Annotated in this window: 54 protein-coding genes (1 of these 54 cut by a window edge); 29 read left to right on the top strand and 25 right to left on the bottom strand. The window is 47.5% G+C overall.

Translation table 11 applies throughout. The features are described from left to right. From ACQ4M5_RS16855 to murI, 3 genes are all read left to right on the top strand, one after another. On the top strand, positions 1-361 hold the 3' end of the coding sequence (locus tag ACQ4M5_RS16855) for a cation:proton antiporter (RefSeq protein ID WP_430676806.1). The gene continues 1,019 nt to the left of window position 1, outside the view; only the last 361 of its 1,380 coding nucleotides appear in the window; its start codon lies beyond the left edge, outside the window; the stop codon is at positions 359-361. 529 nt (positions 362-890) lie between these two features. Beyond that, positions 891-2,783, top strand: a complete 1,893-nt coding sequence (locus ACQ4M5_RS16850; RefSeq protein WP_430676805.1) for an N-acetylmuramoyl-L-alanine amidase — start codon at positions 891-893, stop codon at positions 2,781-2,783. A 142-nt stretch (positions 2,784-2,925) separates the two neighbouring features. Then, positions 2,926-3,768 carry a glutamate racemase gene (gene murI / locus ACQ4M5_RS16845; RefSeq protein WP_430676804.1) on the top strand — a complete coding sequence of 281 codons (843 nt, stop codon included), beginning with the start codon at positions 2,926-2,928 and terminating at the stop codon, positions 3,766-3,768. A gap of 2 nt (positions 3,769-3,770) precedes the next feature. Here the strand turns inward: murI and ACQ4M5_RS16840 are convergent, their stop codons facing one another. Further along, positions 3,771-4,679, bottom strand: a complete 909-nt coding sequence (locus ACQ4M5_RS16840; RefSeq protein ID WP_430676803.1) for a DUF4351 domain-containing protein — start codon at positions 4,677-4,679, stop codon at positions 3,771-3,773. Between the two features lie 181 nt (positions 4,680-4,860). On the opposite strand from ACQ4M5_RS16840, the gene sds reads away from it, so the two are divergent. Together sds and ACQ4M5_RS16830 are read left to right on the top strand one after the other, a co-directional pair. Continuing rightward, the gene (sds, locus tag ACQ4M5_RS16835) at positions 4,861-5,832 is read left to right on the top strand and encodes a solanesyl diphosphate synthase (protein ID WP_430676802.1); all 972 of its coding nucleotides are present in this window, start codon (positions 4,861-4,863) and stop codon (positions 5,830-5,832) included. Between the two features lie 247 nt (positions 5,833-6,079). Beyond that, positions 6,080-7,342 carry a glycosyltransferase family 4 protein gene (locus ACQ4M5_RS16830; RefSeq protein WP_430676801.1) on the top strand — a complete coding sequence of 421 codons (1,263 nt, stop codon included), beginning with the start codon at positions 6,080-6,082 and terminating at the stop codon, positions 7,340-7,342. Positions 7,343-7,402: 60 nt separating this feature from the next. Here ACQ4M5_RS16830 and ACQ4M5_RS16825 read toward each other — a convergent pair whose 3' ends face one another. From ACQ4M5_RS16825 to hpxZ, 3 genes are read right to left on the bottom strand one after another with little or no spacing between them, the layout of a single operon-like run. Beyond that, positions 7,403-7,759 (bottom strand): HepT-like ribonuclease domain-containing protein, encoded by a 357-nt coding sequence (locus ACQ4M5_RS16825; RefSeq protein WP_430676800.1) that lies wholly within the window; start codon positions 7,757-7,759, stop codon positions 7,403-7,405. After that, positions 7,740-8,072: a nucleotidyltransferase family protein gene (locus ACQ4M5_RS16820; RefSeq protein WP_430676799.1), complete on the bottom strand. Its 333-nt coding sequence runs from the start codon at positions 8,070-8,072 to the stop codon at positions 7,740-7,742. Before ACQ4M5_RS16820 ends, ACQ4M5_RS16825 begins: the two co-directional genes overlap by 20 nt. A gap of 25 nt (positions 8,073-8,097) precedes the next feature. Beyond that, complete coding sequence (gene hpxZ, locus ACQ4M5_RS16815; RefSeq protein ID WP_430676798.1) at positions 8,098-8,463, bottom strand: oxalurate catabolism protein HpxZ; 366 nt, start codon at positions 8,461-8,463, stop codon at positions 8,098-8,100. Positions 8,464-8,559: 96 nt separating this feature from the next. On the opposite strand from hpxZ, the gene ACQ4M5_RS16810 reads away from it, so the two are divergent. The 4 genes from ACQ4M5_RS16810 (at position 8,560) to ACQ4M5_RS16795 (ending at position 13,028) form a co-directional block, all read left to right on the top strand. After that, the gene (locus tag ACQ4M5_RS16810; protein ID WP_430676797.1) at positions 8,560-9,645 is read left to right on the top strand and encodes a DNA topoisomerase IB; all 1,086 of its coding nucleotides are present in this window, start codon (positions 8,560-8,562) and stop codon (positions 9,643-9,645) included. A 73-nt stretch (positions 9,646-9,718) separates the two neighbouring features. After that, positions 9,719-10,912: a bifunctional sterol desaturase/short chain dehydrogenase gene (locus ACQ4M5_RS16805; protein WP_430676796.1), complete on the top strand. Its 1,194-nt coding sequence runs from the start codon at positions 9,719-9,721 to the stop codon at positions 10,910-10,912. Between the two features lie 573 nt (positions 10,913-11,485). Further along, positions 11,486-12,010, top strand: a complete 525-nt coding sequence (locus tag ACQ4M5_RS16800) for an outer membrane beta-barrel protein (protein WP_430676795.1) — start codon at positions 11,486-11,488, stop codon at positions 12,008-12,010. Between the two features lie 163 nt (positions 12,011-12,173). Continuing rightward, positions 12,174-13,028: a histidine kinase gene (locus tag ACQ4M5_RS16795; RefSeq protein WP_430676794.1), complete on the top strand. Its 855-nt coding sequence runs from the start codon at positions 12,174-12,176 to the stop codon at positions 13,026-13,028. Between the two features lie 437 nt (positions 13,029-13,465). On the opposite strand, the gene ACQ4M5_RS16790 is transcribed toward ACQ4M5_RS16795, so the two are convergent. From ACQ4M5_RS16790 to ACQ4M5_RS16770, 5 genes are all read right to left on the bottom strand, one after another. Next, positions 13,466-13,921, bottom strand: a complete 456-nt coding sequence (locus ACQ4M5_RS16790; protein WP_430676793.1) for an NUDIX domain-containing protein — start codon at positions 13,919-13,921, stop codon at positions 13,466-13,468. 74 nt (positions 13,922-13,995) lie between these two features. Beyond that, a complete protein-coding gene (gene bcp, locus ACQ4M5_RS16785; protein ID WP_430676792.1) occupies positions 13,996-14,454 on the bottom strand; it encodes a thioredoxin-dependent thiol peroxidase in 459 nt (152 codons plus the stop codon). A 3-nt stretch (positions 14,455-14,457) separates the two neighbouring features. Then, a complete protein-coding gene (argH, locus tag ACQ4M5_RS16780; protein WP_430676791.1) occupies positions 14,458-15,867 on the bottom strand; it encodes an argininosuccinate lyase in 1,410 nt (469 codons plus the stop codon). Between the two features lie 102 nt (positions 15,868-15,969). Beyond that, a complete protein-coding gene (locus tag ACQ4M5_RS16775; RefSeq protein ID WP_430676790.1) occupies positions 15,970-16,200 on the bottom strand; it encodes a hypothetical protein in 231 nt (76 codons plus the stop codon). Positions 16,201-16,276: 76 nt separating this feature from the next. Continuing rightward, on the bottom strand, positions 16,277-16,993 hold the full coding sequence (locus tag ACQ4M5_RS16770) for a response regulator (RefSeq protein ID WP_430676789.1): 717 nt from the start codon (positions 16,991-16,993) through the stop codon (positions 16,277-16,279). A 244-nt stretch (positions 16,994-17,237) separates the two neighbouring features. Between ACQ4M5_RS16770 and ACQ4M5_RS16765 the strand changes: the two genes are divergently transcribed. Then, on the top strand, positions 17,238-18,719 hold the full coding sequence (locus ACQ4M5_RS16765; protein ID WP_430676788.1) for a dolichyl-phosphate-mannose--protein mannosyltransferase: 1,482 nt from the start codon (positions 17,238-17,240) through the stop codon (positions 18,717-18,719). 195 nt (positions 18,720-18,914) lie between these two features. On the opposite strand, the gene ACQ4M5_RS16760 is transcribed toward ACQ4M5_RS16765, so the two are convergent. Next, on the bottom strand, positions 18,915-19,700 hold the full coding sequence (locus ACQ4M5_RS16760; protein WP_430676787.1) for a pantothenate kinase: 786 nt from the start codon (positions 19,698-19,700) through the stop codon (positions 18,915-18,917). Positions 19,701-19,809: 109 nt separating this feature from the next. Between ACQ4M5_RS16760 and ACQ4M5_RS16755 the strand changes: the two genes are divergently transcribed. After that, the gene (locus tag ACQ4M5_RS16755) at positions 19,810-21,546 is read left to right on the top strand and encodes a diflavin flavoprotein (RefSeq protein WP_430676786.1); all 1,737 of its coding nucleotides are present in this window, start codon (positions 19,810-19,812) and stop codon (positions 21,544-21,546) included. 273 nt (positions 21,547-21,819) lie between these two features. Beyond that, positions 21,820-23,541 carry a diflavin flavoprotein gene (locus ACQ4M5_RS16750; protein ID WP_430676785.1) on the top strand — a complete coding sequence of 574 codons (1,722 nt, stop codon included), beginning with the start codon at positions 21,820-21,822 and terminating at the stop codon, positions 23,539-23,541. Positions 23,542-23,810: 269 nt separating this feature from the next. On the opposite strand, the gene ACQ4M5_RS16745 is transcribed toward ACQ4M5_RS16750, so the two are convergent. The 3 genes from ACQ4M5_RS16745 to ACQ4M5_RS16735 are packed head-to-tail and all read right to left on the bottom strand — an operon-like array spanning position 23,811 to position 26,773. Beyond that, on the bottom strand, positions 23,811-24,857 hold the full coding sequence (locus ACQ4M5_RS16745; protein ID WP_430676784.1) for a DUF1611 domain-containing protein: 1,047 nt from the start codon (positions 24,855-24,857) through the stop codon (positions 23,811-23,813). Between the two features lie 3 nt (positions 24,858-24,860). After that, complete coding sequence (locus ACQ4M5_RS16740) at positions 24,861-25,928, bottom strand: dipeptide epimerase (RefSeq protein WP_430676783.1); 1,068 nt, start codon at positions 25,926-25,928, stop codon at positions 24,861-24,863. A gap of 8 nt (positions 25,929-25,936) precedes the next feature. After that, the gene (locus ACQ4M5_RS16735; RefSeq protein ID WP_430676782.1) at positions 25,937-26,773 is read right to left on the bottom strand and encodes a metal-dependent hydrolase; all 837 of its coding nucleotides are present in this window, start codon (positions 26,771-26,773) and stop codon (positions 25,937-25,939) included. 214 nt (positions 26,774-26,987) lie between these two features. Between ACQ4M5_RS16735 and ACQ4M5_RS16730 the strand changes: the two genes are divergently transcribed. The 7 genes from ACQ4M5_RS16730 to crtC all read left to right on the top strand — a co-directional run bounded on the left by ACQ4M5_RS16730 (position 26,988) and on the right by crtC (position 34,007). Then, complete coding sequence (locus ACQ4M5_RS16730; RefSeq protein ID WP_430676781.1) at positions 26,988-27,284, top strand: hypothetical protein; 297 nt, start codon at positions 26,988-26,990, stop codon at positions 27,282-27,284. Positions 27,285-27,328: 44 nt separating this feature from the next. Beyond that, entirely contained in the window at positions 27,329-27,775 is a 447-nt protein-coding gene (locus ACQ4M5_RS16725; protein ID WP_430676780.1) for an Rrf2 family transcriptional regulator, read from the top strand. Beyond that, positions 27,765-28,721: an adenosylcobinamide-phosphate synthase CbiB gene (cbiB, locus tag ACQ4M5_RS16720; protein ID WP_430676779.1), complete on the top strand. Its 957-nt coding sequence runs from the start codon at positions 27,765-27,767 to the stop codon at positions 28,719-28,721. The genes ACQ4M5_RS16725 and cbiB overlap by 11 nt, the downstream gene beginning before the upstream one ends. Further along, positions 28,711-29,250, top strand: a complete 540-nt coding sequence (locus tag ACQ4M5_RS16715) for a DciA family protein (protein ID WP_430676778.1) — start codon at positions 28,711-28,713, stop codon at positions 29,248-29,250. The genes cbiB and ACQ4M5_RS16715 overlap by 11 nt, the downstream gene beginning before the upstream one ends. Positions 29,251-29,351: 101 nt before the next feature. Then, positions 29,352-32,234 carry a UPF0182 family protein gene (locus tag ACQ4M5_RS16710; RefSeq protein WP_430676777.1) on the top strand — a complete coding sequence of 961 codons (2,883 nt, stop codon included), beginning with the start codon at positions 29,352-29,354 and terminating at the stop codon, positions 32,232-32,234. A 292-nt stretch (positions 32,235-32,526) separates the two neighbouring features. Then, positions 32,527-33,132 carry an HpsJ-like protein, cyanoexosortase C-associated gene (hpsJ-C, locus tag ACQ4M5_RS16705; protein ID WP_430676776.1) on the top strand — a complete coding sequence of 202 codons (606 nt, stop codon included), beginning with the start codon at positions 32,527-32,529 and terminating at the stop codon, positions 33,130-33,132. Next, positions 33,132-34,007 carry a cyanoexosortase C gene (crtC, locus tag ACQ4M5_RS16700; protein ID WP_430676775.1) on the top strand — a complete coding sequence of 292 codons (876 nt, stop codon included), beginning with the start codon at positions 33,132-33,134 and terminating at the stop codon, positions 34,005-34,007. Before hpsJ-C ends, crtC begins: the two co-directional genes overlap by 1 nt. Positions 34,008-34,051: 44 nt before the next feature. Here crtC and ACQ4M5_RS16695 read toward each other — a convergent pair whose 3' ends face one another. The 3 genes from ACQ4M5_RS16695 to ACQ4M5_RS16685 all read right to left on the bottom strand — a co-directional run bounded on the left by ACQ4M5_RS16695 (position 34,052) and on the right by ACQ4M5_RS16685 (position 36,582). Continuing rightward, a complete protein-coding gene (locus ACQ4M5_RS16695) occupies positions 34,052-34,861 on the bottom strand; it encodes a helix-turn-helix domain-containing protein (RefSeq protein WP_430676774.1) in 810 nt (269 codons plus the stop codon). A 143-nt stretch (positions 34,862-35,004) separates the two neighbouring features. Beyond that, positions 35,005-35,283: a 4a-hydroxytetrahydrobiopterin dehydratase gene (locus ACQ4M5_RS16690; RefSeq protein ID WP_430676773.1), complete on the bottom strand. Its 279-nt coding sequence runs from the start codon at positions 35,281-35,283 to the stop codon at positions 35,005-35,007. Positions 35,284-35,307: 24 nt separating this feature from the next. Continuing rightward, on the bottom strand, positions 35,308-36,582 hold the full coding sequence (locus ACQ4M5_RS16685) for a glycosyltransferase (RefSeq protein WP_430676772.1): 1,275 nt from the start codon (positions 36,580-36,582) through the stop codon (positions 35,308-35,310). A gap of 435 nt (positions 36,583-37,017) precedes the next feature. On the opposite strand from ACQ4M5_RS16685, the gene ACQ4M5_RS16680 reads away from it, so the two are divergent. Together ACQ4M5_RS16680 and ACQ4M5_RS16675 are read left to right on the top strand one after the other, a co-directional pair. Beyond that, the gene (locus tag ACQ4M5_RS16680) at positions 37,018-39,399 is read left to right on the top strand and encodes a glycoside hydrolase family 9 protein (RefSeq protein ID WP_430676771.1); all 2,382 of its coding nucleotides are present in this window, start codon (positions 37,018-37,020) and stop codon (positions 39,397-39,399) included. 5 nt (positions 39,400-39,404) lie between these two features. Beyond that, positions 39,405-40,787: an oligosaccharide flippase family protein gene (locus ACQ4M5_RS16675; RefSeq protein ID WP_430676770.1), complete on the top strand. Its 1,383-nt coding sequence runs from the start codon at positions 39,405-39,407 to the stop codon at positions 40,785-40,787. Positions 40,788-40,790: 3 nt separating this feature from the next. On the opposite strand, the gene ACQ4M5_RS16670 is transcribed toward ACQ4M5_RS16675, so the two are convergent. Beyond that, complete coding sequence (locus ACQ4M5_RS16670; protein WP_430676769.1) at positions 40,791-41,978, bottom strand: glycosyltransferase family 4 protein; 1,188 nt, start codon at positions 41,976-41,978, stop codon at positions 40,791-40,793. A 348-nt stretch (positions 41,979-42,326) separates the two neighbouring features. Between ACQ4M5_RS16670 and ACQ4M5_RS16665 the strand changes: the two genes are divergently transcribed. Further along, positions 42,327-42,872 (top strand): late competence development ComFB family protein, encoded by a 546-nt coding sequence (locus ACQ4M5_RS16665; RefSeq protein WP_068378871.1) that lies wholly within the window; start codon positions 42,327-42,329, stop codon positions 42,870-42,872. 50 nt (positions 42,873-42,922) lie between these two features. Here ACQ4M5_RS16665 and ACQ4M5_RS16660 read toward each other — a convergent pair whose 3' ends face one another. Next, complete coding sequence (locus tag ACQ4M5_RS16660) at positions 42,923-43,765, bottom strand: DUF72 domain-containing protein (protein ID WP_430676768.1); 843 nt, start codon at positions 43,763-43,765, stop codon at positions 42,923-42,925. A gap of 106 nt (positions 43,766-43,871) precedes the next feature. Between ACQ4M5_RS16660 and ACQ4M5_RS16655 the strand changes: the two genes are divergently transcribed. From ACQ4M5_RS16655 to ilvD, 3 genes are all read left to right on the top strand, one after another. Next, positions 43,872-44,753 carry a zinc metalloprotease HtpX gene (locus tag ACQ4M5_RS16655; protein WP_430676767.1) on the top strand — a complete coding sequence of 294 codons (882 nt, stop codon included), beginning with the start codon at positions 43,872-43,874 and terminating at the stop codon, positions 44,751-44,753. Between the two features lie 50 nt (positions 44,754-44,803). Then, positions 44,804-45,388 (top strand): rhomboid family intramembrane serine protease, encoded by a 585-nt coding sequence (locus tag ACQ4M5_RS16650; RefSeq protein ID WP_430676766.1) that lies wholly within the window; start codon positions 44,804-44,806, stop codon positions 45,386-45,388. Positions 45,389-45,456: 68 nt separating this feature from the next. After that, positions 45,457-47,142 (top strand): dihydroxy-acid dehydratase, encoded by a 1,686-nt coding sequence (ilvD, locus tag ACQ4M5_RS16645; RefSeq protein ID WP_430676765.1) that lies wholly within the window; start codon positions 45,457-45,459, stop codon positions 47,140-47,142. A gap of 294 nt (positions 47,143-47,436) precedes the next feature. Here ilvD and ACQ4M5_RS16640 read toward each other — a convergent pair whose 3' ends face one another. Then, complete coding sequence (locus ACQ4M5_RS16640) at positions 47,437-47,757, bottom strand: DUF3082 domain-containing protein (protein WP_430676764.1); 321 nt, start codon at positions 47,755-47,757, stop codon at positions 47,437-47,439. Positions 47,758-47,766: 9 nt separating this feature from the next. Continuing rightward, positions 47,767-48,708: a 4-(cytidine 5'-diphospho)-2-C-methyl-D-erythritol kinase gene (gene ispE / locus ACQ4M5_RS16635; RefSeq protein ID WP_430676763.1), complete on the bottom strand. Its 942-nt coding sequence runs from the start codon at positions 48,706-48,708 to the stop codon at positions 47,767-47,769. Between the two features lie 155 nt (positions 48,709-48,863). Here ispE and ACQ4M5_RS16630 point away from each other — a divergent pair, with 155 nt between their 5' ends. Beyond that, complete coding sequence (locus tag ACQ4M5_RS16630; protein WP_430676762.1) at positions 48,864-49,460, top strand: hypothetical protein; 597 nt, start codon at positions 48,864-48,866, stop codon at positions 49,458-49,460. On the opposite strand, the gene rsmA is transcribed toward ACQ4M5_RS16630, so the two are convergent. Together rsmA and purM are read right to left on the bottom strand one after the other, a co-directional pair. Continuing rightward, positions 49,429-50,265 carry a 16S rRNA (adenine(1518)-N(6)/adenine(1519)-N(6))-dimethyltransferase RsmA gene (gene rsmA / locus ACQ4M5_RS16625; RefSeq protein WP_430676761.1) on the bottom strand — a complete coding sequence of 279 codons (837 nt, stop codon included), beginning with the start codon at positions 50,263-50,265 and terminating at the stop codon, positions 49,429-49,431. The two genes, ACQ4M5_RS16630 and rsmA, sit on opposite strands and share 32 nt — an antisense overlap. Further along, positions 50,266-51,294, bottom strand: a complete 1,029-nt coding sequence (gene purM, locus ACQ4M5_RS16620) for a phosphoribosylformylglycinamidine cyclo-ligase (protein WP_430676760.1) — start codon at positions 51,292-51,294, stop codon at positions 50,266-50,268. It lies immediately after the preceding gene. Between the two features lie 342 nt (positions 51,295-51,636). On the opposite strand from purM, the gene ACQ4M5_RS16615 reads away from it, so the two are divergent. Then, positions 51,637-52,695, top strand: coding sequence for a septal ring lytic transglycosylase RlpA family protein (locus ACQ4M5_RS16615; protein WP_430676759.1), 1,059 nt, complete (start codon positions 51,637-51,639; stop codon positions 52,693-52,695). A 115-nt stretch (positions 52,696-52,810) separates the two neighbouring features. Here ACQ4M5_RS16615 and ACQ4M5_RS16610 read toward each other — a convergent pair whose 3' ends face one another. Together ACQ4M5_RS16610 and ACQ4M5_RS16605 are read right to left on the bottom strand one after the other, a co-directional pair. Continuing rightward, complete coding sequence (locus ACQ4M5_RS16610) at positions 52,811-53,995, bottom strand: class I SAM-dependent methyltransferase (RefSeq protein ID WP_430676758.1); 1,185 nt, start codon at positions 53,993-53,995, stop codon at positions 52,811-52,813. Between the two features lie 210 nt (positions 53,996-54,205). Continuing rightward, on the bottom strand, positions 54,206-54,418 hold the full coding sequence (locus tag ACQ4M5_RS16605; RefSeq protein ID WP_430676757.1) for a hypothetical protein: 213 nt from the start codon (positions 54,416-54,418) through the stop codon (positions 54,206-54,208). A gap of 317 nt (positions 54,419-54,735) precedes the next feature. Between ACQ4M5_RS16605 and ACQ4M5_RS16600 the strand changes: the two genes are divergently transcribed. Further along, positions 54,736-54,864, top strand: a complete 129-nt coding sequence (locus ACQ4M5_RS16600; RefSeq protein WP_430676756.1) for a hypothetical protein — start codon at positions 54,736-54,738, stop codon at positions 54,862-54,864. Between the two features lie 262 nt (positions 54,865-55,126). On the opposite strand, the gene ACQ4M5_RS16595 is transcribed toward ACQ4M5_RS16600, so the two are convergent. Then, positions 55,127-56,311 carry a photosynthetic/respiratory NAD(P)H-quinone oxidoreductase subunit H gene (locus ACQ4M5_RS16595; protein WP_430676755.1) on the bottom strand — a complete coding sequence of 395 codons (1,185 nt, stop codon included), beginning with the start codon at positions 56,309-56,311 and terminating at the stop codon, positions 55,127-55,129. A gap of 210 nt (positions 56,312-56,521) precedes the next feature. Here ACQ4M5_RS16595 and rsmH point away from each other — a divergent pair, with 210 nt between their 5' ends. Further along, entirely contained in the window at positions 56,522-57,388 is an 867-nt protein-coding gene (rsmH, locus tag ACQ4M5_RS16590) for a 16S rRNA (cytosine(1402)-N(4))-methyltransferase RsmH (RefSeq protein WP_430676754.1), read from the top strand. Positions 57,389-57,511: the final 123 nt, after the last annotated feature.

The following is a 57,511-nucleotide window of genomic DNA, read 5'->3' as shown; positions in this document are numbered from 1 at the left end:
AGCCAGAACCGATGTCAGCGTTTTGAACCCGTTCGATCCTGCCAATCGTGAAGGATTGATTATGTCGGGTTTCCTGATCGTGGTGGCGATCGTGGGGAAAGTGGTGACGGGCTTCACCCTGTTTGGGCAACCGGAACTGAATCGATTAGCGATCGGGGTCGGAATGATTCCACGGGGCGAAGTTGGGCTAGTTTTCGCATCTTTTGGCGCAAGTACGGGAATTCTCTCGGATGCGCTCCAAGCCGCAATTATTGTCATGGTGATTTTGACGACCTTTATTGCGCCGCCCTTATTGCGCGTGGTCTTTCCGCAAACCGACTCCGTACCTACACCGAGCCTAAGTAGCATCGACGACATTTGAGCAAAAAAGTATGTTGAAGTCCAGTCTTCCGTACTAGAATGCTCTAGCCCAAACCTGAAAAAGTTTTGAATTTTTGGGTTTGGGATATCGTTGTTTCACGCTCTAAATTTTATGCAACCGCTATTCCTGAGAAATTCGATCGCAGAATTCAGAAACTCGATCGCGTTTTTTTGCGTCCCCGACATCGAAGGACATGACATCTTTCTCACATAAATTAAGCAAAAGTTGAGCAAATTTTCCAGATATCAGGAACGAGCTTGAGGATATTAGGTCAGTCGATCCAATACGCTTGATTTTGCTTTATTTCGTTGAGAAAACACTATTGGATGTAAAAGATGAATATCGGCTCAAAGTCCTGTTTTTGGCTAAACAGATATTCATCGATCGTGGGTGAGCGAGGACGTAGATTCGGTATTGATGCTCAGATTTGTAGGCAAAATTTAATCATTTTGTGCTGCAATTTTGACGGTCAAAAAACTTGAAACGATTGCCGAAAATAGCGGCTTGACGCATAACAAGGAGAGAAAAGTTGGAACGCGGTCTTCAGTCTACCAGAGCAAAAAAATGGAATAAAAGATTTAATTTGCAAACGTACTTTTTGCTCTGTTCATTCTATTTTTTACTATTCACTTTCCCGGCTCAAGCGGCTCGATTACAGTCTTGGCGATTGAGTCCAACCCAAAATCAACTCGAATTTTCCACCGATGATGGAGTCCAACCCAGAGCACAACTTCTCAGTGATCCGACTCGGCTGGTAATCGATTTACCCGGTGTCACCTTTGGACGACCGCAAGTGACGGAAAACTACAGCGGTGCAGTTCGCGCGATCCGGGTGGGACAGTTCGATCGAGGAACGACCCGAATTGTGGTCGAATACGCACCCGGTTACACCGTTGATCCTAGCCGCATCCAATTTCAAGGCAGAGCGGCAAATCAATGGGCAGTCCAGTTACCAACTCCTACGCTTTCCGGTGTTGGAGCACCCCCGGTAACGCAACCTCCGATCGCACAGCCTCCGATTGGACAACCTCCGATCGCACAATTGCCACCCCCCGCAGCCGGACGGACTTTTATTCAGAGCCTTCAAGCAACTGGGGACGGCTTCTTCCTTCGGACAGTAGGTGGAATTCCAACCGTTCGATCGATTCGCTCTACCGATCGTCGTCAGATGATCATTGACATCTTCAACTCGACGATTGGTCCGAACCTATTGCAGCGCGATCTTCCGGTGAATATCAGCGGTGTGACTCGTGCCCAAATCGCTCAATTTGATGCCAATACCGTTCGACTAACGCTGACGCTGAATCCTCAAAGCGGCAACTGGCAAGCGAGCGCGAGTCCTTCCGGTGGATTGATTGTGCTTCCGCAAACTGTTGGGGGAACTCCTACAACACCGCAACCAACACCACAACCAACACCACAACCAACACCGCAACCGCCAGCCGGACAAACCGCGATCGTGCAATCGGTCGAACTGGGTGCCAATAACCAGTTAATCATTCGAGGGAATCAGCCGCTCAGCTATACCGCAGGATGGGATCGGGCGACGAGTTCCTATCGAGTCCTGATTCGATCAGCACGAACCGACGCGAACTTCAGAGGACCCCAACTTCCCGCAGGCAGTCCACTCATCCAAGCGCGAGTTCGTCAAGATGGAAACGATGTCGCAGTCTTGCTCACTCCTGCTTCTGGAGTGCAGTTTGGCGAAATTGTGCAAACCAATCCGCAGCAGTTGAACTTACCCTTACGCCGTGGATTGTTCCCAGTTGTGCCTCCCACGACTCCCACGCCGATTCCGACTCCGGTTCCGGTTCCTCCAAGACCGACTCCGGTTCCTCCAAGACCAACTCCAACTCCGGTTCCCCGTCCTCCCGTTCCGAACGGTCGTCTCGTCGTTGTCATCGATCCGGGACATGGTGGACCTGATCCTGGAGCCGTTGGTATTCGCGGGATTCAGGAAAAAGAAATCGTGCTCGATATCAGTCGGCGCGTTCAAGCCAACTTAGAGCGATCGGGCGTAACCGTCGTAATGACCCGGAATGCAGATATTGATCTGGATCTCCAACCGCGTGTGGATATTGCCCAACGTGCGAATGCGACTGTATTTGTGAGTATTCATGCGAATGCAATTAGCATGAGTCGCCCGGAAGTGAATGGTTTAGAAACGTACTATTTCCAAAGCGGACTAGAACTTGCTCGAACGATTCACCGCAACGTCTTACAAGGCACAGAAATTGGCGATCGCGGAGTTCGCAGCGCTCGATTTTTTGTGCTTCGTCGCACAAGTATGCCTGCGGTGCTGGTCGAAGTCGGCTTTGTCACAGGTCGTCGAGATGCAGCACTGTTGGCAACCTCCAACTTTAGACAGCAGATGGCAGACTCGATCGCTCGTGGCGTTCTGGAATATTTGGGGCGGCGTTAATCGTGGCATCCCCCAATCTGGTGTTGAGCCACTGAGCAAGAGGACATAGACTGAAGTGAATGTTAGAAGACTGAGGCTGATATCAGGGTGCAATTTGCTTCAGGCTTCCGACTTCTAATTTTCTGGTGTGAGGATAGAATCAATGACCAATTCAGCAGAGAACTTCGGTACGCCGAATGGCTCAGATCCGATCGGGCTTTTTGATAGCGGGGTCGGGGGCTTGACGGTGCTGCGCGAAATGTACCGTCAACTGCCGCAGGAGTCGCTGTTGTATTTCGGAGATACGGCGCGTGTCCCGTATGGAACGCGATCGCAAAGTGAGATCATCCAATTCGTGCGGGAGATTCTGCATTGGATGGTCGAGCGCCGCGCCAAAATGGTGATCATGGCGTGTAATACCAGTTCAGCTTTAGCGATCGACACGGTGCGCGAAGAATTTCCAGGTCTACCGATTCTAGGGGTGATTCTTCCTGGTGCAAGTGCGGCAGTTCGTCAAGGAAAGCGAATCGGTGTGATTTCGACTCCTGCCACTGCTAAGAGCGATGCCTACCGTCAAGCAATTCTAGAAGTTGATTCGACCGCGCAAGTGTGGCAAGTAGGCTGTCCTGAATTTGTGCCCTTGATCGAACAAGGACGAATTTATGATCCGTATACGATCGAAGTGGCTCAGAACTATCTCAAATCGCTATTAGATGCAAACATTGATACGCTGATCTACGGCTGTACGCACTATCCGCATTTAGCTCCAGTGCTTACTTCGATCGTGCCACAATCAGTTCAATTTATCGATCCCGCTGTTCATGTTGCGAAAGCGGCGGCTCAAGAATTGGAACTCCTAGGATTGCGAAATCTCAAATCTCCAGAGCCGACACAGTTTTGTGTGAGCGGCGATCCGCAACCGTTTATCGAAGTGGCGCGACAGTGGCTTGGATTTAGCCCGATCGTGCAACAAGTGACGCTTTCGGAATCGGTGGCAGTGGGATAGAACTATTCGGAGCAGTGTATTTCTAGCCACTGCTCCAAATCTTCAACAGAATTAAAACTGAGAAGCGCGATCGCTAACTGATCTAGTTCAGTCGTGGATAGCTGCTGGATTTGATGCTCGATCGATTGGGACAGGACGCGCAACCGGGAGCGCAAGAGCATCAGAATGACTGACACTTTCCCATTCCGCTCTCCTTGCTCAATGCCTTGCTCAATGCCTTCAGAACGAGTTCTACGTTCCCATTCGAGGTATGCCTGAGAGAGTGCCACTAGAAATTGCTCCTCTTCTGCTTCCACATTTTCAGTTATTTCTATACTAATCCGCCATCGCACCAACAAGTCGAGAGCAGTCGCACGTTTTGGGTTGGCATCTGACAACAAAAGCAATTCTTCAATGGCTTGTTCCTGAGTTATTCCTTTACCCAAGAGCCGGAGCCACAGGGTCTCCTCAGTTATAGGAAGTTCAGCGATATTAATTAAGCCGGTTCGCCAACCTCGATCGAATGTATAAATCCCGTCTTCACCCAACAGTTCTCCACCAAATTCATCTAGCACTCGATCGGAAACCGATGATGCTAAAATCCACAACTGCGGCAGTTCAGCATCAGGAAGACTGCGATCGACAGCACGATTCAATTCCGCGTGGAGCAGGTAGAGTTTCATGGCGCAGGTTCGTACATCGGTACTAGACGGCGGATTGCGAAACGGCTCGAACAGAGATTTGGTCGTGCTTAACTGTGCGAGTTGTCCTAGTTCAGCGGGATTGAGTTGGGATGGATCAGTCGGCTCGAAGTAAATATCGATGCGGCGGGCTTCTCCAGAAACATTTTGATCGATCGTCACTCGTCCATACGGGCTGAGCAAGGTCTCGAATAACTGTTTAGAGAATTCATCGAACGGTTGGCGGGTCATGCGTCGAGTCAGAACAAATGCTCTCTACTTTATCGTGATTCGAGGAATTTCTTTGCCCTACCCAAAATTCCACAGTCTGAGACCCTTAAATATTTCCTCCCCTAGAAATGCGGATTTATGAGTAAAATAAGGTCACAAGCCGTAAAAAAACTTAACCTATAGCTTCTGAGTCGGCAATTACATGACCTCAGCCACATCCCTCTTTTCTCCGGTAGAAGCGGATCTACGTTTACTTGCCGAGAACCTTAAAAATCTCATCGGTGCGCGTCATCGCATTCTCTACGCTGCCGCAGAACACCTTTTTAGCGCTGGAGGAAAACGTATTCGTCCCGCGATCGTTCTTTTGGTTGCTCGTGCCACGATGTGCGGACAAGAGATTACCCCACGTCATCGCCGCCTTGCCGAGATCACTGAAATGATTCACACCGCAAGTTTGGTGCACGATGATGTAATCGATGAGTCAGACACGCGGCGAGGACTTCCATCGGTTCATAGCCGATTCAATACGCGGGTTGCAGTTTTAGCTGGAGACTTTCTGTTTGCTCAGTCGTCTTGGTACTTGGCAAATTTAGAAAATATTGAAGTGATTAAATTGCTATCTGAAGTGATTAAGGATTTTGCCGAAGGCGAACTTCAGCAAGGACTCCTTCAGTTTGATACTGGACTCACGATCGAATCCTATTTGGAAAAAAGCTACTATAAGACCGCTTCTTTAATCGCAAATAGCTCTAAAGCAGCGGCTTTATTGAGTGATACGTCTGACACTGAGGCTCAAAAGCTTTATCAGTACGGACGGCACTTGGGTTTAGCGTTTCAAGTTGTCGATGATATTTTTGACTTTACGAGTTCGAGTGAAGGACTTGGAAAGCCTGCGGGATCGGATCTCAAGAGCGGAAATCTTACGGCTCCCGTGTTGTACGCCTTGGAAGAGAAACCGTATTTAGAAGAGTTAATCGATCGAGGATTTGCTCAAGAAGACGATTTAGAACAAGCTTTAGCGCTGGTACGGGGTAGCGAGGGAATTCAGAGAGCGAGAGATTTGGCGACGTATCATGCAAAAGCTGCGATCGACTATCTTTCGGATTTGCCCCCGTCTGACTCTAGGCAGGCATTAATTAAGCTCGCAGACTATGTGCTAAATCGCTCTTACTAGGGGTGAATTGCTGAAATACGACATTGAGGTGGGAAATTTCCCACCTTTTTTATTGCCAAAAATCTACCGATAGATAGAGCAATTTTTGCTTCATTACTGTCTAGCTATGCAATTTTCTGAGATTTGAATGTTCGATTTATAGCTCGTGAAGGATGAGGACTTACGCAATTCTTACTACAGTTAAACCCAATGGTTATGAAAGTTGACGTTTGTTAATATTCTTTTATCGTGTTTTGGTAATAACACTATGGCTATCTCAGGTCAGCGTCCTCGGATCGCGTTAATTTCAGTACACGGTGATCCCGCGATCGAAATTGGAAAAGAAGAAGCAGGTGGACAGAATGTCTATGTACGCCAAGTGGGTGAAGCGCTCTCGCGTCAAGGCTGGCAAGTGGATATGTTCACTCGAAAAGCTGCCGTTGATCAGCCTGAGATGGTTCAACATACTCCCCATTGCCGCACTATTCGATTGGTTGCTGGACCGCAAGAATTTATCTCACGTGATGATTTGTTCGGGTACTTACCTGAGTTTGTCAAAAACTTCCAGCAGTTTCAAGCTGAATTGGGCTATCAATATCCGTTAGTGCATACGAATTATTGGCTGTCGTCTTGGGTGGGAATGACTCTGAAAAAGCTCCAAGGCTCGAAACAGATTCATACGTATCATTCTTTGGGCGCAGTGAAATATCAAGCTGTTTCTGCCATTCCAATGATTGCGAAGACGAGATTAGCAACCGAGAAACTATGTTTAGAAACGGCTGAACGGATTGTTGCGACCAGTCCTCAAGAACAGGAACACATGCGATCGCTGGTTTCTAATCACGGCAATATCGATATCATTCCGTGTGGAACAGATACCGAGCGATTTGGCAGAATTTCTCGTGCAGAAGCGCGCCAAGCTTTGGGATTAGATCAAGATGCGAAGATTGTTTTATATGTGGGACGCTTCGATCGACGAAAAGGAATCGAAACGACTGTTCGCGCTGTTGGACAATTACAGCATGAGAATTTGAAGTTGATCATCGGTGGTGGAAGTCGTCCGGGACACAGCGATGGCATGGAACGCGATCGCATCGAAGGAATTGTGAACGAACTTGGATTGCAAGACGTTACACTGTTTCCGGGTCGCTTAGGACTTGAAAATTTGCATCTATATTATGCAGCGGCAGATGTGTGTACGGTTCCGAGCCATTATGAGCCGTTTGGACTGGTCGCGATCGAAGCAATGGCAAGTGGAACCCCAGTAGTTGCTTCAGATGTCGGTGGATTGCAGTTTACGGTCATTCCTAACGAAACCGGATTGTTAGCGCCACCGAAAGATGATGCTGCGTTTGCGAAAGCTATCAATCGGATTTTGGCTGATCCGAACTATCGCGATCGATTGGGGCGTGGCGGACGCGATCGGGTTGAAGAGATGTTTAGCTGGGACGGAGTTGCTTCTCAGTTGGGCAAGCTGTATCAGCAAGTTTTGAAAGTGCCAGCGGTTGAGCGATCGGCGGTGAGTGCATAGTTACAAAATTCTCTTTAAGCATTCAGAATCCTGACTTCTTAAGGTTGGGGTTTTGAATGTCTATAGATCGTCTGGTAATGGAGGAATTAACTGCTCTAGCTGAATCAATAGAGGCGGTAGTTCTATATGTATAATCGCCCACAATCTTTCTTGATCGACTTCATCATATCGATGGATCACGATATTGCGTAAACCGACAATCTGCTGCCAGTTGATCTCCGGATGAGCCTGTCGAAATTCATTGGAAAGTCTCCGGGTTGCTTCTCCCAAAATTTCAAATTGCCGTTCCACTGCACTGATAAACAGAATACTGCTGAAGTATTCTTCCTGGGTTAGATTTTCGGTAAAGGATTGGATGTGGCGAATTGCTTGAGCCATGTCCCAAACTGATGCGATGTCACGATTCCCGGATGGCATAAATCACTTGTTGAGTTTTCAAAATTTCGTGTCGTCTGAACGGATTTTTCAGATATTGCTTCTGTACCAAATCAACTTTACGGCTAAATAGAACTTCGATTTCCTCCTGCATCTTCAGGTAGCTATCCAAGGTCAAACTACGATCGGGTGCAAAGGTGACTAAAACATCAATGTCGCTGTCTGGGCGAAAATCATCACGCAGTACTGAGCCGAATAGCGCGAATTCGGTAATTTTCCAGCGATCGCAATATTCGGCAATTTGCTCTGGAGTTGCCTTGATCCGATCGCTAATCCAAGCCTGCAATTCAACCATTCTCATAACACCAAAGCGCTTACATCTACAATATCGAAACGTGGGCGGCAATTACCTTCCAGCCATCAATCGTTCGCATCCATGTTTGGCTTTGTCGTCCGGTTCTGCCCGATCGAACAAATTCCGTGTTTGCGGTGGCGAAATCTCTCCCGTATGTCGTGATCACAGTGTTCTTCAAAGTCCGATCGAGTCCTGTTGCCGATCGACCTGCCCGAAATTGTGCGATCGCATCATACCCATACAAATTCTCAGTCGCTCCATAGCGAATCGTATGCGAACTCTGCCAAAAAAGCTGATCCAAGACTGCGACATCATTGCTAATTAAAGCCTTTTCATACTGTTCAAAAACCGCAGTAACTTCTGCCAACACATCAAGAAGATTGATTTCCATTTGCTGTCCTCCTCAACCTTTAAGACTATACTTCGTTGCAGATTTCAAACACCGTTGAGTTTGATACGGTCTAACTATCCCGATGTGTTTGAAACCATGAATGTAGCTGTCGCAGAGCTTCCTACTGAAATTCCAACTGATCCGATCGAGTCTGCCGAAGCGGTTGGTTTACACTATGTCACTGATGAAATGCCAGGAATTCAGCGCAAGCGATCGGGAAAAAGTTTTATCTATTTTGATCCGAATGGCGATCGGATTAAAGACGAAAAAACCATTCAGCGAATCAATTCCCTCGCGATTCCGCCTGCTTATAAAGATGTGTGGATTTGTCCGCTTGAGAATGGACATTTGCAGGCAACCGGACGAGATGCAAAAGGACGGAAACAATATCGCTATCATCCACTTTGGCGATCGATTCGAGATCAAACGAAATTCACTCGCATGATCGCGTTTAGCCAAGCACTTCCAGAGATTCGTCGCCGGATTGAGCATGATCTCTCTCGACATGGATTGCCGAAACAGAAAGTATTAGCGACTGTTCTAAAACTGATGGAACTCACGCGGATTCGAGTTGGAAATGAGGAATACGCGAAAACTAATAATTCTTATGGATTAACAACCTTGCACGATGATCATGTCCATGTTGCTGGCTCGAAGGTTCAGTTTGAATTTCGGGGGAAAAGCGGCGTTGATCATGCGATCGAGGTCAGTGATAAAAGGCTCGCAAAAATCGTAAAACGCTGCCAAGATCTTCCAGGACAGGAGCTTTTTCAGTATTTAGACGAGAACAATCAGCCGCAAGATATCAAATCGAGCGACGTGAATGATTACTTGAGAGAAATTACTGGACAAGACTTTACGGCAAAGGACTTTCGGACTTGGGCTGGAACTGTTTTAGCGGCATCACATCTGGCAGAAATCGGAAAATTTACTTCTCAAACGGCTGCCAAAAAGAATATTACTCAAGCTGTTAAAACGGTTTCATCTTATTTAGGAAATCGTCCTGCAACGTGCAAAAAATACTATATTCATCCGAATGTTTTAGAAGCGTATCTGGATGAATCGCTGCATGATGTCGTTGAAAAACATAGCTCGATCGTGGTTGAAGACTGCCATGCCCTTCAAGTCGAAGAACTGATTGTTATTGCTCTATTGACTGAAACCGTTCGCGATCGCAGCTAAAACTCGATCAATTGAGTCCCTAGAGTCACGGTAAAGTAGGGAAGGTTTTATTAAGAAGCATTACATCGGGTTCATGGATTTGCGATTTCTGGACAGTCAGCTACTCGTTCAATGCCTCCTCGGAATTTCTGCGATCGTCTTAGCAGAACTGATGCGGGACGCTTATCACCTTGCCGGACACTACTGGCAACCCTTGAGAAAATTCCATAATTTGCATCACAAAGCCTATCGTCCTGATTTGACGATCGCCAGCTTGGAAATGTACCAGCGGGCGCAGCTTTATAATGATGTCCCAGAAGCAATGGCGATGTTTAGTTCCACAACGCTTCTAGCAGGACTCACCCAAATGCCGGGTTTCTGGCTTGGATCGCTCTATTCGTTGGTCTTCCTCATTCCTGCATTAGCGCGATCGCAAGGTCTGCTTTTACAAACCGATGTCACCCATAAGCCCGGTGATTTGGTCGATCTGCCCAAACCCTGGATTGTGAATCGCACCTATCACTGGCGACATCATTTTGATGAACCGAACGCTTATTTCTGTGGTCACTTTACGATCGTAGACAAAATGCTAGGAACCAGTTTGTCACTCAAAGATAAGAAGGTTGCAGTTACGGGAGCATCAGGCACACTCGGACAGGCGTTAGTTGCTGAGTTGACCAAGCAAGGTGCAAGAGTCATCGCTCTAACCACGAACGATACGGCTCAATTCGATCCAAAGGTCGAAGTGTTGCAGTGGCGGATTGGAGCCGAGGAAGAACTGCGATCGCGTCTCCAGAAAGTCGATATCTTCATCCTGAATCACGGCGTGAATGTACATGGCGATCGTTCTCCTGAAGCAATTCAGAAGTCCTACGAGGTGAATACTTTCTCGACTTGGAAACTGGCTGAGTTATTCCTAGAGACTGTGACCGAATCCTCGCATAAAGCGCTCAAAGAGCTTTGGATCAATACTTCAGAAGCAGAAGTCAATCCGGCATTTAGCCCACTGTATGAACTCTCGAAGCGGACACTGGGCGATTTGATCACGATGCGCCGATTGGATGCGCCCTGTATCATTCGCAAGCTGATTTTGGGACCGTTTAAGAGCCAGTTAAACCCGTATGGGGTCATGTCTGCTCCAGATGTGGCTTGGGCGATCGTGGCTCTGGCGAAACGTGATTTTCGGGACATCATCGTGACGATTAACCCGATCACCTATGCGCTATTTCCGGTAAAAGAGGCGTTGCAGTCGGTTTATTTTCGGATGTTTACTCGATCGACCCACTAATTTCGTACACGTTGGAACTTTCTGAACGGCTGCCACATCTAAAAGGTGTAGCAGCATTTTTTATGGAAATCATTCACCCCGTTCTTTCCGAAAAGCGTCATTAACACCGCGTAGTTAATCTCAGCCCTTAAAGTTAGAAACTTCTCAATCTAAGGTTACGGAAAACCGAACTTCAACGCGAATTCTTACGTCTAAATACAATCAAAAAGAGGCATTTTCTTTGGCAAAGCTGCTAAGAATGCCTCTATTTTTTGCGCTATTTAGGAATAGAAGAAAATTGGCACTCTCAATACTGTGCCACTTGCAAAACAGACCATCATTCTGGTTGGGTTAAAACCCCGCACGATATACCTATAGATATGAGAAATCAATACAGTTTGTCGCTGGTTTCTCAGGTTCTTCCAGGAACAATTCAGCGTTTTTGACTTATCAAATCGAAGCTATTTCTTAAGACATAGAACCCTTCAACTGAGTCAAAAAACTTCTGAAAACCTGGGAACAAACCAAACCTTTCTTACGACATTGAAAGTAAGAAAACACCAAGTTCAACTCTTAGCTACTCTAGGTAAAGTCATGAAATTCTCTCTCAAATCTGTTGCAGTTCTTTCCGCTCTTTCCGCTGTTGCAGTTTCGCCTTTGTTCTTTGCTGGATCGGCTTCTGCACAACCCGTTCGCTTCGATGGAAGCTATGTTGGTGCGGGGGTTGGTGGTAGCGTGACCCAAGGCGGACGTGGTAATGACGAATCGAAATTCGGCGGAAACATTCAAGGTCGTTTTGCAGTTCCGAATGCACCTGTTTCTGTTCGTGGCTCAGTCTTGTTTGACGGCGACAACAGCGTGATCATTCCTTCATTGACCTATGATGTTCCTGTTGCTAGAAACACCAACGTTTATGTCGGTGCAGGTTATGGATTCGTTCAAAATGATGGTCGCACTTCTCAATTGGGTAACAAAGATGCGGCTGTAATTTCGGCAGGTGTTGAATCGGAAGTTGCTCGTGGCGTTGTTGTTTATAGCGATGCAAAATATGGCATCAACGCTTATGAAGGTGGTGCAGGTTCGGTCAGTTTCGTAGGTGGTGTTGGTCTGCGATTCTAATTTCCTTGAATCGACAGATTAACCCTCTCTTTCTGATCTAACATGATTGGCTCCTGGTACTTTGCCAGGGGCTTTTTTATTGACCTTAAGAAAGAGGATGATTCTCAACCGTTACGTCAAGCTAAAGAAAGAGATTTGATAAGTTATTAATTAGAGGAATCCTATGTCTAATTCTGTCAAAGAAAAAATTTCAACCGACCTGAAACAAGCGAAAGAAGTTGGACAACTGAGAGCCGATCGCATTCGGGACATTATGAGAAGCGCGATCGCACAAATTACTTCAGAACTGAAAGCCGGAACCGGAGATTTACGATCGCTCGTTCGAGATGCCTTTTCCACTGCTGCCACGAGCCTGCAAGAAAGCGGAACCCACGTAAAAGAAGACATCACCGCATCGGTTGAAGGCGTGGTCGAGGGCATCAGTCGCGCCCGCCAGCAACGAATTGCCGAAACAGAAGCCGAAGTGAAACGGCTCCAGGCACAATTGGCAGAGCAAGAGGACGAACTTGAACAAGAAGTCGAAGCGGGCATGAGCGGGCTGAAAGATGCGGCACGAGAAATGTCGGGTGAAGCTCGCGAACAGATTGAGAATGCGATCGAGTCGATTCGCAACAGTGAGGAGGCAGCTTTGTTGAAGAAACGGTATGCCCAAGTTCAAGCGCAGTTAGCGATTCTCAAGGCGAATCTGGCGGCTCGGAGCGAAGACTATCACGATCGTGCTCAGGCGCATTTAAACGAGGCGAAAGAATGGTACGACCAAGCACGACCCCAAGCTGAATCTACGAAACAGCAAGCTGATCAAAAGATGGCAGAACTCGATCAAAAGATCGGTGAGGCTGGAGTGGCACTGGCACAACGGGAACGCCAAGTCCGCCAGATGCTTAAGGATTTGTTGAAGCAAGCGACCGATATGGTGCGAGAAGCGGGAGAAGCTCGATCGAAGTCTTCGACCAAATCAGGGGATGCGCCAAAATTACCGCCGACTCAGATCGAAATTGAGGATAGCAAGATTCGCTAAGGGAGGTGCTTGAAGATAAAATCCCAACGAGAGTAGCTCTGTTCTTAGCACGATCTCGCCCCGACTTTCAGTCGAGGGCGGGGCAGTGCAATAAATGACGGGATTTTATCAAGGGGCATATCCCTAAGACGGGTTTCATTCAGTGGAACCCATTTTTTGTTGCGATAAGTACGTCCAAAAGTTTGCGTTGATGAGAATTTATCGCTGCGATTCAGTCCGCCCGGAGATAAACGCTCCGGGCTAATGGGAGAAAGGAGGCTAAAGCCCCCTCAGACAGCAGCTTCAGCCCTCTTCAGAGGGGTTCCGTCCATCAGCCCGGTCGGTTCACCGCCGGGCGGAATTGCGGATGACCGAATCCGTCCAAATTTGCAAACCCGATCGCGGTTAAACGAACACGCCGAAATTCACAAATCCCCGATCGACAAAAACAATCCAAGTTACGCGATCGTCGTTTTCCCCTCAAAATAATCCTGCAATTGCTTCTCGTGATCATGCGACAACCGACCAGGAGGCAAATGCGAAAACTCAAACGCCTGCACTTCTGCCACTTCATCCGTATCTTTCGGATTAAAGCTTCCGATCGCTTCCACTTCCACGACAACACAGATCGAGTGCATTCTTGGATCGCGATCGGGAGCCGAATAAATTCCTACCAATCGTCGAATGTTGGTCAACTGCAATCCGGTTTCCTCGGCTAACTCCCGGCGAATCGCGGTCGGTAAATCTTCACCCCAATCGACAATGCCACCGGGAAGACTCCACAAACCATTATCTCGTCTGCGAATCAGAACAATTCGATCATCTGGCAAAACAGTAATGATGCTGGTTCCGGTAACTGGATGCCGAAAGATTACACCCAGAACGGTTTGGAAATAGTGCCAAATCCGACGCATAAACTTAGGAAACAAAGTGAAGGGGTGATACGTCGAAAAGTCACAGACGCAATCTTTCATTACATACAGAGAATTTACATCAGATCAGTAAGAATTTGAGTTGCGTGAAGATCGGGCTTGACTTTGCGATAGATCTTTTCGATCGTACCATCTGGACTGATCACAAAGGTATTCCGAGTAATTCCTAAATACTCTTTGCCCATGAACTTTTTAAGTCCGTAACTTTCGTACTGTTCTGCAATCTTTCCACCTTCGTCAATCAGTAATGGAAAGGGAAGATTGAATTTTTTTACAAATTTTTCGTGCGATTTTGCATCGTCTGTACTGACCCCTAAAACGACAATTTCTTGAGATTGATATTGCTCATAAGCATCTCGAAATCCGCAGGCTTCTTTTGTACATCCGGGCGTATTATCACGCGGATAAAAGTATAAAACGACTCGCTTTCCTTTGAGATCTGAAAGCTTGACTAGATTGCCGTCCGTATCGGGTAGGGCAAAATCAGGAGCGCGATCGCCAATATTCAAACTCATGCTCTAATCCTGTTGAAATCGTTGTTTTGCAGATTGCAGCGCTCGATCGATTTGCTCGAATCCAGTTCCACCAAAACTATTTCGAGCAGCAACCACTTGAGAAGGCGCGATCGCAGCGTAAATATCGGATTCAAAGGCGGGGTGTAATTCCTGCCATTCTGCAAGCGACAGATCTTTCAGTAACTTGTTCTGAGAAAGGCACGATCGAACCACTTTCCCAACTAAGTTATAAGCCTCTCGGAATGGAACGCCTTTTGACGCGAGATAATCCGCCACATCAGTCGCGTTTGAAAAGTCTTCTGCGACCGCTTCATTCAATCGAGCAGTCCGAAATTCTAGACCTTCTCGAAATAGAATTGTCATCGCTTCAAGACAAGCTTTCACCGTTTTCACTGCATCGAACAAGGCTTCTTTGTCTTCTTGCAAATCCTTGTTATACGCCAGTGGCAAACCTTTCATCAGCACTAACATACCTTGCAAATGTCCAAAAACTCGCCCAGTTTTGCCGCGAACTAATTCGGGCACGTCCGGATTCTTTTTCTGCGGCATGATGCTCGAACCCGTGGCGCAACTATCTTTCAGCGTCACAAAGCTAAATTCTTGGGATGCCCAAAAGATCACTTCCTCAGATAAACGACTGAGGTGAACCATGATCAAACTCGCAGCACAGAGGAACTCGATCGCGAAATCTCGATCGCTGACTCCATCCAAACTGTTCTCGTACAAACCTCCGAATTCCAATAACTCAGCGGTGTAATGTCGATCGATCGGAAAAGTTGTACCCGCTAGTGCTCCAGACCCCAACGGTGAGACATTCACGCGCTGATAAATTTCACCCAGTCGCGTCCAATCCCGCTGCGTCATTTCAAAATAAGCCAGCAAATGATGAGCGAGACTAATCGGCTGTGCCCGCTGAAGATGCGTATAGCCCGGAATCAGCGTTTGAACGTGTACTTCAGCTAAATCCAGTAAAACGCCTTGGAAAGCTCGAATATGCTGGCGAATCGTTTCAATTTCAGCGCGTAAATACAGGCGAGTATCCGTTCCCACCTGATCATTTCTCGATCGGGCCGTATGCAGTTTCTTACCCACATCGCCCGTAATTTCGGTCAGCCGCTTCTCTACGGCAAAATGCACATCTTCGGCATCCACGCCCGGTTGAAACTGACCCTGGCGATATTCCTGGCGAATCTGCTCCAGTCCATTCACTAATCGATCGCCTTCTTCGGCAGAAATAATGCCAGTTTTTGCCAGCATTTTTGCGTGTGCCTGCGATCCAGTGATGTCGTACTCGATCAATTCAATATCAAAACCAATGCTGGCGTTGAATTCTGCGATCGCGGGGTGCAATGCAGATTCAAATCGCTGACTCCAAGTTTGTTGGGGTTTGTTTTCAGGGAACTGAGGACTCAAGACAACTCAATCTCGTGCTTACTGCAAGTTCTAAGCCTACCGCAAAGGGTTAAATTGCGGGGATGAAGCCCAAATTAAATTTTTCATCCCCACGGAGTGTACTTAACCAAAAGAGGTAAAAGTTCTAACAAAATAGCCCAGTCCAATTCCCAATACAAACGCCCAAACTTGTCCAGTTCTAACAAAGTGATTCCAGCTTTTGCCGACATTTCCAGTAATATCAGTTTGCTTAAATTCTTGAGCCAAAACGGAAACATCGATCGATTGAACAAAATCACTCACATGAGCGGTGTGATCGATCCAAGTAGACAGGTCTAAAACGAAGTGAATCATGATTACTCTCTGAATGCGGCGTATACGTTCAGCACAGTGTTACCACATTCATCAAGTTCGAGAGTCCGAGAAAATGCTAGTTCAACAGCGGCATTACAGAAGTCGCGATGATCGCGGCTTGAGTACGATCGCGTAAATTCAAGCGTCCTAAAATACTCGCAACGTGGTTTTTTACCGTCCCTTCAGAGATGTCCAATGTTCGCGCAATTTCTCGGTTACTCGATCCTTCTGCGATCAGTCTCAAGACTTGGCGTTCTCGTGCCGTGAGTTTGGAAAATCCGGGCGGTAAATTACCCGCAGGAGTCCGACGCTGAGACGGCATGAACGGGAGAACATTCGTAACAGCGGACTCAATCGGTTCAATCGTCACTTCATCCTCGATCGAGAACGCGAGAGCTTTCTGCAAAATTCCTGGACTCAACTGAGTAAACCCTTTGTGAGCCGTCCGAACTGCATTCGCTAACTCATCGGGTGACATATCTTTTAGCAAATATCCACGTGCACCGACCTGTAGCGCCGTTCTCACCGACTTTTCATCATCTGAAGCCGTCAAGACCAAGACTCGCGTTTCAGGACAACGCTCACAAATCGTCTGAGTTGCCGTAATCCCATCCATCCTCGGCATCTTCAAATCCATTAGGACAACATCAGGTTGCAGTGCTTCAGCTTGTTCAACTGCATCACAACCATTGTCTACATCCGCGACCACTTGGAGGTCAGGTTCTTGTTCCAGGAGGGCTTTCAGACCTTCTCGAATGAGATTTTGATCATCTGCTAACAATACGCGAATCATGATTGTGCTTCCTTTTAACAGGGATTTGAGTTAAGCGACGGGGGCGATCGACTAACTCCTGGAGGACGTGAAATCGAGCAATTTTTATGAAATTTGATTTTTTCGTTAAATAGTTTGTAAAACTTTACCAAATTATTTTTTAGTTTTTATGCAAATAAATCAAGTCTGTTGTGACAGAAATTTACCAAAACAGAGAAGAAGTCAGTATGCTGAAGAACTAGAAAACGGCAGAACAAGAATCGCGATGCAGAAGACTGAACCATCTATCAAGCCAATCCCCTGGTTTCGGCTCGGAATTATTGGAGTTTTTCTAATTTCGTTAGGTCTTCGATTCTGGGGACTGGAACGATTCAACACTCTGGTCTTTGATGAAGTTTACTACGCAAAGTTCGCGAATAACTATCTGACAGGAACGAAATTTTTCGATGGTCATCCGCCTTTGAGTAAGTATTTGATTGCGATCGGAATTTGGATTGGCAATCGTCTTCCAATCGGTCAAGATACCGTCAATAATCTCGCAGGTTCGACTTTGAGTACCTGGAGTTATCGCTGGCTAAATGCGTTAACAGGATCGTTTATTCCACTGGTGATTTCTGCGATCGCGTTTCAACTGAGTCGCCGTCGAAGCTTTGCCCTGATCGCTGGAATGCTCGCTGCGATGGACGGTCTGTTTCTAGTTGAGTCGCGATATGCCCTTAATAATGTCTATCTCGTCATATTTGGATTAATCGGGCAATGGTGTTTGTTATTCAGTTTACGATCGCCTAAAAGATTCAATTCTTTTCTCGTGATTTCTGGCGTATTTTTTGCGGCATCTGCCTCGATCAAATGGAACGGTTTATGGTTTCTAATGAGCATCTATTTTCTGTGGGGAATTGCCTGGATCTTTCGCTTCTTAAACTGGACAGGTCAAGGCTCAAAACTATCAACAGAAATCCCTAGCAATTCATTACCAACTTCACCGTTATATCGTCTTACACAAATTCATCTGTTTTCTTTTTTACTCTGTTTTGCGGCGATCCCTGCGCTAGTTTATTGGTTACTTTGGCTACCCCATATTCACTTTAATCCTGAGTTTGGTTTCCTCGAAGTTCAGTGGCAAATTTTGACTTATCACCAGCGAGTGGGCAGCGGAATGAATATTCATCCTTACTGTTCAACTTGGTACAGTTGGATACTGATGCTGCGTCCTGTTGCGTATTATTACCAGGTTGCGAATTCGGCATCTGATCCGATTCCGAACGGCAATTCTGCGCTGGTATTAGAGCCGGGGCGGGTGGTTTACGATGTTCATGCGATGGGCAATCCAGCGCTTTGGTGGCTTTCGTCAGTCGCGATCGTGTTTCTCATTTGGATACTGGTAGAACACTGGAAATTGCTGCCGAGTCTTGCGAGTGTTCATGCTCCTCGGTTGAGTTTTTTACCTCCTCAAGAGTTGTGGATTGCTCTATTTTTGCTGGTGAGCTATGTAGCAAATTTGTTGCCGTGGGTTCCTGTCTCACGCTGCGTATTCCTGTATCACTACATGGGGTCATCGGTCTATGCCACGATGGGATTGGCTTGGTTTGTCGATCGATGGTTTCGGACTCGTGAATTTCGAGCGATCGGGATCGGCGTGATCTTGATTTGTGCGATCGCGTTTGTGTTCTGGATGCCGATTTATTTGGGATTGCCGTTAACACAACCGGAGTATCAAATGCGGATGTGGCTACGATCGTGGATTTAAGAGGGTGTTTGAAAATTCATCGTTTGTCGCATTCACCCGCCCGGAAATGAATCTCCGGGCTAATCAGGGGAAGCCCACTAAACTGGGCTAAGAACTCCGAATTACGCTCCCAGCCCGCTTCAGCGGGGTTTCCTCTATTAGCCCGGAGATTCATTTCCGGGCGAACTCGCAACGCAGCAAAGCCGCTTTTTATCCTCAAACACCCTCTAAGCGCAAATTTCGGATCGATCGCATTCCCCAGAAGACCAAATCTAAATCTAATTGAATTTGATCCGATGCCAATAGTGAGTACATTAGATTTGCATCGCCGCCTGTGAGTACGATCGCACTTTCCCCGACTTGTTGATGCCAATCCTCGATAAAGCTCCGAACGCCCGCTAATAAAGTATTGAGAATGCCACTCTCGATCGCGCTTTTCGTATCCCTCGCCCATCGATTCGGCAGTGTTTCAACCGTTTCGATCATCGGAAGTGCAGCCGTATATTTCTCCAACGCTTGAAACTGTAATCGCACTCCAGGCACAATCGCACCTCCAATCAATTCGTTTCGCCCATTCGCGCCTGTAAACGTCATCGCAGTTCCGCAATCAATCACCAGTGCTGGACTGCCATATCGTTGAATCGCCCCCCAAAGCGCCAACGCACGATCGACCCCCAAAGTAGGGTAGAGTTGCCGAAGGGGAATCTGATCCAAATCGATGCAGTACGAATTCGGCAAGTCGCGCCAATAATAGAACTGCTCCGGTACAACAGATGCGATCCATAACTCCGCGTCAATCGTTAACCCTGCAATTGATTGATAATCTAAACTAATTGGATGAGTCACAAAGCTCGGAACGGGTTCACTGAGCGAAATCACTGAATTTTCGTGGATGTGAGGCGTATCACATTTTTCTTGAATTTGATTCTGCTTGAACAAAGCCCAATGAAGACGCGAGTTTCCGATATTTAGCGCGATCCAATTGTGATCGATTAAACTCATTTATAGGTATGCTTACTTATTGAAACTTTACAAATCGAGATAAAACGAGCGAAAATCAAACTATAAGAGAACTGTTTACCTGTCCACACCACTTTTGGGAGATCGTATTATGGTCGCTTCTGCTCCTCGCCCCACTCGATCGAGAGTTCGTCTCACCACCGAAACGAGCGACATCGCCCCGGAAACTACCACGATTCGATCGCTCGACTGGGATCGCGATCGCTTTGATATCGAATTCTCTCTCGAAAATGGAACTACCTACAATTCCTTCCTCATCCGAGGCGAGAAAATCGCACTCGTAGACACGTCCCACGCCAAATTCCGCGAACTCTACATTGATGCGCTCAACGAACTAATCGATCCACAGGAAATTGATTATCTCATCATCAGCCACACCGAACCGGATCACAGCGGCTTAGTGCGTGATGTCCTCGAATTGAATCCTGAAATTACCGTCGTCGGTGCAAAAGTCGCGATCCAATTTCTCGAAAATCTCGTTCACCAACCGTTCAAGAGCAAGATCGTGAAAAGTGGCGATCGCTTAGATTTGGGCAACGGTCACGAACTCGAATTCGTCTCGGCTCCAAACCTCCACTGGCCCGACACCATTTTTACTTACGACCACAAAACTCAGACGCTCTTTACCTGTGATGCGTTCGGGATGCACTTCTGCGACGATCACACCTACGACGAAGACCTCGACATTCTCGAAGCCGAATTCCGTCAATACTACGACTGTCTAATGGCTCCAAATGCTCGATCGGTCTTGGGCGCGATCAAGCGAATCAGAGAACTACCCGATATTACGACGATCGCAACAGGTCACGGTCCGCTTCTGCGCTACAACCTTGAAGAATTAGTCGGACGCTACCAAGACTGGAGCCAAACCCAAGCGAAAGCAACGACAACCGTTGGATTGTTCTATGTTGCAGGGCATGGATACGGCGATCGACTTGCACAAGCGATCGGAACCGGAATCACGAAAACCGGAGTCGCGGTTGAAATGATGGATTTGCGCGTGGCTGATCCTCAAGAAGTCCGTGAACTGGTTGAACTTTCGAGCGCGATCGTGCTTGGTATGCCGCCCCAATCTGGAGAAGGGGCTGAGAATGCAGCGGCGGCAATTGGAACGATTCTTGCGGCGGCAAACTCCAAACAAAACTTCGGACTCTTTGAAGTCGGTGGCGGCAACGATGAAGCCGTTTACCCAATTCGCAACCAATTCCGGGAAGCTGGACTGACTGAGAAATTCGAGGCGATCAAAGTCGAAGTCGAACCCACTGAAGCGATTTACCAGCTTTGCGAAGAGTCAGGAACCGACTTGGGACAATGGCTGACGCGCGATCGTACTGTCAAACAAATGAAAGCGCTTGACAACGAACTTGATAAAGCCCTCGGTCGCATCAGTGGCGGTTTGTACATCATTACCGCAAAAAAAGGCGATGTTTCGAGCGCGATGCTGGCTTCTTGGGTCGCTCAAGCGAGTTCTGAACCTTTAGGAGTCTCGATCGCGGTTGCAAAAGATCGAGCGATCGAATCTCTGCTGCACGTCGGCGATCGATTTGTTCTGAATGCTCTCGAAGAAGGTCGATATCAGGCTTTGATGAAGCACTTCTTAAAGCGGTTTGCACCGGGAGCCGATCGATTTGCAGATGTAGCGACTTATCCTGCGACGAATGGTTCACCGATTTTGGCGGAAGCTCTCGCCTATATGGAATGTGAAGTCGTGAGCCGGATGGAATGTAGCGATCACTGGATTGTTTACAGTATGGTGACGGCTGGACGAGTGGCGAAATCGGATGCGCTGACTGCGGTTCACCATCGCAAGGTGGGAAATCACTATTAATTGGATTCGTTCGCTACGTTCTGACCCACCCGTGAATGGAATTCCGGGCTAACAGTGCGAAGTCTGTTGAAACAGACTAAAAGCCTTGCATTCTTTCTAAGTCCCCTTTAGTGGACTTCGCACTGTTAGCCCCGATTTCAATCTGGGGCGGAATCGAACGTAGCGAATCGACCCTAATAAACTTAAGCCAAACAAAGCTCACGCTAAACATAGAATGCAAAGCCTGTCTCGCTTTCATTCTGTTCTCCTCAACACCCTTGATCCTTTTGTCTTATGCTTCAGACCAAACCCAGAGACGTACAAGTTGCCGAAATCGCGCAAAACACTTGGATTCTACGATCGCGCACTTGGGATCGCCTGAAATTTGAGGTCGAATACGCACGACAAAAAGGCACGACCGCAAATAGTTACTTGATTCAGGCAGAAAAAAGCGCTCTGATCGATCCGCCTGGTGGCTCATTTACCGATATTTTTCTCAAAGAACTCCACGATCATCAGTACTTTCAGAAGCTCGATTACGTGATTTTGGGTCACGTTAATTCCAACCGAATCGAAACGATCAAGCGACTCTTAGAAATTGCGCCCCAAATTACGATCGTATGTTCCCGCCCCGCCGCAAATACTCTCAAAGCCGCTTTTCCGAATCAATCGCTGAACATTAATGCGGTTCGTGGTGAAGAAATTCTAGATTTGGGCAAAGGTCACGAGCTTCAATTTGCGTTCATTCCCACACCACGCTGGGTAGACGGACTTTGCACTTATGATCCAGCGACGCGGATTCTCTACACTGATAAGCTATTCGGTGCTCACGTTTGCGACGATGCCATTTTCGATGAGAACTGGAAACAGCTTGACGACGATCGACATTATTATTTCGACTGTCTCCACGCCTCGCAATCCAAACAAGTCGAAGATGCGATCGACAAACTCTCCCGGTTTCGCCCCAAATGGTACGCAGTCGGTCATGGTCCGATCGTTCGCTACAGTCAAAGCCGCCTCAAGCTCGAATACCTCGAATGGTGCGAACAGCAAAAGACTCAGGAACTCTCAGTCGCACTGCTTTACACTTCTGCGTATGGAAATACCGCATCGGTCGCACATGCGATCGCGAAAGGGCTAACCGATTCTGAAATCAAAGTCGAATCGATTAACTGTGAATTGGCTGATCCGAGTGAAATCACCGCCGCGATCGAACAATGTGATGCCTTTGTGATTGGTTCTCCTACTCTGGGCGGACATGCTCCAACTCAGATGCAAACCGCGCTGGGACTGGTACTTTCCACGGCATCGAAAACGAAGATTGCAGGCGTATTCGGTTCTTATGGTTGGAGTGGAGAAGCGATCGACTTACTCGAAAGCAGACTGCAAGATGCGGGTTTCGTCTTCGGATTTGATACGATTCGCGTCAAGTTCAAGCCGACCGATGAAGTAATTCAACAGTGTGAAGCGGCTGGAGCCGAATTTGCTCAAGCATTGAAGAAAACAAAGAAAGTGAGAGCACCCAGACAAGTCGGGATCGAAGCACAGAGCGATCGAACCGAGCAAGCGATCGCACGAGTGGTCGGTTCTCTCAGTGTGATCACAGCAAATCAAGGCGGATCACCGTTTGGCATTCTCACGTCTTGGGTTTCTCAAGCCACGTTTACGCCGCCTGGAATTACGGTGTCTGTGCCCAAAGAAAGAGCAGAAGGCGTATTAGATCAGGCGGAGACTCCGTTTGTGTTGAACATTCTCAAAGAAGGGCGAAATGTCCGGCGCAACTTCTTGAGAGCGACTGCACCGGGAGAAGATCGCTTTGCTGAATTGAGTACAGAATCTGCCGCGAATGGGTGTCCAATTCTGTTGGATGCGCTGGCTTATCTTGAGTGTAAAGTCGTGAATCGAATGGATTGCGGCGATCATTGGTTGCTTTATGCCACGATTGAGAATGGCAAAGTGTTGGAAGCAGCGGGTGTAACGGCAGTTCAACATCGTAAGACGGCAACTGCTTATTAGAGTTCTTGCATGAATCCGAAATCTTGAGTTGATGAGAGTTTGTCGCTGCGATCGAGTCCGCCCGGAAATGAATCTCCGGGCTAATGGGAGAAACGGTGCTGAAGCACCCTAAGAGTAGCGGTTTCAGCCCACTTCAGTGGGGTTTCCTCAATTAGCCCGGAGATTCATTTCCGGGCGAGATAGCGGGTAAACAAATATGCCAAAATTCGCAAACTCTATCATCTCGCAGGTTTGCGGATAAACAAACACGCCAAAATTCGCAAACTCCATCATTTTGCAGGTTCACGATTCAGAACCGCATCTAACAAAACATCCGCCCCAAATCGAACCGGATCAGTACAAGGTAAATTCGTTTCTTCTTGAATTAACGCGATCGCTCTCCATGCCGCATCTTGATCCAGATGTGCCGTATTAAGTGCGATCGCTGCCACTTTACACGGTGTAAACGATCCACCCGCTGCCGCTAACGATTCATACACTTGCACCACGGTTTTCAAAGGTGGAATCGAAACGTGCGGAAATGTCCGAATCTGTAACTGTCCTGCTCGATGTACCAGAATTAGATGCGTCGGCTGCGAACCCCTCAGCAACGGGAGTGTAGCCGTTGAAGCCGGATTAAAAATCGAACCTTGCCCCTCAATGTGGAGCAGGTCATACTCTCCATAGTGCAGGACTAACTGTTCCACCGCTCCCGCAGCAAAATCGACTCGAATCGCATCTAACGGAATCCCATCACCAGAAATCATCATTCCAGCCTGTCCAGTTCCGAGAAACTTCGATCGTATTCCTCGTTTCTGAGCGATGCGATCGAGTTCCAAACTCGTAGACATTTTCCCGATGCTCATATCCGTTCCCACAGTGAGAACTCTTCGATTAGAGAGCGATCGAGCCGCACCGCTTCCAACTCTCAATCCCGCTGGCTCTTGGCGAATATCCCAAATCCATTGTCCGGGCTTTAATTGCTCTTTGAATCGAGGAGCTAAAGCGGTATGCAATCCATTCGAGATCGACACTCCTGACGCGATCGCACTCTCAATCTCACTCAGCCAAGCTTCGGGTAAAATTCCGCCCGATGGAGCAATTCCAATCAATAACACAGTGGGTTGATAGTTCAGCGCTTCATTGACTGAGGCAACAATTGGAGCCTTACACGCGATCGAGGTTAGTTCCGAAAAAGATTGTCCAGCAGTTTGATGATCGATGATGGCAACAACCGATTCAGACCGATATCGAGTAAAAGTTAATCCCGTTTTACCTTGTGTTCCTTGAATCCCATCGTGCAACAGAACCGCAACTCGATCTTTCGATTGCAACATGGTTTATCTCCTAAGTACCACCCCAATTCCAGGTCGATCGCTCGGTATCACTCGACCATTTTGGAAGCTTGCTCCGATGAATGGATCATCAATCAAATTCAAATGACTATCGAGATCTAAGTAATCCGCTAACGGAGATAACTGTGCGATCGCGCTATTCATCAAAGCACTATCGGAGTAACACCCGAACATGACTTTAAGATCATTCGCTCTAGCAACATGAATCATTCGGAGTGCTTCACTCAGTCCGCCCGATTTCATCAGTTTGATATTGATGCCATGAACGCGATCGCACAAAGACGGAATCGATCGACTGGTAAAACAACTTTCATCGACAAAAATGGGTAACGGAGAAAGATAATACAGTTTTGTCAGTTCCGTTTCTTGTCCAGTTGGTAACGGTTGCTCGATGTAAGTCACTTTACGATCGCTCAACCAATGAGCCATTTTTAGCGCTGTTTCGACAGTCCATCCACCATTTGCATCCACACTAATTTGATTGATATTTGGAGCCGCTTCTCGAACTGCTTCAAACATGGCTTGATCCGCTTCAATTCCTTCAGGACTTCCGAGCTTCACTTTCAAAGCTTGAATGTCTTGAAGCGGAGATTCGACGGTTCCTTTTCCAAGCCAATCTTTGACTCGTTGTTTTGCACCTTCAGGCGTGTTAATTCCGATCGTCACTGAAGTTGGAACAATGCGATCGCGCTCCAATCCCCAGATCTTCCAAAGCGGCAAATTCACAGACTTTCCGAGCCAATCATGCAGCGCCAGATCGATCGCGGCTCGTGCAGCAGACGGGAGTTTTGCTTGCGTGAGTAACTGATCGATGCGTTGACGTTCGAGCGGATGGAGCGCTTTGAGTAGAGGAGCGATCGCTTGAAGAGAACGAGCGATCGCTTCTGTCGTTTGCGGCTTTTCTCCGATCGAAAACGGGGAAGCTTCCCCCCAACCCTCAATTCCATCCTGCTCGATCTTGAGCCAAATGTTAGTCGTTTGCGCCGTTGTGCCGCGACTAATTTTCAGTGCAAACCGCTTGTGAACGGTGAAAGTCTGAATCTGAATGTGCATTAGAAAGCTTAGAGTTGAACAGTTTGACCGACTTTTATTACTTGAAGCTTGGTTTTGACTTTTTGGCGATCGAGTTCGGCTTGGAAGGCTTGTGGAGTTCCCGTTAGCGCCGGAAATGTTCCAAAGTGCATCGGAATCACCACATCAGGCTTGACATAATTTACCGCAGTTGCCGCCCGTTTGGGTCCCATCGTGAAGTGATCCCCGATACAAGCTAACATCACCGAAACTTTGCGGAACTGTGGAATCAGAGCCATATCTGCGAAGACATCCGTATCCCCCGTGTGATAGATTGCTGGACCTTTTTGAACACTGATGAGAAATCCGCCTGGATTGCCTGCATATTGGGCTGGACTGCCATCTGATGCCACGGCTGAACTATGAATGGCTGGAATAAACGCAATTTTTACTTCATTGTCTAATAGTGTGAGTTCTCCGCCAAAATTGCCTTGAGTCGTTAGGGTTACAAGCTTTTCAGGATAGCCTGTACTCACCAATGCTCGTCCGAGATCAAACGTGCTGACTAATCGAGCATTCGTTTTTTTCGCGATCGCAATCGCATCCCCAACATGATCAAAATGTCCATGCGTCACCAGAATCAAATCCGCTCGATCGAGATTCGCTAAATCTGTCTTGCCATTGGGATTCACCGGATTCGTTAGCCAGGGATCGATCAGCAACACTTTGCCCGAAGGAGTCGTGAGCTTGAACGCCGATTGACCATACCACTGTAGCTGAGTTCGACCTGCGGGAGCGCTTGTTGCCTGCGTCGTTGTACTGAAGAGAAAAACCGCGATCGCGATCGCAACCGGAACCATCACCTGAAAAAATCGTTTCACGTTCATAACCGAATCTGTTGCTAGTTCGAGACATCGGATTCTAATCGAATTTCTAGGAAATCACGGAGAAATTTGCCAAACTTTACGGTTGACAATGGCACAAAATCTTTGATCTTTTCGTCGATCGAGCTATAATTATGAGACGTTAAACGCCTCTGATGCCCGACACAAGTGGGTTTGCTACGAAAGTTCCTGATTAAGTGGTTTGCGGAGTCAAGGGATGAATCAGACGGTCGAAAAATGGTTAATGATTGCCGCACTCACGGGGTGGATCGCATCGCTTGGAAGTCTCATTGGATTAGCAATTCGAGCTTCTTCACCTGCGATCGCTACTCGTCCTGCCCAAGCGGTGAATGTCTACTCTTCCAATCGTAGTCGTCCTCAAATGCCTACGTTGGATGTGCATGAGGTCTCAATGACTCAGATTCCAGCAGATACCTCGAAAGGCTACTGGGCAGAATCGCTGAAAGCTCGATCAACGCATTCTGCACAATTGGTAGAACAGCGATCGCCTTAGAATTCCTGGTAGGCTATGGGAATTGAGCATTTTCGATTCCCCGCATGATGAAGTTGACGACACGCGGACACTACAGCGTGAAGGCATTACTCGATTTGTGTTTTCAGCCAGACTATGGACCTGCTTCGGTTAAATCGATCGCCGATCGACAAAATCTCCCTGCGCCCTATTTGGAAAAGCTTCTAATCGAGATGCGTCGAGCCGGGTTAGTGCTCTCAATTCGTGGCGCACAAGGCGGCTATCAACTGGCGCGACATCCCGCAGAAATTTCGCTCGGTCAGATTCTTGCAGCCGTGGGTGAAAGTGTAGAACCTTTGCCACATCATACTCCCGATGATTCTCAGGCAGAAGATTGGGTCGCGTTTGGCATCTGGAATCGACTGTACAAAAAGCTGCAAGATGCTCTGTACAGTATTTCGCTAGAAGACTTATACTACGATGCACGCAGTTGGCAGGCATCTCAAGGGGAAGAGGCGAGTTTTGTGGTTTGAGACAGGCGGAATTTTAATCGGGGCAGCAGTCCTCGATTTTTGCATCGGTGATCCGTGGGGATGGATTCATCCGGTACAGGTGATGGGCTGGACGATCGAGCAATTTAAGTCGATCGCGTTTCGCCTGACTAAAAATCCGATCGCCCTTCGGATTGCAGGAGCCATTTTAACGATCGTGCTTATTCTTGGAAGTGCTGCGATTTCGTCGGGAATGGTTGCTGGTGCGAGAATGATTCATCCAGTTTTAGGAACTGCGATCGCGATCATTCTTTTAGCCAGTTGTTTTGCAGGACGAAGCTTGAGAAAAGCCGCTGATGATGTTCTGAATGTGTTGGACGATTTAGACGAAGCTCGATCGCGATTACGCTTATATGTCGGTCGTGATACTGAAAATTTATCGAAACCAGAAATTCTCAGAGCGATTCTAGAAACTGTAACCGAAAATGCTGTCGATGGTGTGATGGCTCCATTGTTTTATGCGTTGCTTGGAGCATTTACACCTGTGGGCAGTGTTGGATGTGCGATCGCATTTAAAGCTGCAAGCACTCTCGATTCGATGATCGGCTATCGAGAAGCCCCGTACACCGATTTTGGTTTCTTCAGCGCTAAAACCGATGATGTTCTCACTTGGTTGCCCTGTCGTTTGACGGTGTTTACGTTAGGCTTGATTTCTGGACAGCCTTTGAACGTTTGGAAACTCTGCCAGCGAGATGCACCCAAAGATTCAAGTCCAAATTCGGGTTGGAGTGAATGTATCTATGCTGCAATTCTCGGTGTTCAAGTCGGCGGTGTGAACTATTATCGAGGCGTGGAGAAACACAAACCTTTACTGGGCGATCCACTACATTCGATTACGATCGACAAAATCCACCAAGCCACGAACTTAACGCGATCGTGTTTTCTGATTTGGTTACTGATTGGAGTGGTTCTGCAATATGTCATTTGAAGGACTATACGCAATTTTGGGCGCGATCGAGCCGCATTATCAATCGCAAGAACGCCAACAGCTTCAGCAGATTCTAGAGATTTGGCATGAGATTGTGACCGAACCGACCGCGACGAATGCTCACCCGATCGCGATTCAGCGCAACATTCTAGAAGTCGCAACCGCCAGCCCAGTTTGGACACAGACCTTGGTATTTCAGCGTCCGACGATGTTGAAAAAGATTCGAGAGCGATTATCGATCGACCTGAGTGACATTCGATTTTCGACAGTTCAATGGCGACCTCCACAAGCTGAAACGCCTGTCGAATCTGATCCTTGGCAGAGTCATCCGAGCCGCTTACCTGAACAATCTCCGGAAGTTCAGACTCAGTTAGCTTTGTTTAGTTCTGCCAAAAGTTCATTCGATCGATGGTCTTCGATCGTTCAAAGTCGCGCTCAACATTTACCACTTTGTCCGGCGTGTGGCAGCCCAACCCCACCTGGAGAGCTTCAACGGTGGTCTGTGTGTGCGATTTGTGCAGCGAAGTGATAGACCTTGAGAATCCGCGATACACTAACGGCAGTTCGTGAGTTTGGCGAATTCCATTCGCCAGGGCGTTTTAATAGCGAGAGTGTTCCAGGCTTAAAACTGTGTCTCAAAATGCTGGATTAAAGGTTCTAACAATCTTTTTAGGGGGATGGATCTTACTCAACCTCCTCGCCCACTTCGGTGCAGAAATTCTCTGGTTCCAAGAAGTCGGATATCTGCCTGTTTTCCTGCTACGGATTGCAACTCAGGGATTGTTATGGCTGATCGTCACCGGAATCACGATCGCTTATTTTCTCCTCAATCTCAGAACCGTTGAACAACTAAAAGACGACACCGAAGCACCAGACACTATCTTTTCTCTCAGACTCAGAGGTTTACTCCCGATCGCAGTGACTTTAAGCGCTTTGATCGGATTTATGCTAGTTCACTACGGTCAACTCGCTTGGCAATATTGGCAGAGTGAGCTTGCAACAACCGTTTCATTGTTTAATCTCAGTGCCATTTGGCAAATCGGTCAGCAGCTTAGTACAACCCTCTGGTATGCCGGGATCGCGATCGCAGTTACACTCGCAATTCTGATTTATCCGCAATTTTTCTTAAGCGCGATCGCAGTTCTTCTCAGCATTATCTTAGGATTTCTCCTGTCGCAGCGTTGGATCGCAGTGCTGCAATCTCTAAATCCAACTGCGTTTAATGCAACAGAACCATTGTTCGATCGGGATATTAGCTTTTATATTTTTACGCTTCCCGTTGCAGAATTGCTTTCACTGTGGCTCGTCGCATTGTTCTTATATGGCTTAATTTCCGTTACTCTAAGCTACCTTCTCGCAAACAAAAGCCTGAGTGAAGGACGCTTTCCAGGATTTTCATCAGAACAACAGCGGCATCTCTTCGGAGTGGGTAGCTTGTTCATGTTTGCACTTGCTTTTAGCTATTGGCTCAGTCGCTATGAATTGCTGTATTCTCCGCGAGGTGTTACTTATGGTGCAGGCTACACCGATATTCATGTTCAATTACCTGCTTACATTGCATTAGGAATTACAGCATTTGCGATCGCGCTTTATCTCTTGTGGCGTTGGATCTTTTGGCGACCCAGATCTAAACGTCGTCGCTGGGTCGGCGTAGGATTAGTGGTCTATAGCTGTGTTGCACTGTTCAGCATTGTTGTGCCCGAAGTTGTGCAATATCTGATTGTTCAACCGAATGAGTTAGTTCGAGAACAGCCTTACATTGAAAGAGCGATCGCACTGACTCGACAGGCTTTTGGACTGGATAAGATCGATGCTCAAACTTTCAACCCGCAAGGAACCCTCAGAGAAGCAGACCTCGAAGCAAATCAGTTAACGATTCGGAACATTCGACTTTGGGATCAGCGCCCCCTGCTTGATACAAACCGCCAACTGCAACAGATCCGGTTATATTATCGATTTCCAGACGCAGACTTCGATCGATACACGCTACAAATCGAAGCTGAACCGCAAAGACCCAGTGCCCCGAACAATCCAAAGCCCAGTTCACCCACTTCAACTGAACGCCGCCAAGTTCTAATTGCAGCGAGAGAACTCGATACCACTGCAATTCCACAACAAGCCCAAACTTGGCTCAATCGCCACTTGGTTTACACTCACGGCTATGGTTTCACGCTCAGTCCCGTCAATACGGTTGGAGCAGGCGGACTTCCAGAATATTTCGTCAAAGACATTGGCGATACAACCAATGGCGCATTAGTGACATCAAGCGAAGCCATTCGCAACAGCATCCCGATCGGGCGACCGCGAATCTACTATGGCGAAGTCACAGATACGCATGTGATGACCGGAACGCGCCAGCAAGAGTTAGACTTTCCCAGCGGCAGTGAGAATGCTTACAACACCTACGACGGACAAGGTGGAATTGGTCTTGGGTCTTGGTGGCGACGAGCCTTGTTTTCGGTGTATCTCAAAGATTGGCGATTGTTAGTGACACGAGAATTTTTACCTGACACGAAAGTTCTCTACCGCCGTAATATCAATCAGCGGATTCGATCGATCGCACCGTTCCTCAGATACGATAGCAATCCCTATCTCGTGGCGGCTGATGCAACTCCAAAGGTTGACAATCCGAACAATCTTTTCTGGATTGTTGATGCTTATGCAACCAGCGATCGATATCCTTATTCCGAACCGACGCAGGATCGAATCAACTACATTCGCAATTCCGTCAAAGTCGTAATCGATGCTTACAATGGCTCAGTAAATTTCTATGTGGCTGATCTCACTGATCCGATCATCAATACTTGGACAAAGATCTTTCCAACGTTGTTCAAACCCTTGAGTGCGCTGCCCGAAACAATACGGGAACATATCCGCTATCCAGTAGATTTTTTCAAAGTCCAATCCGATCGACTCATGACCTATCACATGACCGATCCGCAAGTATTCTACAATCGCGAAGACCAATGGAAAATTGCCAGCGAAGTCTACGGAAATGAATCGCGCTTAGTCGAACCTTACTATCTGATCACGAGCTTGCCCGCTGTTCCGTTTGAGGAATTCATTCTTTTATTACCTTACACACCGCAAGCTCGAACGAATTTAATTGCCTGGTTAGCCGCCCGATCGGATGGTGAGAACTATGGACGATTGTTGCTGTATACTTTCCCGAAAGAACGATTAGTTTACGGACCTGAACAAATCGAAGCTCGAATTAATCAAGACCCCGTGATTTCACAACAAATCACACTGTGGAATCGTCAAGGATCAAGAGCAATTCAAGGCAATCTCTTAGTTGTCCCGATCGAACAATCGCTGCTCTATGTCGAACCAATCTACCTCGAAGCTGAGCAAAATAGCTTACCAACTCTAGTTCGTGTCGTAGTCGCTTACGAAAACCGCATTGTCATGACTCCCACCTTGGAAGAATCGCTTCGAGCCATCTTCCGTCCTGATGTGACTCCTGCCCCTGCGATTATTCGTCCCGTCGAACCGCCTGCCGAAGCTCAGTGATGAAGTTTATGTGATCTTTACCGATCGCCAAAATTGCCTTGGTAAAATGGCATGAATGTGGTTTCGTCTCTGTTTTTTATAGCAGTAGAAGTTTAGATTAGGACATCCTCGGAGTCGCCCCCAAACCCCCAATTCTGGGGGCTTAAGACTCTTGCTCCCCCAAACTTGGGGGCTGGGGGGCTTTCGAGACGTGTCCTAACTGAAATAAGTGCGGCTATACCGTCAGAAATTTGAAAATCAGGGAATTTGACGCAGCTACCAAGTTGAGTAATTTGTTTTGCGTCACTGTTGTATGACTTTTATCTCTAAAAAGAACACGAGTGCTTCAGGAATTGAATCCTCTCGTGCTAAACGGCTCTGTCGTATTGTTGGTTTTGCTTGTCTGATTGCCTTTCTGGTTGATTTTCTCGTAATCGTTTTCCCTGTCAATTTTGTAGAAGCAAGCTGGCGACTCGGAACCCTTCAACAAATCGGAAATCGCAGCATTGTTGTCTTATTCGGGTTAGCGCTTCTGATCTACGGAGCGGAACAGCGAAAAACACTGCGATCGCTCTCTTTGATCTGTTTTACGATCGGCATTTCTTTTCTCCTGTTTTGTCCAGTCGTCGCCCAAGATAGCCTCGCCTTACAGCGACAAGCTCTCGATCGAATTGGCTCTCAGTCCTCCCAAATCAGTTCTCGCCTCGAAGCCATTCAAGGTAATCCTAATGCCGCCAGAGCGACTCCAGAACAGTTAGAGCAGGCGACTCAACAACTCAATGCCCGTACCGAATCTGCTAAACAAGCCGCAAATAATAGCATCTTCAAAAGTGGGTTCTTAAGTGTTGGCAATTTTGCGGTGATTGGTGTCTCGCTCTTGATTTTGGGACGCTACGGACTGTATCTGTTCAGACACTAATGCGTAAAGAACTGCTTGAACTACGATCGAGCCTTCGATCGATTCACAACTGGATTCTTTTACTCGGTGCAATGTTTGGGATTGGCGTGTATCTTCCCACATTGTTCGATCGAGCGGTTGGCGTTGAGATGAGCGGTATTCCTCAACTGCTCCTGAATCTAACTTTCATTGGGTTAGCCGTTTACCAGTTGAGACATCAGCGCAATTTGAAAACTGAAACCGCGATCGAAGATCAATGGCTCGGAAGCGGGCTGATCTTGGGTGGTCTTGTGATTTTTTATGCGTATTCTCCTGCGATCACACCTCAAGCCTTTAGTGCAATGATCATCCTGATTGGCAGTGTCTTGAGCGATCAGGGATGGAAATTTTTGCAGCGACACAGGATTGCGATCGCCCTGCTTGCTGCCAGTCTGCATCCAAATTGGGAACGAGTGGCACGTCACATCTGGGGCATTTTCGCGCATCCGGAAGCGCTGGCTGAATTTATGGCGTGGGGTAGCAGTTGGGTCTTAAAAGCGATCGGGCAACCTGTTTCTTTACAGCGAGAATTCCTAGTTTTGCCTGGAGGGAGTGTTGAAGTTGCACCCGGCTGTGATGGGTTTGGCATGTCATTGGTGATTATCATCTCTGCTGTGATCACCGGATTGGCGTTTCAAGTGCGATCGAGGACGATGACTCAATTAATTGCGATCGGTGTGGTCATGGCAGTAATTTTGAACATCGTCCGCATTGCAGTCATGGTCTTAGCAGCGGTGTACTGGGGAAAGGAATCGTTTGATTTTTGGCATGGTGCGATCGGTGGACAGATCTTTTCTGGAATTCTGTTCACGCTTTACTACTATGCAATTCAACCGATTCTGAACCTAAAAAAATAGAGCGGACATCTCACCCGCTCTACATCGCTTGAAAGTGACAATGCTTACAATCTTTCTGGTGCAGCAACCTGCATTCCTGCACTCATTTTTGCAGTGGGTTGAACTTCCGATTTTGCGGCAGGCGCAACTTGCGGTGCATTCAATTCACTGGTTGAGGTTTGAGCCGTTTGATGCTGAGCTAACCAAACCAATCCACCACTCAAAACCGCCGCATATCCCAAATACAAATGCACAGGCTTCAAATCCATCCCACCCAATTCGATCGAGCGTTTACGCGGATGATACCAGGTCGGCAACACTGCTTTCACGGGATCGACTGTTGGCAACAGATCCAACAGTTGAGCGCCATCAAGATTTAGCGCTTTGGCAATTCGTTGAATGAACCCACGCAAATAGACATCTTCAGGCAAATGTGCCCCGTGTCCTGCCTCGATCGCTTGCAGTTGATGAACCGGAACGAGCGTCTTGCTGTGCAGTTCCGCGATCGACATCGATCGAGCTTGTCGAGCCGCCCGAATTTGTGCGCCTAATCTTGCCAAACATTCTCCACGGCGCTGCTCCGTTTCAGACAAAGGCTTCTTCGGGCGAACAGGTTCCGCGGGTTTCGGTTCTGGTGCAGGTTGGGGCATCATTTCCCGCAATGCCAATCGAATCGCCTCTCGCCCAACGGCTTTGAGGCAGAATTGTGCAGACGTGCCTTCAGGAACACTGTCTTCTAAGCTGTCTAGAGCACGTCGAAACATTTCACTGCGGTACAGTTCTGCTTCGAGTTGAGAGAGCAAAGCGCGGAATCTCTCGGAAGATTCTTCACCTGCTCCAGTCACACTGACCATCATCGAGTCTTGCGCTAACATTTCCAGTCCTCGCCAAAATCAAAAATTGCGATCGACTCCGTAAAAAGTTCGAGTCATATTTTTAGAGGTATGCACAAACCTTTTACGCACGATTGTTTCGCTCTTCCGGATGAGCGTAGGAAATCTGGATGATTTTGCGGAAATTATTCTAATTGATTTGCTTTACGTGCCCATTCGATATCCTTCGAGGTAATCCCTCCAGCATCGTGCGTGGTTAAGTCGATCGTCACGCGATTGTATACATTGAACCATTCAGGGTGATGTCCTAGCGCTTCAGAGACAAGTGCCAAGCTTGACATAAATCCAAACGCTTCAACAAACGAAGGAAATTTATATTCTCGATGCAGTTTGCCGTTCTTGATCGTCCATCCATTCAATTGTTTAAGTTCAGCTTCAAGTTCTTGCAGAGAAAGTGGAGACATGATGACCTCTAAGGGGTTCAGACGTTAACTGACGGCTGCAATTGCCGTTTTCGCGTTCCGACTTTTCGGAACCACGTACTTTTTAATCAAATCACTCCGATGCTGAAAGACGGTCTCTTCGTCATAGAGTTTTCCAGATTCCGCTGCGTGTTGGATCAACTCGCGTAAGCTGGCGCGATCGCGATCCAATGCCAAAATCTGTTCTGCTAATGCTGTCTGATCATTCAATGGCGTGAACATTCCACCCCCATGCTGCGCCACCAATCCACGCGGATAAGGACTGTCATACCCGACGATCGGTAAACCCGAAACCAACGCTTCTACTAGACAACGCGGTGATTCTGGCGTTTTGTGGCAGAACATAAACACATCCTGTTGCTGCATCATTTCAAGCATAAAGGCGCGATCGCTAACAAATCCGCCAAACGTAATCAAGTTAGCAACACCTAGTCTTTCTGCAAGCACTTTCATCTTGTCGAGCAAATCCCCATCGCCTAACCAGGTCGCTTTAAATCTCATGCCGCGATCGTGCAGTTGAGCAATGATTTCGATCCAGTCCAAACCACCCTTCATAGCGACGGCTCGCCCGACATAGCAAAGATTTAATGGCTGATTTTGAGTAATGCGATCGAGCTTTGTTGCCAAACGTTCAGGACGAATTTGATCGAATTTCTGCGTATGCACATCGTACACACAGTGTGAATTCGAGTTCAGAGGTGAAAAAGCGGTGTAGCAGTCTTGCCCTTGAAACAGTCCAACATCGCTTTTCCGAATCAAGTTTTGAACGTAGCGCTTGGTAATCGGCAGCGTCAGCCTTTCTTTGATCTGATTCTTGAGGGATTCTTCTTTGAGTAATCGCCGCGTGACTTCATATTCCACCCGATCTGATCGAACTGCATAAGATCGCTTGAGCCGAATCGCTTCTGAACACGCCACGCCAGCCCAGTCGCCAATCCAGACGCAAGGCTCAAAGCAGAGATATTCACACTCCTGAATCTTGGCGCTCAACAGCTTGCGAATCCTTGAATATTCTCGAACGAAAATGATTGGCTTATATGCATAAGGCAGCGGTACGATTTCGATACGATCGGCACAGGGAAGATCCTCGATCGCTCTCCAAGTGTCCTTCGTCGCAACTTCACGGGTTTCCTTTTCAGGCAGAACTGGAGCCGCCATCACTAAACGATCAAACTGTTCCGTCCACCGAATTAAACCGTCACAGGTTTGATGATCAAGTCCATAGCGATGATTCATCACACGAAATGGAACGGGCACGACAAGTAGCAAACTGGTATCCATGCGTTGAGATAACCCCTGCTCTAAAAATGACGACTCAGCAAAAAAACTTCGCGTCAGTATGATCTCACGATTACCACTGAAGAAGACGATCGAAGATTGGTAAAGCATTTCAGGACATCTTTTATCAAACCTACATGGAAATGCAGGTTATTTGAATTTTCCAACGGCTCAGATTTAATCGTCCTGCCACGCTCATCCGAAATAGTACGGCTTTGCAGTCGAAAAGAAACACATTATCTGACCAAGAAGCATCAGAGATCGCACCAAAAACTGAGGCATCTGAGTAATTCTTCTAGCGAAAGTTCCTGAGCTTGCGTCAGAGAAAATCGTTTCTTTAAATACTCGATCGAATTCAGCAAGAATTCCATGAACTTACGGACAACCGAGCCGCTTCCATGCAGAATGGGGTAAGAAATTTTACGGAAACGTAACGCGATGCGGTTGCAATCTCTCTTCCCGGTCGGTCTTGGACTGTTTCTCGCAGGCTGTAATGTCTCCGAAGTCGATGCGGGAAATATGCCCCAAATCAAGGTGAACCAAGCTTATCTGGTAAAGCCCGATATCTTGGCAGTCCAGATCAATACGGGCGAAATCATTCATGCGAAGCAAACTCCGTACAAACCGCAAGCAGGCGACAAGATTGAGCAGCCTCGTCCGTTTGAGAATGATTGGGTGATTCGGAACGGAAAAGCGATCGGGTCTCTCGTCGGCAAACAGCGCAATGTTTTCTATCCGTTTGATCAATTTGTCGCATCTCCCTTTGATCCACAGTGGGCAGACCGCGTTACCAGCTACCGCATCACTTCATCCGAAGACTCCACCTATTCATCAAAGCTGAATCCAACAACGGTTTACCGCAAATCAAAACCAACCGACATGGCGCGGGTTGGACAGTGGAAGTTTGAATTTCCGATGATGCACACGATGTATCTCAAGCTTCCCAGCCCACTCAAGCCTGGAAAAACGTACCAAATCAATTTCCCCAACAGCAAAGTTGCACCCCTAAGTTTCAAATACGAACCGAACACCACTCGCACCGAAGCGATCCACGTTTCTCACATCGGTTTTGCGCCTCAAGATCCAGCGAAAGTAGCCTTTCTTTCGACCTGGATGGGCAATGGTGGACGATTAGAATACGGAGCAGGGCTTGGATTTTCTGTGATCGATGAGAAGACCAATCAGAAAATCTTTACCGGGAAAACTCAACTCTCTCGCACCAGCCAGGAAAACGAAGATCGGCGGGGACGAAACTACTCCCACACCAACGTTTACTGGATGGATTTCACCAACGTTCAAACTCCCGGAAAATATCGAGTTTGTATCGACGCGATCGGCTGTTCATTCTCGTTCGAGATTCGCCCAGATGTTTGGCGAAATGCCTTCTACACCTCAGCAAGAGGGCTGTATCACCAACGAAGCGGCATCGCCTTGAAAGAACCTTACACGCAATGGACTCGACCGCGCCCCTTTCACCCAGACGATGGAACCGTCGTTTACGAATCGACCGCGCCCCTTTCCAGCGTCGATCAGGGGATTGGCTCAGCCGAATTTGTCAAAAAACTATCTGAATCCGAGACGACCCGTGTTGTTCCGAATGCTTGGGGAGGATACTTCGATGCGGGAGATTGGGATCGGCGGATTCAGCACGTCGAAGTTTCGCGACACCTGCTCGAACTCGCAGAACTGTTTCCCGGATATTTCGATCGCGTTTCTCTCAATCTGCCCGAATCGAAGGATGGCTTGCCTGATCTGATCAACGAAGCCCTTTGGACACTCGATTTCTTCCGGCGAATGCAAACGGCTGATGGCGGCATCCGAGGCGGCATTCAGTCACAGCGAGATCCGCGACTCGGTGAAGCAAGCTGGCAAGAGTCTTACCGAGCTTATGCTTACGCGCCCGATATGTGGTCGAGCTATATGTATGCAGGAGCCGCCGCACGAGCCGCAAACGCGCTGAAATCAAGAGATGCCAAACTTTCCCAAACCTACCAGGAAAGTGCATTGCGGGCGATGGCGTATGCAGAACGAGAAGCCGCTAAAAATCCAGGTGGCAAATCCGAGCGGGATAGTCGAAATTTGGCAGCCCTAGAACTGTACCGTCTCACAGGCGATTCATCCTGGCATCAACTTTTTCTGCAAACGACCGTCTTTAAAAATCCTCAAAAAGATGTCTTTGTCTGGGATGAGCACGATCAGCGAGATGCCGCTTTTCTCTACGCAAGATTGCCGAAAAACTTAGTCGATGCCACAGTTCAACAGAATACTCTGAACGCCTTGATTCGGGATGCGGATGTTGCCATCTCAGTCGGAAATCAAACCGCATTCAAATGGTCAAAAGAATTACCCTATATGCCATTAGGCTGGGGAACAGGGCTTGGAGCGCCCAAAGCTCTGTCAATGATTCGTGCTCATTATTTGACCCAGGATCGCAAATATTTACGATCGAGTGTCCTGGCGACACAGTTTGCGTTAGGGGCAAACCCGGATAATATGACTTACACCACGGGAATCGGATATCGTAGCCCCAAAAATCCAATGGTTTTTGATCAGCGCGTTCAGGGAATTGCTCCCCCACCCGGCATTACGGTCTATGGTCCCTATGATCCAACGTTTTACAGCGATACTTGGACGATCGATCTGTTCAAAGATGTAATTTTTCCAGCCCCGATCGAGTGGCCCGCCACCGAATCCTATTTAGATATTTTCTTCTTCCCAATGGCGGCAGAATTCACGGTAATGCAATCGATCTCTCCGACTGCCTATCTCTGGGGTTATCTTGCTGCCACTCAAGCCACGCCAGCTAGATCCAATCGATAAAGAACATGACCAATTCGCTCAAACAGTTGGCAATCCGAGGTGCATTTTGGACGATCGCAGGGTTCGGTGGTAGACAACTGATCAGACTCGGTGGGAATCTCATCATGACGCGCTTGCTCCGTCCGGAGTTCTTTGGACTGATGGCGCTTGTCACGACGATCAAAATCGGAATTGAACTTTTCTCGGATTACGGCATCTCACAGAGCGTAGTGAATAATCGACGCGGGGATGACCCGGTTTTTCTCGATACGGCTTGGTCACTTAAAGTGATTCGCGGCTTTCAGATCTGGATCTTGAGTTTTGTATTGGCATATCCGATCGCGCAATTCTATCGCGGACAAGATCCTCAAGGAGAATTGCTCTATCTGTTGCCTGTCGTCGGATTTACGGCAGTGCTAGATGGTTTTAGCTCATCTGCACTATTGAGTTGGGAACGTCACCTCGAAGTTCGTAAATTAATGATCTATGACCTCGCTGTGACAGCCGCCTCTCTGGTGTGCTTTGTGTTGTTGTGCTGGTGGAGTCCAACGGTTTGGTCACTCGCGATCGGGAATGTGGTCAGCGGCGGAATTAATCTAGTGGCGAGTCATTTTGTAGATTCGCGATATCGGAATCGGTTTCGACTCGATCGGGAAGTTTTAAAGGATATTCACAACTTTGGGAAATGGGTCGCGGTCGCATCGGCAATTATGTTTATGGCGGATCAAGCCGATCGCTTTATTTTGGCGAAACTGTTGTCGTTCGAGAGATTAGGAGTTTATACAATCGCATACACACTGGCAAGTATTCCCCGCGATGTGATTCGAGAACTGAGTAGTAAAGTAATTTATCCAGCAATTTCCAAACAGCTAGATTTGCCTCGGTTGCAGTTGCGCGAGAAAATCGTCAAACAGCGCTGGCTCTTGTTGCTGGGTCTAGCGGTGTCTCTTGCAGCATTAACGACTTGTGGCGACTGGCTCATCATGCTGCTGTATCAAGGCAGAAATAAACACTGGGATCAATATCAACATGCAACTTGGATGATGCCCATTCTCTGTTCTGGTATCTGGTTTTCGGTGCTGTTTTACACGACTAGCCCTGCGCTGATGGCGATCAGTAAACCGATGTATTCGGCTCAGAGTAACTTTGTTCGATTTGCCATGATTAGTATCGGGATGCCGCTGGCGTTTGCTCAATTTGGGGAAGTAGGCGCGATCGTAGTGATTGCCTTGAGCGATTTTCCACTGTATTCTGTGAACCTCTACGGACTGAAGCAGGAAAAACTTTCTTGTACAACGCAGGATTTGTACTGTACGGCATTCTTTGTCGTGGTTCTGGTGCTATTTTTGCTAACTCGCTATTCTTTAGGGTTCGGTGTCCCGATTCATGTCCTGTTACAAGGCATTTGAATTCTACCAATCTACTTCTGCTCGTTCGTGTAGAACTCGTCCATAAACGGCTTCGGTTTGTTGTGCCAGTTTGAACCAGTCAAAGCGGCGAGAGAGATCTTCATAAGCGTTATTGACGAGCGATCGAGCAAAATCCGGACGCTTCAAAACTTCCAAAATTCCCCAAGCGACGGATTCCGGATTATTCACCCAAGTGACAATTCCAGTTCTGCCATGTCGCACGACTTCGGGAAATCCGCCTGCATCAGAAACCACGACTGGAACTCTTGCCGCAAAGCTTTCGAGTGCAACAATTCCAAACGGTTCATACAGGCTTGGAAAAACCGCACAATCTGCGATCGTTTGAAAGCGATCGAGATCTCGATCGGGCATAAATCCTGCAAAGAAACACCGATCCCAAATTCCTAACTCTCGTGCCTGCTGTTTGAGATGTTCGATATTTCCACCGCCGATCACCACGAATTTCACCTGCTGCTTCATCTCGTGGAGAATCGTTGGAGCTGCCTGAATCAAGACAGAAACCCCTTTTTCGTGCGTCATTCTGCCCACGTAGTACACGATCTTTTCATCATCCAGCGCAAACCGACGACGAAACTCCCAATAATCAAACTCTGGATCAAGCAGCTTTTTCTCGCGCCGAATCCCGTTATAAACCACATCAATTTTGTCCCACGGCGTATCTAGGGTTTGCTCCACTTCTCGTCGCATAAAGTTCGTACACACAATCACGCGCCAAGCTTCATGCGTTAGAACCCGCTCTTTGGCATGAATATACTGGTGAGTTGGATTGAAGATACCGCCGTGTCGCCCGTGTTCAGTTGCGTGAACTGTTGCCACCAGCGGTACTTTAAAGTGATGTTTCAGCGCGATCGCAGCATCTCCAACCAGCCAATCATGGGCGTGGATCACATCAAATCCATCTTCTTCCAGCATCAACTTGCCGCCATGCTGTCCCATGCTGTCATTCATCGCACAGACCCACTGGAAAAAATCTTCATGTTTGGGAACCGCAACGCGATGAACTTCTACCCCGTCCACCACTTCATAATGCGGAGTCTGCCCAAACTCCACCGTAATCAGGTGAATCTGATGCCCCAATCTGACCAACTCCGGGTAAAGCTCTCCGACGTGGCGAGCAATCCCGCCCACGATTCGAGGTGGAAATTCCCAAGTCAGCACCAAAATCTTCATCGCTCTCAATGCCCTTTTACCGTGCGGTATGTTTCACTGTACTCGGTTTGGGTCCTTTCGTTCACCCTGACCCAAAGTTGCCAAACTGAACGACTCAAAACAGAAATTTCATCTTAATTTGAAATCTATAGAATTAGATGCTACAAAACAAACTCCGTGTGATACAACATTGACGCGAATTGGTATCTGCCCCAAACTGTTACAAACAAAGGACAAACCGAACGTGCTCTATTTCTGTCCTGCATTAACAAAGGTTTAATCAAAGTGTTCTTGGACACGCAAACTAGGGCAAAATGATGTCGGGGTTATCTATAAACTATCTGCTGCGATGGAGTTGAAAGAGGCGATATGAGCATTGAAAAGATCGTTGATCAAGCCCTTCAAGATGGCTATTTGACACCAGCGATGGAAGCCGAAGTAGGGCGCATCTGCGATACTGCCTCGGAATTGTCGATCGAGGAATACATGGCGCTCGATCGATTGATGGGAGCGTTGCTCACGGGTGAAGTGGTGGCTGTTCCCCGGAAACAGTTCATCAATGTGATGGAAGAATTGGTTCTGACCGAAGCGATCGCACGAGTGGCGGAAATTGAAGCGACGAGCGATCGAACGTTAGATTTAGGGGATATTGCTGCGTATGCGCTCAACCGTTTACCGCCGCTGTATGCGACCACCGAGGAAGGCGCGAATTATCAGCGACAACACGCGAAAGAAGGTTTGCAGGGTGTAATTTCGCAACGAGTCGGAGAAGCGATCGCGAAGAACTTGGACAAGCCAGATTTCTTCCCAGAGCGGCAAATCATTGGGAAAAGCTCGAAGGACGAAATTCTTACTCAAGTCAGCAGTCTTCTACAGGCTTATGCACCAAGTTTCGAGCCAGAACCGCGCCGATAAAAAAGTTATAAAAGTTGCACTAATCGGGGGCATTGCGCCCCTTTTCTGTTTTAAAACAAACTCATCTGCGAGGTTGGCGGCTCAAACTGATTCCAAGGTAACGGAGGAACTGAAATCGAGGCTTGTTCGAGAAGTCGCTGAAAGTCACGAGCATTTTTAGGCGATCGCTCTTCGACGGGACAATGCACGAAAAAGTAAACTTCAGTCCCTTGCTGCAATGTTCGATCGACCCATTTCACCCATTCTTCTAAATACACTTGATTCATTTCTGGATGGCTAATGTACCGCACCAAGCTAAACGGTGCAGTGATATCCGGTTGTAATGGCACTCTCGGCTTTTTGCGTTCACTTTCCAATTGTGGATCGTCTTCACATTCGTAAATCGGACGAGTATCGAGTAAGACACGACCAATGTTCAATTCTTTTAAGAGTTCATTTAATTGTGTGCGATGCGGTTCTTTGAACCATTCCTGATGTCGGACTTCTAAGGCTAATTCTGCACCTTTCCAACCGCGCAAGAATGTTTCTAAATCTTTGAAATTTGCAGGACTGTATTTCGGGGGCAATTGTGCGAATACGACTCCTAATCGATCGTCTAATCGCTGCATTAATTCTAAAAATTTCAATGCACCGGAAATTGAAGCGGCAAGCTTTCCAGAGTGGGTTAATGTTTTCGGGAGTTTGGGACAGAATTTGAAACCGGATGGCGTTTCGGATTTCCAGCGATCGACCATTTTGCGATCGGGAATTGAATAAAACGTTGTATTGCCTTCGACACAAGTAAACCGCCGACTATACAAATTGAGAAAATCGCTCGGTTTACTTTTGGGCGGAAACAGATCCCCCACCCACGGTTTATACGCCCAAATTGCACAGCCCAACCGAAATGTCATCGTTAAAATTCATCCTCTAGAACAACAGGGATTCAATCACTTGATAGAGTTCAAGTGCGATCGACAATTCGATAATCAGAACGCACATTAAACGTAATTAATCGATATGTTTGGTGGAAATCAGATTAGAACAGCGGCACTGCTCGGACTCCTGAGCGGAATTTTTGTACTTGCCGGATACTATCTCGTTGGTAATGAACAAGGTCTTATTCTAGGGCTTATTTTTGCAGCATTCAGTAGTTTAGGCTCGTGGTACTACTCGGATCAGGTAGCACTCGCTTCGTATGCCGCACAACCGATCGAGCGATCGCAAGCTCCGGAATTATTCGACATGGTACAAAAACTCTGCGATCGAGCCGAAATTCCGATGCCGCGAGTTTTTCTGGTTCCGACCAAATCCCCGAATGCGTTTGCAACTGGACGCGATCCGGATCATGCTGCGGTTGCGGTGACTCAGGGAATTATCGAACTGCTATCACAGGAAGAATTAGAAGGCGTTTTGGCGCACGAATTAACGCACGTGAAGAATCGCGACACGTTAACGCAAGCAGTCGCAGGCACGATCGCAGGTGCAATTACGTTTCTCGGTCGAATCCTGACCTTTGGAGCGCTGTATGGTCCGGTCTATCGAGACAATCGGCGAGGTGGAAATCCGCTCGGTCTCTTGTTCCTGATTATTCTGGCTCCGTTATCTGCGGCATTGATTCAATTTGCGATTTCTCGGACTCGTGAATTTGCAGCCGACCAAGGATCAGCAGAAATTACCGGAAACCCCTTAGCGTTGGCGAGTGCGCTAGAGAAATTAGAATCGATCGGGCACGAGATTCCAATGAATGGCAACCCTGCGCTTTCCCCACTTTTAATCGTGAATCCGATTTCTACTCAGGGCTTGCAAACGTTATTTCGGACACATCCGCCAACCGAAGAACGGATTCGTCGATTGATGGAACTAGCTCAACAACCACAAACAGCCGCGATCGCATCCTAATCGCTGAGATCTCTGTGTTACAACAGGATTACCTTCAACAAAAACCAGTCATGAAGCGACGTGATCCTAACGATCCAAATGGCATCGGAGACGAAATCAAAGCCCACATTGCAATTCTCGGCACACTCGTTGGGATCATGTGGATCGTCGAAGTGGTCGATCTTGCCCTCGGTGGCAGACTAAATTATCTCGGAATCTATCCTCGCAATTTTGTTGGGTTGCGGGGTGTTTTCCTAGCACCGTTTCTCCATCGCGATTTTCGCCATCTCATCAGCAATACGATTCCATTCATTGTGATGGGCTGGTTCGTAATGCTGCGCGGCATTCCAGAATTCTTTAAAGTGACTGCACTTGTAACGGTTTTGAGCGGACTTGGTGTTTGGCTACTTGGCGCACAGGGATTGCATATTGGTGCAAGTGGCGTGGTTTTTGGCTATTTCGGGTTTTTATTATCGCGGGCTTATTTCGAGCGGAGTGCATTATCGATCGCAATGTCTCTCGCAGTCGGTTTACTTTACGGGGGAATCATTTGGGGCGTATTGCCGGGACAATTTGGCATCTCTTGGGAAGGACACTTATTTGGCTTTTTAGGCGGAATTTTTGCAGCCCGTCAGATTTCTAAACAGCGCTGGTGAATTCTGCGGATCGGAACAGAATCGCTCTAGAATAAACGATCTGTGATCCTCCGATCGAGAGAACTACCATGCCCGAAAATCTAAGAAGTCAAGCCATTACACAAGGCGTTCAGCGCTCTCCCAATCGCGCCATGTTACGTGCTGTCGGATTTAGCGATAACGATTTCACTAAACCCATTGTCGGTGTTGCCAGCGCTCACAGTACGATTACTCCCTGCAACATGGGAATTGCACCTTTAGCAACCGAAGCCGAAACCGGAATTCGAGCAGCAGGCGGAATGCCTCAGATCTTCGGCACGATTACGGTAAGCGACGGGATCTCGATGGGAACCGAGGGCATGAAGTATTCGCTCGTGTCGCGGGATGTGATTGCAGATTCGATCGAGACTGCCTGTAATGCTCAGAGTATGGACGGCGTTTTAGCGATCGGCGGTTGCGATAAGAATATGCCGGGAGCCATGATTGCAATGGCTCGGATGAATATTCCCGCAGTTTTCGTCTACGGTGGCACGATCAAACCGGGACATTTAGACGGACAAGATTTAACCGTTGTCAGTTCGTTTGAAGCGGTTGGACAATACAGCGCAGGTCGAATCGAAGAATCGATGCTGTATGCGGTGGAGCGAAGTGCTTGTCCGGGTGCGGGTTCCTGTGGCGGAATGTATACCGCAAATACAATGTCCTCTGCGTTTGAAGCGATGGGCATGAGTTTGATGTATTCCTCAACGATGTCCGCTGTTGATCCTGAAAAAGCAGAGAATACGGCACTTGCTGGAAAGGTTTTGGTCGAGGCGATTCGGAACCAGATTTTGCCGCGTGACATTATTACTCGGAAATCGATCGAGAATGCAATCTCGGTCATTATGGCGGTTGGTGGCTCGACCAATGCAGTATTGCACTTTTTAGCGATCGCACATTCTGCGGGTGTTCCTTTAACGATCGATGATTTTGAAGTGATTCGCGAACGAGTTCCGGTCTTGTGCGATCTCAAACCGTCGGGGCGTTATGTGGCAACAGATTTACACCGAGCAGGCGGAATTCCGCAGGTGATGAAAATGCTGTTGGCGCATGGATTGATTCACGGTGATTGCTTGACCGTTACCGGGGAAACGATCGAGGAACGGCTAAAAGATATTCCCGAAGAACCGAGAGCGGATCAAGATGTGATTCGTCCGTGGAGCAATCCAATGTACGCTACCGGACACTTGGCAATTCTCAAGGGCAATTTAGCAACTGAAGGATCAGTCGCGAAAATTACAGGCGTAAAGAATCCGAAGATTACGGGACCTGCACGAGTGTTTGAATCTGAGGAAGATTGTTTAACTGCAATCTTGGCAAATAAGATTAATGCAGGTGATGTCCTCGTGATTCGGTACGAAGGACCAAAAGGCGGTCCGGGAATGCGAGAAATGTTAGCTCCGACTTCTGCAATTATTGGTGCAGGTTTGGGAGATTCAGTTGGATTGATCACCGATGGGCGGTTCTCTGGTGGAACCTACGGCATGGTTGTGGGTCACGTCGCACCGGAAGCGTTTGTTGGAGGAACGATCGCGCTTGTGCAGGAAGGCGATGAAATTACGATCGATGCTCATGCCCGCTTGCTGCAATTGAATGTGCCGGAAGAGGAATTAGAAAAGCGTCGGGCTGCGTGGCAACCTCCTGCACCGAGATATACCAGAGGCGTTTTGGCGAAATATGCCAAATTGGTTTCTTCGAGTAGCTTGGGTGCAGTGACGGATCGAGGTTTGGATTGAGATAACGTCTGAGCGTCACTGCGATTAAGAGGGTGTTTGAAAAGTATAAAAAGCGGCTTTGCTGCGTTGCGAGTCCGCCCGGAAATGAATCTCCGGGCTAATAGAGGAAACCCCGCTGAAGCGGGCTGAGAGAGTAATGCGGAGTTCTTAGCCCAGTTTAGTGGGCTTCCCCTGATTAGCCCGGAGATTCATTTCCGGGCGGGTGAATGCGATGAACGATGACTTCTCAAACACCCTCTGACGGCATGGCGAATGGAATTCGCCACGGCAGACCAAAAACGAACTAACAAATGGTTATCGATCGCTTCCTGTTTCAGATTGATTTTCAGGTTTTTGAAAAATCAATTGAATGCCTAATCCAAATAATCCGAGTGTGGCAAGTCCAAAAATTCCTGTACCCATCGCACTCATCCCAACGACCAAAGTTCTAACCGCTGAAGAGATCCGATAAACGACCAAACTATCAGTTTGAATTGGTTTTGTTGCAAATGAAATCCCGATCGCGCTCGTCATATTGTAAAGTCCATAAGCCAAAACACCCGCTAAAATTGCACCAATAAAACAGCGCAATGGAGTTGGCTTTTGGTTTAGTTCAGGTTTAGAAGAATCTGACATATTTTCCTTTTAATGAGTTGCTAAATGTACGCCACACTGACTGAGTTTCGTTACCCAAAGATCGAGATCAGAGTCAGGAATAGTCGATCGCATTGCATTTTTAATTCCTTCAGCTTGCGATCGCGATTCCGTTAACGCAAACACGGTCGAGCCTGAACCAGACATCATCGTGCCAATTGGATTTAATCGTGCAAATTGATCGCGTAGCTGCTGAACTTTCTCGAATTCGGGTAGGACGACTTTTTCTAAATCGTTGTGCAGATGTTGACCGATTTGTTTGAAATCGTGATGTGCGATCGCATTCAAGATTTCTCTCGATCGAGCTTTTTTCGCTTCAGTTTCTTCTGATGTCTTCGGATAAGTTTCGCCAAAATTTTTCCGATAAGTTTGATACGCCCAAGGTGTTGAAACAGGCAAATCTCGATATTTCGCTAACACGACATAAAAGCTATCCAACCCGGTTAACGGTGCAAGTTTTTCGCCTCTTCCAGTTGCTAGCGCCGTTCCTCCTGAGATGCAAAATGGAATATCTGATCCAAGTTTTGCTCCCAAATCTTGCAGTTCTGATTGCGTTAAGCCCAAATTCCACATCAGATCAATTCCAACTAGAACCGCAGCCGCATTACTCGATCCGCCTGCCAATCCCGCACCCATTGGAATCCGTTTCTGCAAATCGATCTCGACTCCACCAAACTTTGCATAAGTTTCTGGAAATTCGCGCATCATCAGTTCTGCTGCTCGATACGCTAAATTCGTCTGATCCACTGGAACCGCAGAATTGTCACAGTGGACACGAATATCATCTACAGAGCGCGATCGCACTGTCACCCGATCAGCCAGTTCAATACTTTGCAGCACCATAACCAGTTCGTGGAATCCATCCGGACGATCGCCCACGATTTGCAGATAGAGATTGATCTTGGCAGGTGCAATTAGAGAATACGATCGCATAACTTAGCTGATTCAAAACCTATCTCATTATCAGGGACGGCTGAGATCATTTCACCTATTAATTTTTACGACATTTTTCACCGATTTCTCTCGATTCGAGTGAAGAAAGAAATAGCTGAAAACATCACCCTGCTTGATTCACAACGACAAGAGCAATGAAAAAACTTTTAGGCTTAATTAGTTTAGCGATCGTTGCGTTGATGGTTGCGGTAAAAACCGGATATGCACAAGATTTACCGCTGGTCGGACTGTTATTTGATGGTCGAAACGCGGGAGATTCCCGTCAGGCTCCGGTTTCTTTGGTTGGAATTCGCTTTGTCGGGGAGTGTCCGGGCGAATTGTCCCCTTCGACTAGAGCTAGATTTTTCTCGAAATCGACTCGTCCCGCACCGGAATTACGTGCAGTCGTTAGAAATACAACGTTTGGATTTTCGGGAGAGCAAAAACCATTTACCGATCGAGAATATTTCAACGGCGATGTTTCCGAAGGATTTGTGGTTCGATTTGGCGATCGACATGAGGGAAGATTCCTCGCAGTTCGACCGGGTGAAAATCAGTTTGAATACGAGATCAAACGAGGAAATCAATCGATCGAAACTGGAAAGTTTTCTGCAACCTTCGACAGTCAAACTGTTGAGCGAGATCGATCCGCGAGATTAGTTTGGAGAGAAACAAAATATTGCGTGAGATATGAAAAGAGACGTTGTGTGAAAGAACAAGTTAGAGGGTACTATGAGCGGACTTGTCACTAACAAACGCATTACTTAATTCGATCCATTCTCGAACGCTTAGATCTTCTGCTCTAGATTGTGGATTGATACTTAATTGCTCAAGTAAAGCGTTTAATTCTTCAATTTCAATCACGCTTTTCAAATTATTTCGCAGCATTTTCCGCCGACTGGAAAAGCCGAGTTTAACTAACATTTCTAATTTTCGAGGATCATTTGCTGGATTGTCGATCTCTCTGGGTTTCAATCGAATCACAGCAGAATCGACCTTTGGAGGTGGCGAAAATGCTTTCGCTGGAACATCACAAATAAATTCAGCATCGGCTAGATACTGAACTCTGATCGATAATGCGCCGTAGTGAGAAGAATTTGAATTTGCACAAATTCGTAGGGCAACTTCTCTTTGAAGCAACAATACGATCGAGTCAAATGGCTTCGGATTTGGATCAGCGATCGTACCCAATAATTTCTCTAAAATCGGTCCCGTGATGTTGTAAGGAATATTCGCAACAACTTTTCGAGGATTTTGAAATGCAGGAAATGGTTCTAACAATTCATCAATATTGATCGTAAGAAAATCACCTTGTAGTAATAGAAAAGCCTCGTTTTTTCCAAACTTCTGCACCAGAATTGGACACAAATCTCGATCGATTTCAACAGAAATAACCGCGCCAGCTTGTGTCAATAATTGCCGCGTTAAAATGCCCGTTCCGGGACCAATTTCGAGAATGCGATCGCTGTCTGTCAATTCCGCAGAACTGACAATTTTATTTAAAGCCTTTTCGCTTTTTAGCCAATGTTGACCAAACTGTTTTCTTGCTTTTGGCACTTATTCAGGCAATCCTAATAATTCACCAGATCCCGGCACAACTGTTCCAATTTGCGATGGCTTCAAGCCTTCAGACTGGAAAAACTCTAAAGTTCGATCGACCATTTCACTCGGAACAATCACCACAAATCCAATTCCCATATTAAAGGTATTGAACATATCATTGGGCGAGACTTTCCCCTCACTCGCTAACCAATGGAAAATCGGTAGAATTTCCCACGAGTTTGGATTAAGTTCGATCGTCTGATCCGCACCCAAACACCGAGGTAAATTCTCAGGCAATCCGCCCCCGGTAATGTGCGCCATTCCATGAATTTCAAGTCCAGCTTTCAACGCCGCTAGAATTGGTTTCACGTAAATTTGAGTCGGCGTGAGTAGAACTTCTCCCAACGTTGCGCCACCTAATCCACTAGGTCGATCGCTCCAGTCAAATCCCCGATCAATCACAATCTTCCGCACCAAACTAAAGCCATTACTGTGAACTCCGGAACTCGGAAGCGCGATCGCAACATCCCCGATCTTCACCTGCGATCCATTCAGAATCCGACTTTTCTCAGCAATTCCCACACAAAAACCCGCCAAATCATACTCATTCGGCTGATAAAATCCGGGCATTTCCGCAGTTTCGCCACCCAAAAGCGCACATCCAGCCGCCTCGCAGCCTTGAGCAATTCCTTCAACGACTCCTGCAAGCTGTTCCGATAGCAATTTTCCAGTAGCAACATAGTCAAGGAAAAACAGCGGTTCAGCCCCACAAGTCAGGACATCATTCACACACATCGCCACCAAATCGATTCCAACCGTGTTGTGAATGTCCAATTGATGTGCCAGTTTTAGCTTCGTCCCAACGCCATCTGTTCCTGAAACCAGGACAGGTTCTTGATACCCAGACGGCAACTGAAACAAACCGCTAAATCCACCTAACCCGCCTAAAACCTCAGAACGGTATGTACGCTTGACAGAATCGCGAATGCGATCGACAAACGCCCGTCCCGCCTCAACATCTACGCCCGCTTCCCGATAATCCATGCCAACCGATTTGATCTGCAAAACATCAGCATACCTCACAAAATGTATGAAGCTGCTGTAAAGTTCCGATGAAGTTAGAAAAGGTTTATTTCCTGCATTCTTTAGCAAAAGCACTTCACAGTAGGCATTTCAGCCCTTATCTAAATATAAAGTTAGTATGAAGTTTTATTTCAGACAGACACTACCCTGATCCCCTGGGTAAAAACTTCATGCTAGTCTGTTGCAGTTCTGAACTCAGGAGTGAACACGGAGCGAGTACGAGTTAGCACAGCTTAAGTTGTGTCAGTTGGCAGACCGCCACATCTCGGACTCAAAGTTTGAAGTGAATCTCACAAAGGATGTATGAACCAGAAATTGATTAGCGGTTTGACTGCCGCGCTACTGGCAACCAGTACGATCGGAGTCGCTTCTGTCCTCGCAGAATCTACTCCGGCAGCCAACCAAGGATCTACGGAGTCTGAGACTCCCCGACCGTCTTCCCCTCAGTCGCGCGATGTGGTGAAGCTCGGTGAACAACAGAATACGCAAGCTGAAGACTCCATCGCGACAATCCATTCGCACGAAGTCAACGGGCGCAAAGCCGCCACCCTCTATGTCCGCAATATTCCAGTCCTTACCTTTGTCGGTCAGTCCCGCAATTCAGCCTCCGAAGTGAAAGTCGGAGAAGTGCAGGCTACCCCCACCTCTACCCAAGCCGCGAAGCTCAAGTACGGTGCCACTACCCCGGTTCAATCTAGCACCCAGCCGCGCCAGAATTCTTCCAATCCATCCCAAGACCCGATCGCTAGAGCAACCGCGATCGCAGCCCGCCTAAACCAACTCGAACGTGATGGAGTCGATGCCAGCAAAATCACGGTTCGATGGAACGAAACCAAGTCCGGCGATCAGTTCGTGATCGAGGCAAACAAGAAAACGATCGTTGCGGTCGATCCTCAGACGATGCTTCCTGATACGACTCGCAACCCAGAACAAGACGCGCTCCAAGTCGCGAATCGTCTCCGCCGTTTACTCGGCAATGCTGAACCTTTACGCGCTGTTGCCAACCGTCCAAGACGTGCGCCTCAAGAGGTTGCACTCGGTCCCGTCCGATTCCGTGTGACAGGCATGGCATCGTGGTACGGTCCCGGTTTCCACGGCAACATGAGCGCGAGTGGTGAACGGTTCAACCAAAATGCGCTGACTGCGGCTCATAGAACACTCCCGTTCGGCACAGTTGTACAAGTGACTAATCTCGATAACGGTCGCACAGTCTCGGTACGAATCAACGATCGAGGACCTTTCTCCGGAGGTCGCGTGATTGATTTGTCCGCAGGTGCGGCTCGTGTTCTCGGCTTGATTGATAGCGGCGTTGCTCCCGTTCGCTTGGAAATCAGAGATTCGAGACGGGTTGCAGGCAACTAGCAACAGACTTGATGCAGCGATCGTTGAATTGTTCACTCCTTTTTTTTAATGCGATCGAGGTTTTTCGCTTCGGGGATGACTGTGGAAAGCCACCAAACCGAAGCGAATCCTACAATCAAAGCTGCATCAATCCTTTTAACTGACTGTCTTGACTCAAATTCTTGCTTTGAATCAGAACACCAAAGCCACCCAGCCCCATAGGATTCATCAACTGATGTAGTGCGTCGCGGCGTTGCAGTCGGTTTTGTAAATCCTGGGTGCTGGTGGTTTCCGTTTGGGTAATTTGCGCTAATCGATCGCCCAATCCCAACGCCATCAAAAATAATCCTTGCTGCGTAAAGCCTTCGGTTCTCAATCCCGATCGCTCTCCCGCAAGTTGCAGCGCTGTGAAATCCACGTGAGCGGTAATGTCCTGCTCTCCCACATATATATATGGATCGTTATGATGACTGTGCTGGTAATAGCACTGTAAAGTCCCTTGCGATCGCATCGGATTGTAGTACCGATTTGCTAGATAGCCATAGTCAATCGTTAAAACAAATCCACGATCGAGCTTTTTCGTGATCGTTTCAACCCAATCCAACGCTGCTAAATTCACCTCAGTTCGATACCTATCGGCATAGCTCAAGATATCAATGCCAACGAACTTAAAGTAATCAGCTAATCGCTCAGTCGAAAGTTCGCCAACCGTTTCGGCAAATCGATTCTCTTCAAGATGAACATAGATTTCCTTGAGAGTACGATCGCGAACTTCAACCAAATGGACCGGAAACGCATCGATTAATTCATTCGAGAAGACGCAACCTGTGATCGAATCGTCAGGAATTTCCTCGACAGTTTTCCATTCGATCCGCACTCCTGCCTCTGTCCAACGTCGCAATCGATGACGCTGCTCCACCACATGCGCGGCAGCCTTCTCACTAATCACGTAAGTAAGGCAGTGAAAACAATCGGGATATTTACGATCGAGATACCGCAACACGTCCGCCGCGAGCAATCCCTGTCCCGCACCCAATTCCACCACCATAAACGGATTAGGCTGACCGAGAATTTGCCACATCTCCGCCAACTGTTCCGCAACCAACTCGCCAAAGTCAAACGACAAATGGGGCGAGGTGAAAAAATCTCCCTGCGCCCCAATTTTTTCTCGTGGTCTAGCGTAGTAGCCCAATTGCGGACAGTACAACGCCAAATCCATAAATTCTGCAAACGGAATCCGCTCTACTTCACGAATTCGCTGTGATATGAAATTGTAAAGTGGACTCGAATCATCCACAAACTGATTCTCTTGAGCAAACATCACCTGAACACTAGAAACGATCGCTTCTAATCTATTGCATTTTTCAGTCAGTCAGAGTAGAGTATCTGTACTAAACTGAGAAAGCTGGAGAGAATAATCGAAACAGAGCCATTTCATCGACGAGATATCTAGCGTTTCGTCTAGTGTCCAGGAACTCAGAGCTTGCATAAACTAGAATCACACCACATTCCGCCTCACTAATCTAATTCACTAGACTAATGCTGCTTCACCTGTGGCAGATGGAGTCGGAACTGGAGGTGCATCAAACGCGACGATAAACTTCGCATTTGGGCGGGTCTGAGTCAACACTTTCAGATAAGAATCTGCATCGTTACGACGGCGGAACCGAATGACGACTTGGCGTTGCAGGTCAGGGGTGATTTGATAAACGACCCAGGGAGTTAGCTGCTCTTGGTACTTCATAATTCAACCGTAGAGGATAGTGGAGTTACAGAAAATGGAAAAGCACTCAAACCGTTTTTGAGGTGAAACGCTACATCTAGGGGTTTCGTTTCAGTTCACATACTATTGATAGCGTCTAACTTAGAAAAAGTCAATCTTTTCCTGCAAGAGTGAATGTTCGTGCATTCACTCAGTGTTTTTGCTGAAATGGCACTCCAGAGGCGCAAGCAGTCAAAAACCGGCTCACGCTCACTGATCCCCAGTCGGAAAACATCCTACTTTAGTCGGATTGTCAGCCACCGCCACAGAAGCTTAGATTGTTAAATCAAACACCATCAATGAATAGAACCGCCTCAAAAATTCCAGTCTTTGGAATCACCGCTGATCTCGATCGTCCAAAAATTCACATCTGGATGCTCTCATCGCCTAATACAAGCCGAGTCGCACAACAGCAGGAATATTTGTGAGCAGACAATAATAGAGATCGCGCTGATGTTTTATCGCTCAGTTCTTTGCTTTGGGTCGAAACTGAACGGTTATCTACTCTGCGACGACACAGAGCGAATTAAAAAGAGTTTATTGAATGCTTAAAATTGACTGAGATTCATACTAACGCAAAACGGAGCGATCGCACGTCATTATAGGGTGATTTATCGAACCTGTTACACCCCGCAATAAAACGGGCAGGTTCGTTACACCTGCCCGACTACGATGAGTTGTGGGAAAAATTTAGCGATCGACTGATCCCATAATGATGTCGATACTACCGAGAATGGTGACAATATCTGCCACCTTCATACCCTTGACTAAGTAGGGAAGAATCTGGACGTTGTTGAAGTCTGCTGCCCGCACTTTGAACCGCCACGGGAAGACAGTATCATCGCCAATGATGTACACACCGAGTTCGCCTTTTCCGCTTTCTAGACGCACATAATGTTCACCCTTCGGAATTTTGAACGTCGGTGCAAGCTTCTTGCCTAGAAACTGATACTCAGAACCATTCCATTCGGATTTCGGTCCTTCTGCCATCCGTTTCGCTTCCAAGTTCTCGAACGGACCGCCCGGAAGTGCTTTCAGTGCTTGTCGGATGATCTTGACGGATTCGCGCATTTCCCGGATTCGCACAATATACCGCGCGTAGCAGTCTCCCGCTGTTTCCCAGTGCACGTCCCAATCAAAATCGTCGTAGCTTTCATAGTGGTCAACTTTCCGTAAGTCCCACTTTACGCCAGAAGCTCGAAGCATCGGACCAGACAAGCTCCAGTTAATTGCGTCTTCACGAGTAATCACCCCAACGCCATCGACACGACGACGGAAGATCGGGTTTTCGGTGATCAAGCGCTCATATTCATCAACTTTCGGCATGAAGTAGTCACAGAAGTCGGCGCACTTGTCTACCCAGCCATACGGCACATCTGCTGCCAGACCGCCAATACGGAAATAGTTGTGGTTAATCATGCGGTAGCCAGCGACCGCTTCCCACAGGTCATAGATTAATTCACGTTCGCGAAAGATGTAGAAGAACGGAGTTTGTGCGCCGACATCCGCCATGAACGGACCAAGCCACAGGAGGTGATTGGCGATGCGGTTAAGTTCCAGCATGATCACGCGCAGGTAGCTTGCACGTTTGGGAACATCAATTCCAGCTAGTTTTTCGACCGCATTAACGACGATCGCTTCGTTGAACATTCCCGCTGCGTAGTCCCAGCGGCTAACATAAGGCACGAACATAATTGTTGTGCGGTTTTCGGCGATTTTCTCCATGCCTCGGTGGAGATAGCCAATTACAGGTTCACAATCGACCACGTTCTCGCCGTCGAGCGTGACGATTAGACGCATCACCCCGTGCATCGAGGGGTGGTGCGGACCCATGTTGAGGACCATGGGTTCTGTCTTGGTTTCGATCATTGCCATCTGTGTTCTGCCTCTCGATTCACGGTTCAGGGCAAGCTTGGTGAAATAAGGCTTTGTAGGCACTTGTTACACTTATTTAATTATAGAGAATCATGCCGAATTCCGTGGTTTGCAATCAATTGAGCCACGATTCAATTTACACTTAGAGCCGAATAGAATGAAGTCAATGGTGTTACAAGGGAAAAGTTTTACAGTGAGATCGCGATCGCTATGAGTTCTGAGTTTTTCCACGTTCCTGTGCTGAGTCGCGAAGTGATCAACGGATTGGCGATTTACAGTGGAGGAGAGTACCTAGATGCGACTGTTGGCGGGGGTGGACATGGTGCGCTGATTTTGGCAGCGGCTTCAGATGTGAAACTAACCGCGATCGACCAAGATGAATTTGCGCTCTCAGCCGCACGAGAGAAATTAGGCGATCGAGTAATATTTCACCATACGAATTTTGCAGAATTCAACCCAGGAGAAAGTAAATTCGACGGAATTTTGGCGGATTTGGGAGTGAGTTCGGCTCAGTTTGATATTGCCGATCGAGGTTTCAGTTTCCGACATGAAGCCGCGCTAGATATGCGGATGGATCAGCGGCAGGAATTAACCGCAGCCGAAATCATTAATCATTGGGAAGAGTCGAAGTTAGCCGATATCTTTTATACCTACGGAGAAGAGCGGCTTTCGAGACGGATTGCGAGACGGATTGTAGAGCGGCGACCGTTTAAGACTACGACAGAATTAGCGGATGCGATCGCAGCATCAGTTCCAAAACAGTATCGCTATGGTCGAATTCATCCAGCAACTCGCACGTTTCAGGGGTTGAGAATTGCCGTGAATCGAGAACTTGAAGTTTTAGAAACGTTAATGCAAAAAGCACCGACTTGGTTAAAACCTGGAGGAAGACTCGCAATCATTAGTTTCCACAGTTTAGAAGATCGGATTGTGAAACATCGAATGAAAGAATCTGAGAGTTTGACCGCGATTACGAAGAAGCCAATCATTGCTCAGGAAGATGAGATTCGAGAAAATGTGAGATCTCGATCGGCGAAATTACGAATTGCAGAACGGAAAGCTGTGGAATCAAATTAGGGCTTGCTGAGGAAGTCTAAGAAGCTTTCTAGGACTGAATTTCAGCGGGATAAATTGCTGATAAAATGCAAGATAAAGCACTATAAACCGTGCAAAAACCTTGCATCTGATTTTACTATGTAC

The sequence above is a fragment of the Leptolyngbya sp. AN10 genome, from assembly GCF_050565645.1.
GTDB lineage: Bacteria > Cyanobacteriota > Cyanobacteriia > Leptolyngbyales > Leptolyngbyaceae > Leptolyngbya.
Note: the sequence above shows the minus strand (reverse complement) of the source record. Positions and strands in the feature narration are given on the sequence as shown.

Bases quoted from the DNA above. Each gene is read 5' to 3' on its own strand.
- purM (WP_430676760.1), bottom strand. From the start codon at position 51,294: ATGGATTATCGGGAAGCGGGCGTAGATGTTGAGGCGGGACGGGCGTTT.
- ACQ4M5_RS16665 (WP_068378871.1), top strand. From the start codon at position 42,327: ATGAGCATTGAAAAGATCGTTGATCAAGCCCTTCAAGATGGCTATTTG.
- ACQ4M5_RS16630 (WP_430676762.1), top strand. From the start codon at position 48,864: ATGAAAAAACTTTTAGGCTTAATTAGTTTAGCGATCGTTGCGTTGATG.
- ACQ4M5_RS16695 (WP_430676774.1), bottom strand. From the start codon at position 34,861: ATGTTAGCGCAAGACTCGATGATGGTCAGTGTGACTGGAGCAGGTGAA.
- ACQ4M5_RS16670 (WP_430676769.1), bottom strand. From the start codon at position 41,978: ATGAAGATTTTGGTGCTGACTTGGGAATTTCCACCTCGAATCGTGGGC.
- ACQ4M5_RS16840 (WP_430676803.1), bottom strand. From the start codon at position 4,679: ATGACCCGCCAACCGTTCGATGAATTCTCTAAACAGTTATTCGAGACC.
- ACQ4M5_RS16605 (WP_430676757.1), bottom strand. From the start codon at position 54,418: ATGAAGTACCAAGAGCAGCTAACTCCCTGGGTCGTTTATCAAATCACC.
- ACQ4M5_RS16800 (WP_430676795.1), top strand. From the start codon at position 11,486: ATGAAATTCTCTCTCAAATCTGTTGCAGTTCTTTCCGCTCTTTCCGCT.
- murI (WP_430676804.1), top strand. From the start codon at position 2,926: ATGACCAATTCAGCAGAGAACTTCGGTACGCCGAATGGCTCAGATCCG.
- ilvD (WP_430676765.1), top strand. From the start codon at position 45,457: ATGCCCGAAAATCTAAGAAGTCAAGCCATTACACAAGGCGTTCAGCGC.
- ACQ4M5_RS16820 (WP_430676799.1), bottom strand. From the start codon at position 8,072: ATGGTTGAATTGCAGGCTTGGATTAGCGATCGGATCAAGGCAACTCCA.
- ACQ4M5_RS16715 (WP_430676778.1), top strand. From the start codon at position 28,711: ATGTCATTTGAAGGACTATACGCAATTTTGGGCGCGATCGAGCCGCAT.
- ACQ4M5_RS16750 (WP_430676785.1), top strand. From the start codon at position 21,820: ATGCTTCAGACCAAACCCAGAGACGTACAAGTTGCCGAAATCGCGCAA.
- ACQ4M5_RS16740 (WP_430676783.1), bottom strand. From the start codon at position 25,928: ATGCACATTCAGATTCAGACTTTCACCGTTCACAAGCGGTTTGCACTG.
- ispE (WP_430676763.1), bottom strand. From the start codon at position 48,708: ATGCGATCGTATTCTCTAATTGCACCTGCCAAGATCAATCTCTATCTG.
- ACQ4M5_RS16735 (WP_430676782.1), bottom strand. From the start codon at position 26,773: ATGAACGTGAAACGATTTTTTCAGGTGATGGTTCCGGTTGCGATCGCG.
- ACQ4M5_RS16755 (WP_430676786.1), top strand. From the start codon at position 19,810: ATGGTCGCTTCTGCTCCTCGCCCCACTCGATCGAGAGTTCGTCTCACC.
- ACQ4M5_RS16610 (WP_430676758.1), bottom strand. From the start codon at position 53,995: ATGTTTGCTCAAGAGAATCAGTTTGTGGATGATTCGAGTCCACTTTAC.
- ACQ4M5_RS16745 (WP_430676784.1), bottom strand. From the start codon at position 24,857: ATGTTGCAATCGAAAGATCGAGTTGCGGTTCTGTTGCACGATGGGATT.
- ACQ4M5_RS16795 (WP_430676794.1), top strand. From the start codon at position 12,174: ATGTCTAATTCTGTCAAAGAAAAAATTTCAACCGACCTGAAACAAGCG.
- ACQ4M5_RS16615 (WP_430676759.1), top strand. From the start codon at position 51,637: ATGAACCAGAAATTGATTAGCGGTTTGACTGCCGCGCTACTGGCAACC.
- ACQ4M5_RS16825 (WP_430676800.1), bottom strand. From the start codon at position 7,759: ATGCCATCCGGGAATCGTGACATCGCATCAGTTTGGGACATGGCTCAA.
- ACQ4M5_RS16765 (WP_430676788.1), top strand. From the start codon at position 17,238: ATGCAGAAGACTGAACCATCTATCAAGCCAATCCCCTGGTTTCGGCTC.
- ACQ4M5_RS16680 (WP_430676771.1), top strand. From the start codon at position 37,018: ATGCGGTTGCAATCTCTCTTCCCGGTCGGTCTTGGACTGTTTCTCGCA.
- ACQ4M5_RS16600 (WP_430676756.1), top strand. From the start codon at position 54,736: ATGAATAGAACCGCCTCAAAAATTCCAGTCTTTGGAATCACCGCTGAT.
- rsmH (WP_430676754.1), top strand. From the start codon at position 56,522: ATGAGTTCTGAGTTTTTCCACGTTCCTGTGCTGAGTCGCGAAGTGATC.
- bcp (WP_430676792.1), bottom strand. From the start codon at position 14,454: ATGAGTTTGAATATTGGCGATCGCGCTCCTGATTTTGCCCTACCCGAT.
- ACQ4M5_RS16760 (WP_430676787.1), bottom strand. From the start codon at position 19,700: ATGAGTTTAATCGATCACAATTGGATCGCGCTAAATATCGGAAACTCG.
- crtC (WP_430676775.1), top strand. From the start codon at position 33,132: ATGCGTAAAGAACTGCTTGAACTACGATCGAGCCTTCGATCGATTCAC.
- ACQ4M5_RS16660 (WP_430676768.1), bottom strand. From the start codon at position 43,765: ATGACATTTCGGTTGGGCTGTGCAATTTGGGCGTATAAACCGTGGGTG.
- ACQ4M5_RS16725 (WP_430676780.1), top strand. From the start codon at position 27,329: ATGATGAAGTTGACGACACGCGGACACTACAGCGTGAAGGCATTACTC.
- ACQ4M5_RS16830 (WP_430676801.1), top strand. From the start codon at position 6,080: ATGGCTATCTCAGGTCAGCGTCCTCGGATCGCGTTAATTTCAGTACAC.
- ACQ4M5_RS16595 (WP_430676755.1), bottom strand. From the start codon at position 56,311: ATGGCAATGATCGAAACCAAGACAGAACCCATGGTCCTCAACATGGGT.
- ACQ4M5_RS16640 (WP_430676764.1), bottom strand. From the start codon at position 47,757: ATGTCAGATTCTTCTAAACCTGAACTAAACCAAAAGCCAACTCCATTG.
- ACQ4M5_RS16685 (WP_430676772.1), bottom strand. From the start codon at position 36,582: ATGGATACCAGTTTGCTACTTGTCGTGCCCGTTCCATTTCGTGTGATG.
- ACQ4M5_RS16775 (WP_430676790.1), bottom strand. From the start codon at position 16,200: ATGATTCACTTCGTTTTAGACCTGTCTACTTGGATCGATCACACCGCT.
- ACQ4M5_RS16690 (WP_430676773.1), bottom strand. From the start codon at position 35,283: ATGTCTCCACTTTCTCTGCAAGAACTTGAAGCTGAACTTAAACAATTG.
- ACQ4M5_RS16790 (WP_430676793.1), bottom strand. From the start codon at position 13,921: ATGCGTCGGATTTGGCACTATTTCCAAACCGTTCTGGGTGTAATCTTT.
- sds (WP_430676802.1), top strand. From the start codon at position 4,861: ATGACCTCAGCCACATCCCTCTTTTCTCCGGTAGAAGCGGATCTACGT.
- ACQ4M5_RS16805 (WP_430676796.1), top strand. From the start codon at position 9,719: ATGGATTTGCGATTTCTGGACAGTCAGCTACTCGTTCAATGCCTCCTC.
- ACQ4M5_RS16655 (WP_430676767.1), top strand. From the start codon at position 43,872: ATGTTTGGTGGAAATCAGATTAGAACAGCGGCACTGCTCGGACTCCTG.
- ACQ4M5_RS16730 (WP_430676781.1), top strand. From the start codon at position 26,988: ATGAATCAGACGGTCGAAAAATGGTTAATGATTGCCGCACTCACGGGG.
- ACQ4M5_RS16650 (WP_430676766.1), top strand. From the start codon at position 44,804: ATGAAGCGACGTGATCCTAACGATCCAAATGGCATCGGAGACGAAATC.
- ACQ4M5_RS16770 (WP_430676789.1), bottom strand. From the start codon at position 16,993: ATGATTCGCGTATTGTTAGCAGATGATCAAAATCTCATTCGAGAAGGT.
- ACQ4M5_RS16810 (WP_430676797.1), top strand. From the start codon at position 8,560: ATGAATGTAGCTGTCGCAGAGCTTCCTACTGAAATTCCAACTGATCCG.
- hpsJ-C (WP_430676776.1), top strand. From the start codon at position 32,527: ATGACTTTTATCTCTAAAAAGAACACGAGTGCTTCAGGAATTGAATCC.
- hpxZ (WP_430676798.1), bottom strand. From the start codon at position 8,463: ATGGAAATCAATCTTCTTGATGTGTTGGCAGAAGTTACTGCGGTTTTT.
- ACQ4M5_RS16675 (WP_430676770.1), top strand. From the start codon at position 39,405: ATGACCAATTCGCTCAAACAGTTGGCAATCCGAGGTGCATTTTGGACG.